General features: G+C 37.4%; 61 protein-coding genes and 1 pseudogene (1 of these 62 running past the window's edge). 5 read left to right on the top strand and 57 right to left on the bottom strand.

The features are described from left to right. The 57 genes and pseudogenes from ftsE to ACEWK1_RS02705 form a co-directional block, all read right to left on the bottom strand. A protein-coding gene (gene ftsE, locus ACEWK1_RS02985) for a cell division ATP-binding protein FtsE (protein ID WP_121663619.1) crosses the window boundary here: on the bottom strand, positions 1–144 show its 5' end (the start). It extends 543 nt beyond the left edge of the window; only the first 144 of its 687 coding nucleotides appear in the window; it begins with the start codon at positions 142–144; its stop codon lies off the left edge, out of view. Positions 145–395: 251 nt separating this feature from the next. Then, a complete protein-coding gene (locus tag ACEWK1_RS02980; protein WP_212135759.1) occupies positions 396–1,331 on the bottom strand; it encodes an HD-GYP domain-containing protein in 936 nt (311 codons plus the stop codon). Positions 1,332–1,515: 184 nt separating this feature from the next. Then, positions 1,516–1,854, bottom strand: a complete 339-nt coding sequence (cccB, locus tag ACEWK1_RS02975; protein ID WP_212135757.1) for a cytochrome c551 — start codon at positions 1,852–1,854, stop codon at positions 1,516–1,518. A gap of 67 nt (positions 1,855–1,921) precedes the next feature. Next, entirely contained in the window at positions 1,922–2,782 is an 861-nt protein-coding gene (locus tag ACEWK1_RS02970) for a YitT family protein (RefSeq protein WP_121665113.1), read from the bottom strand. A gap of 942 nt (positions 2,783–3,724) precedes the next feature. Next, a protein-coding gene (gene prfB / locus ACEWK1_RS02965; RefSeq protein ID WP_098797103.1) for a peptide chain release factor 2 occupies positions 3,725–4,826 on the bottom strand; the annotation gives its coding sequence in 2 pieces (ribosomal slippage) (positions 3,725–4,753 and positions 4,755–4,826; 1,101 coding nt in all). A gap of 130 nt (positions 4,827–4,956) precedes the next feature. Continuing rightward, positions 4,957–7,467: a preprotein translocase subunit SecA gene (gene secA / locus ACEWK1_RS02960; protein ID WP_416635733.1), complete on the bottom strand. Its 2,511-nt coding sequence runs from the start codon at positions 7,465–7,467 to the stop codon at positions 4,957–4,959. Positions 7,468–7,887: 420 nt separating this feature from the next. Next, positions 7,888–8,064, bottom strand: a complete 177-nt coding sequence (locus ACEWK1_RS02955; protein ID WP_416635732.1) for a hypothetical protein — start codon at positions 8,062–8,064, stop codon at positions 7,888–7,890. Positions 8,065–8,209: 145 nt separating this feature from the next. Next, positions 8,210–9,103 carry a ribokinase gene (gene rbsK / locus ACEWK1_RS02950; RefSeq protein ID WP_416635731.1) on the bottom strand — a complete coding sequence of 298 codons (894 nt, stop codon included), beginning with the start codon at positions 9,101–9,103 and terminating at the stop codon, positions 8,210–8,212. A gap of 53 nt (positions 9,104–9,156) precedes the next feature. After that, positions 9,157–9,711: a ribosome hibernation-promoting factor, HPF/YfiA family gene (gene hpf / locus ACEWK1_RS02945; RefSeq protein WP_416635730.1), complete on the bottom strand. Its 555-nt coding sequence runs from the start codon at positions 9,709–9,711 to the stop codon at positions 9,157–9,159. Between the two features lie 208 nt (positions 9,712–9,919). After that, positions 9,920–10,306 (bottom strand): hypothetical protein, encoded by a 387-nt coding sequence (locus ACEWK1_RS02940; RefSeq protein ID WP_416635729.1) that lies wholly within the window; start codon positions 10,304–10,306, stop codon positions 9,920–9,922. 9 nt (positions 10,307–10,315) lie between these two features. Continuing rightward, complete coding sequence (locus tag ACEWK1_RS02935; protein ID WP_416635728.1) at positions 10,316–10,669, bottom strand: flagellar protein FliT; 354 nt, start codon at positions 10,667–10,669, stop codon at positions 10,316–10,318. Continuing rightward, a complete protein-coding gene (gene fliS, locus ACEWK1_RS02930) occupies positions 10,669–11,070 on the bottom strand; it encodes a flagellar export chaperone FliS (RefSeq protein WP_416635727.1) in 402 nt (133 codons plus the stop codon). Before fliS (ACEWK1_RS02930) ends, ACEWK1_RS02935 begins: the two co-directional genes overlap by 1 nt. A gap of 15 nt (positions 11,071–11,085) precedes the next feature. Next, positions 11,086–12,684, bottom strand: a complete 1,599-nt coding sequence (locus tag ACEWK1_RS02925) for a flagellar hook-associated protein 2 (RefSeq protein WP_416635726.1) — start codon at positions 12,682–12,684, stop codon at positions 11,086–11,088. A 13-nt stretch (positions 12,685–12,697) separates the two neighbouring features. Beyond that, on the bottom strand, positions 12,698–13,039 hold the full coding sequence (flaG, locus tag ACEWK1_RS02920; protein ID WP_416635725.1) for a flagellar protein FlaG: 342 nt from the start codon (positions 13,037–13,039) through the stop codon (positions 12,698–12,700). Between the two features lie 1,153 nt (positions 13,040–14,192). Beyond that, the gene (locus ACEWK1_RS02915) at positions 14,193–15,929 is read right to left on the bottom strand and encodes a flagellinolysin (protein WP_416635724.1); all 1,737 of its coding nucleotides are present in this window, start codon (positions 15,927–15,929) and stop codon (positions 14,193–14,195) included. A 578-nt stretch (positions 15,930–16,507) separates the two neighbouring features. After that, entirely contained in the window at positions 16,508–16,672 is a 165-nt protein-coding gene (locus ACEWK1_RS02910) for a flagellin (RefSeq protein ID WP_416635723.1), read from the bottom strand. Between the two features lie 167 nt (positions 16,673–16,839). Beyond that, positions 16,840–17,026 (bottom strand): annotated as a pseudogene (locus tag ACEWK1_RS02905) (DNA repair protein RadC); the annotation flags it as partial. Between the two features lie 292 nt (positions 17,027–17,318). After that, entirely contained in the window at positions 17,319–17,519 is a 201-nt protein-coding gene (locus ACEWK1_RS02900; RefSeq protein WP_416635722.1) for a YjfB family protein, read from the bottom strand. A gap of 19 nt (positions 17,520–17,538) precedes the next feature. Then, positions 17,539–17,688: a hypothetical protein gene (locus ACEWK1_RS02895; RefSeq protein ID WP_416635721.1), complete on the bottom strand. Its 150-nt coding sequence runs from the start codon at positions 17,686–17,688 to the stop codon at positions 17,539–17,541. 143 nt (positions 17,689–17,831) lie between these two features. Further along, positions 17,832–18,101, bottom strand: coding sequence for a hypothetical protein (locus ACEWK1_RS02890; RefSeq protein WP_416635720.1), 270 nt, complete (start codon positions 18,099–18,101; stop codon positions 17,832–17,834). A gap of 67 nt (positions 18,102–18,168) precedes the next feature. Then, entirely contained in the window at positions 18,169–19,617 is a 1,449-nt protein-coding gene (locus ACEWK1_RS02885; protein ID WP_416635719.1) for a flagellin, read from the bottom strand. 369 nt (positions 19,618–19,986) lie between these two features. After that, the gene (locus tag ACEWK1_RS02880) at positions 19,987–20,475 is read right to left on the bottom strand and encodes a hypothetical protein (protein ID WP_416635718.1); all 489 of its coding nucleotides are present in this window, start codon (positions 20,473–20,475) and stop codon (positions 19,987–19,989) included. A gap of 29 nt (positions 20,476–20,504) precedes the next feature. Then, entirely contained in the window at positions 20,505–20,822 is a 318-nt protein-coding gene (locus ACEWK1_RS02875; protein ID WP_416635717.1) for a hypothetical protein, read from the bottom strand. 246 nt (positions 20,823–21,068) lie between these two features. Further along, positions 21,069–21,842: a hypothetical protein gene (locus tag ACEWK1_RS02870; RefSeq protein WP_416635716.1), complete on the bottom strand. Its 774-nt coding sequence runs from the start codon at positions 21,840–21,842 to the stop codon at positions 21,069–21,071. Between the two features lie 14 nt (positions 21,843–21,856). Then, positions 21,857–22,714, bottom strand: a complete 858-nt coding sequence (locus ACEWK1_RS02865; protein ID WP_416635715.1) for a tyrosine-type recombinase/integrase — start codon at positions 22,712–22,714, stop codon at positions 21,857–21,859. Between the two features lie 195 nt (positions 22,715–22,909). Beyond that, complete coding sequence (locus ACEWK1_RS02860) at positions 22,910–25,444, bottom strand: hypothetical protein (protein ID WP_416635714.1); 2,535 nt, start codon at positions 25,442–25,444, stop codon at positions 22,910–22,912. 88 nt (positions 25,445–25,532) lie between these two features. Further along, positions 25,533–26,126 carry a hypothetical protein gene (locus tag ACEWK1_RS02855; RefSeq protein ID WP_416635713.1) on the bottom strand — a complete coding sequence of 198 codons (594 nt, stop codon included), beginning with the start codon at positions 26,124–26,126 and terminating at the stop codon, positions 25,533–25,535. Positions 26,127–26,387: 261 nt separating this feature from the next. Continuing rightward, the gene (locus ACEWK1_RS02850) at positions 26,388–27,416 is read right to left on the bottom strand and encodes a hypothetical protein (protein ID WP_416635712.1); all 1,029 of its coding nucleotides are present in this window, start codon (positions 27,414–27,416) and stop codon (positions 26,388–26,390) included. Between the two features lie 278 nt (positions 27,417–27,694). Next, a complete protein-coding gene (locus ACEWK1_RS02845) occupies positions 27,695–27,892 on the bottom strand; it encodes a hypothetical protein (RefSeq protein WP_416635711.1) in 198 nt (65 codons plus the stop codon). A 106-nt stretch (positions 27,893–27,998) separates the two neighbouring features. Continuing rightward, a complete protein-coding gene (locus tag ACEWK1_RS02840) occupies positions 27,999–28,298 on the bottom strand; it encodes a DUF960 family protein (protein ID WP_416635710.1) in 300 nt (99 codons plus the stop codon). A 4-nt stretch (positions 28,299–28,302) separates the two neighbouring features. Beyond that, positions 28,303–28,677: a hypothetical protein gene (locus ACEWK1_RS02835; RefSeq protein WP_416635709.1), complete on the bottom strand. Its 375-nt coding sequence runs from the start codon at positions 28,675–28,677 to the stop codon at positions 28,303–28,305. A 14-nt stretch (positions 28,678–28,691) separates the two neighbouring features. Then, positions 28,692–29,564, bottom strand: a complete 873-nt coding sequence (locus ACEWK1_RS02830) for a tyrosine-type recombinase/integrase (RefSeq protein WP_416635708.1) — start codon at positions 29,562–29,564, stop codon at positions 28,692–28,694. Between the two features lie 492 nt (positions 29,565–30,056). Continuing rightward, positions 30,057–30,365, bottom strand: coding sequence for a hypothetical protein (locus ACEWK1_RS02825; RefSeq protein WP_416635707.1), 309 nt, complete (start codon positions 30,363–30,365; stop codon positions 30,057–30,059). A gap of 15 nt (positions 30,366–30,380) precedes the next feature. Further along, positions 30,381–30,833, bottom strand: a complete 453-nt coding sequence (gene radC, locus ACEWK1_RS02820) for a RadC family protein (RefSeq protein WP_416635735.1) — start codon at positions 30,831–30,833, stop codon at positions 30,381–30,383. Positions 30,834–31,177: 344 nt separating this feature from the next. Further along, a complete protein-coding gene (locus ACEWK1_RS02815) occupies positions 31,178–31,378 on the bottom strand; it encodes a YjfB family protein (RefSeq protein WP_416635706.1) in 201 nt (66 codons plus the stop codon). A gap of 19 nt (positions 31,379–31,397) precedes the next feature. Beyond that, entirely contained in the window at positions 31,398–31,637 is a 240-nt protein-coding gene (locus tag ACEWK1_RS02810) for a hypothetical protein (RefSeq protein WP_416635704.1), read from the bottom strand. Positions 31,638–32,058: 421 nt separating this feature from the next. Next, positions 32,059–33,432, bottom strand: a complete 1,374-nt coding sequence (locus ACEWK1_RS02805) for a flagellin (protein ID WP_416635702.1) — start codon at positions 33,430–33,432, stop codon at positions 32,059–32,061. A 386-nt stretch (positions 33,433–33,818) separates the two neighbouring features. Next, entirely contained in the window at positions 33,819–34,052 is a 234-nt protein-coding gene (gene csrA / locus ACEWK1_RS02800) for a carbon storage regulator CsrA (RefSeq protein WP_416635700.1), read from the bottom strand. Next, positions 34,052–34,501: a flagellar assembly protein FliW gene (gene fliW, locus ACEWK1_RS02795; RefSeq protein WP_416635698.1), complete on the bottom strand. Its 450-nt coding sequence runs from the start codon at positions 34,499–34,501 to the stop codon at positions 34,052–34,054. Before fliW ends, csrA begins: the two co-directional genes overlap by 1 nt. 19 nt (positions 34,502–34,520) lie before the next feature. After that, positions 34,521–35,090 (bottom strand): DUF6470 family protein, encoded by a 570-nt coding sequence (locus ACEWK1_RS02790; RefSeq protein WP_416635696.1) that lies wholly within the window; start codon positions 35,088–35,090, stop codon positions 34,521–34,523. 42 nt (positions 35,091–35,132) lie between these two features. Then, positions 35,133–36,041 (bottom strand): flagellar hook-associated protein FlgL, encoded by a 909-nt coding sequence (flgL, locus tag ACEWK1_RS02785; protein ID WP_416635694.1) that lies wholly within the window; start codon positions 36,039–36,041, stop codon positions 35,133–35,135. 10 nt (positions 36,042–36,051) lie between these two features. Continuing rightward, a complete protein-coding gene (gene flgK, locus ACEWK1_RS02780; RefSeq protein WP_416635692.1) occupies positions 36,052–37,644 on the bottom strand; it encodes a flagellar hook-associated protein FlgK in 1,593 nt (530 codons plus the stop codon). A gap of 17 nt (positions 37,645–37,661) precedes the next feature. After that, positions 37,662–38,156: a flagellar protein FlgN gene (locus tag ACEWK1_RS02775; protein ID WP_416635690.1), complete on the bottom strand. Its 495-nt coding sequence runs from the start codon at positions 38,154–38,156 to the stop codon at positions 37,662–37,664. 68 nt (positions 38,157–38,224) lie between these two features. Then, on the bottom strand, positions 38,225–38,662 hold the full coding sequence (locus ACEWK1_RS02770; RefSeq protein WP_416635688.1) for a YaaR family protein: 438 nt from the start codon (positions 38,660–38,662) through the stop codon (positions 38,225–38,227). 118 nt (positions 38,663–38,780) lie between these two features. Beyond that, positions 38,781–40,595, bottom strand: coding sequence for a flagellin (locus ACEWK1_RS02765; RefSeq protein WP_416635686.1), 1,815 nt, complete (start codon positions 40,593–40,595; stop codon positions 38,781–38,783). Positions 40,596–40,598: 3 nt separating this feature from the next. Next, entirely contained in the window at positions 40,599–41,054 is a 456-nt protein-coding gene (fliS, locus tag ACEWK1_RS02760) for a flagellar export chaperone FliS (protein WP_416635684.1), read from the bottom strand. A gap of 45 nt (positions 41,055–41,099) precedes the next feature. Further along, a complete protein-coding gene (locus ACEWK1_RS02755; protein WP_416635734.1) occupies positions 41,100–41,396 on the bottom strand; it encodes an EscU/YscU/HrcU family type III secretion system export apparatus switch protein in 297 nt (98 codons plus the stop codon). Next, on the bottom strand, positions 41,396–43,789 hold the full coding sequence (locus tag ACEWK1_RS02750) for a hypothetical protein (RefSeq protein WP_416635682.1): 2,394 nt from the start codon (positions 43,787–43,789) through the stop codon (positions 41,396–41,398). The genes ACEWK1_RS02755 and ACEWK1_RS02750 overlap by 1 nt, the downstream gene beginning before the upstream one ends. 84 nt (positions 43,790–43,873) lie before the next feature. Next, positions 43,874–44,137, bottom strand: a complete 264-nt coding sequence (flgM, locus tag ACEWK1_RS02745; RefSeq protein WP_416635680.1) for a flagellar biosynthesis anti-sigma factor FlgM — start codon at positions 44,135–44,137, stop codon at positions 43,874–43,876. 79 nt (positions 44,138–44,216) lie between these two features. Beyond that, positions 44,217–44,642 carry a TIGR03826 family flagellar region protein gene (locus tag ACEWK1_RS02740; protein WP_416635678.1) on the bottom strand — a complete coding sequence of 142 codons (426 nt, stop codon included), beginning with the start codon at positions 44,640–44,642 and terminating at the stop codon, positions 44,217–44,219. A 59-nt stretch (positions 44,643–44,701) separates the two neighbouring features. Then, a complete protein-coding gene (locus tag ACEWK1_RS02735; protein ID WP_416635676.1) occupies positions 44,702–45,394 on the bottom strand; it encodes a ComF family protein in 693 nt (230 codons plus the stop codon). Then, positions 45,394–45,669, bottom strand: a complete 276-nt coding sequence (locus ACEWK1_RS02730) for a late competence development ComFB family protein (protein WP_416635674.1) — start codon at positions 45,667–45,669, stop codon at positions 45,394–45,396. Before ACEWK1_RS02730 ends, ACEWK1_RS02735 begins: the two co-directional genes overlap by 1 nt. Before the next feature lie 69 nt (positions 45,670–45,738). Further along, a complete protein-coding gene (locus ACEWK1_RS02725; RefSeq protein ID WP_416635672.1) occupies positions 45,739–47,229 on the bottom strand; it encodes a DEAD/DEAH box helicase in 1,491 nt (496 codons plus the stop codon). Beyond that, on the bottom strand, positions 47,226–47,429 hold the full coding sequence (locus ACEWK1_RS02720) for an SANT/Myb-like DNA-binding domain-containing protein (RefSeq protein WP_416635670.1): 204 nt from the start codon (positions 47,427–47,429) through the stop codon (positions 47,226–47,228). Before ACEWK1_RS02720 ends, ACEWK1_RS02725 begins: the two co-directional genes overlap by 4 nt. Positions 47,430–47,562: 133 nt before the next feature. Further along, entirely contained in the window at positions 47,563–48,405 is an 843-nt protein-coding gene (locus ACEWK1_RS02715; protein ID WP_416635668.1) for a DegV family protein, read from the bottom strand. A 169-nt stretch (positions 48,406–48,574) separates the two neighbouring features. Beyond that, positions 48,575–49,258, bottom strand: a complete 684-nt coding sequence (locus tag ACEWK1_RS02710; protein ID WP_098798413.1) for a response regulator — start codon at positions 49,256–49,258, stop codon at positions 48,575–48,577. A gap of 89 nt (positions 49,259–49,347) precedes the next feature. Continuing rightward, positions 49,348–50,514 carry a sensor histidine kinase gene (locus ACEWK1_RS02705; protein ID WP_416635665.1) on the bottom strand — a complete coding sequence of 389 codons (1,167 nt, stop codon included), beginning with the start codon at positions 50,512–50,514 and terminating at the stop codon, positions 49,348–49,350. A gap of 132 nt (positions 50,515–50,646) precedes the next feature. On the opposite strand from ACEWK1_RS02705, the gene ACEWK1_RS02700 reads away from it, so the two are divergent. The 5 genes from ACEWK1_RS02700 to ACEWK1_RS02680 all read left to right on the top strand — a co-directional run bounded on the left by ACEWK1_RS02700 (position 50,647) and on the right by ACEWK1_RS02680 (position 57,334). Then, positions 50,647–51,279, top strand: a complete 633-nt coding sequence (locus tag ACEWK1_RS02700; RefSeq protein ID WP_416635663.1) for a YigZ family protein — start codon at positions 50,647–50,649, stop codon at positions 51,277–51,279. Between the two features lie 102 nt (positions 51,280–51,381). After that, positions 51,382–52,389 (top strand): LCP family protein, encoded by a 1,008-nt coding sequence (locus ACEWK1_RS02695; protein WP_416635661.1) that lies wholly within the window; start codon positions 51,382–51,384, stop codon positions 52,387–52,389. Between the two features lie 134 nt (positions 52,390–52,523). Beyond that, complete coding sequence (locus ACEWK1_RS02690) at positions 52,524–55,160, top strand: SH3 domain-containing protein (RefSeq protein WP_416635659.1); 2,637 nt, start codon at positions 52,524–52,526, stop codon at positions 55,158–55,160. A 1-nt stretch (position 55,161) separates the two neighbouring features. Further along, positions 55,162–55,809 (top strand): SH3 domain-containing protein, encoded by a 648-nt coding sequence (locus ACEWK1_RS02685; RefSeq protein WP_416635657.1) that lies wholly within the window; start codon positions 55,162–55,164, stop codon positions 55,807–55,809. A 4-nt stretch (positions 55,810–55,813) separates the two neighbouring features. Then, the gene (locus ACEWK1_RS02680; protein WP_416635655.1) at positions 55,814–57,334 is read left to right on the top strand and encodes a SpoIID/LytB domain-containing protein; all 1,521 of its coding nucleotides are present in this window, start codon (positions 55,814–55,816) and stop codon (positions 57,332–57,334) included. Positions 57,335–57,671 lie beyond the last annotated feature (337 nt).

Raw genomic sequence — 57,671 nt, 5'->3', positions numbered from 1 at the left:
CATCATTTTGATAAACGTTGATTTACCTGCACCACTTGGTCCAACAACATACACAAACTCACCTTGGTTGATCATTATATCGATTCCATTAACGGCTAACACACCGTTTGGATACGTTTTATACACTTCGGACATTTCTATCATAATAAACCACCTAAAGTTGTTTTTTTGAGTCTATGTCACTTTTTGTCGTTAATTGTCGATAAAGTAGACATAGTGATTCCTTGTCTCTAAAACTACAAAATTTATTATAACATCAATTTTCGTCAAGAATAGACTAAATTATATTACATTTTCATTTCATGTCTGTTAATAGGTGTCGAAACGTTGTAATATAGATAGTTTTTTGGGGTAGGTTGGAATAAAGTAACAAGAAAAAAACACTAAAAATATCTTCAGTGTTTCTTTTTAATGAGACTATGTTTATTTTTTTCAACTACTTTAATAAAGGCATCAGCAATTGCTGGATCAAATTGTGTTCCTTTGCTTTTCTGTATTTCAGCTAGTGCTGCTTCAATATTTTTCTTCCCTCTGTACACTCTGCTCGTTGTCATCGCATCAAAAGCGTCAGCAACTGCAGCAATCCGTGCAAGGTAAGGAATTTCATCACCTTTTAAGCCATTAGGGTAACCCTTGCCGTCATATCTTTCATGATGATGTAAAATGATATCCAGTATGCCTGTATTTTTATAATTTGATAAATTTTTAAGTGTGTTGTAGCCAACGTTTGGATGAGCTTTTATTGCTGTAAACTCATCATCTGAGAGCTTTTCTTTTTTATTTAAGATAGCTTCTGGGATTGAAATTTTCCCGATATCATGCAGTAAGCCACCGAGATAAACACTTTTTACTTTTTGTTTGGATAAACCTAATTCTTCTGCGATGATTTTCGCATAATTTGCTACATTTTCTGAATGCATCGCAGTATATGGGTCACGAGAGTCCAGCAATCTTGAAAAGGACGCTGCTAACTCAACATTTATCTGCTGTTGGCGAATGTAGTTTGATACTAGAACGGAAATCGCTGCGCCGACAATAAAATAATAGACCCACACTAAAAAATAAGAGTCAATATAAGGGATACTATCAGGCGCTAAAAGATACCTTGCTAACGTGACAAGTCCACTTTGCATAAGTAAAACAATCAGATTTTTATAAATTAAGCCGAGGAGAATCATCACTAGCATTAACAGTACAACAACAAATCTACCGTAAGGGGCTTTATCGGCTGCGAAAAGGATAAAGGCACTGATGATATAAAGAACCCATCTAAATTTAGACAGCGCTACCAACAAAGGATTGATAATGGTTGTATCATGGTATATATTCATTCTTGTCTCCTTGGTGAAAATTTCTTAAAATTTAGTATACTACAAAATATGACAAAATCACCAAAAATGTATGCTACCTATTAAGAAAAGCCCAAGCGCCTTGGTAGACACTAAAACTACGTACAAAATTTTATACTTTCTTACCTACTAAAAAAAGGATAACCATTTAGGCTATCCCTTACACTTATTTCTTTTCAGCTAACCAAGCTGCCACAACTTCAGCATCTGCTTCATTTAAAATTCCCTTTGGCATGCTTCCTTGACCATTAATGATGATGCTCGCAATTTCATCTTGGCTATATTTCGAGCCAACCTCCGTTAAATTCGGACCTGCTCCACCTTCAAGTTCACGACCATGACAGCCGATACAGCTTTTTTGAAAAATTTCTTCTGCATCTCCGCTCGCTGTTTCTGCTGTCCCCTCAGTTGTATCCGCCGCTTCATCAGCAGGCGCTTCTTCTCCACCACATGCTGATAAAACAAACACAGACCCTAATAATAAGGCGAATAATTTCGTTTTCAAAGGTATTCCTCCTTGCATCGAATTCAATTATGTAAAAAGAGTCAATTCAAGGATTATTATAACCTAACTACACTCTTTTGAAACCTTCACCAAGCACCTCAGAAGCATCCGTAACTGTCACGAACGCGTGCGGATCGATACTTCGCACCAGTTGTTTCAATTTTGTGAATTCCGTTTGATCCACAACACACATGAGGACTGGTCTCTCATTATTTGTGAACCCGCCATGTGCCGCAAGTCTAGTAACGCCACGATCGATTTCGTTTAGAATGGCATCCTGAACCTCTGTTTGCTTGTTTGTAATGATCATTGTCATCTTTGAACGTCCGAGGCCAATTTGCACAATATCAATCGTTTTGCTCGTGACATATAAGCCTACTAAAGCATAAAGTCCTCTTTCAATATCAAATACAAATGCAGCTGCTAGAACGATTAAGCCATCAAGGAGCGCGACACAAGTTCCAAGTGAAAGCCCTGTGTATTTATGAATAATTTGTGCAGCTAGATCGGTTCCGCCCGTTGAAGCTTTGCCACGGAACACAATGCCAAGACCAAGTCCTATACAAATACCACCGAAAAGAGATCCTAACAGAGGATCCATTGTTGCGGGCTCCCAGTTTCTTGTTAGGTAAACGACTAGTGGGACAAAAATTGTACCGATTAGTGTTTTGATCCCAAATTGCTTTCCTAGTAAAATAACTCCGGCAATAAATAGGGGTATGTTAAACGCCCACTGAACATAAGCCGGCTCAAAACCAAACGTTGCATCAAGGATCGTACTAATTCCACTCACACCACCTGATGCAACCCGGTTTGGTAGTAAAAATAAATTAAAGCCAATTGCAACAAACGATGAGCCAACTAGTATGTAGACGTACTCAAGTACTTTTTCTAATGTAGGATTATATGTATCATTTCTTTTGCGCATATTCATCGCTTTGTTACCCTCCTTTTTCACTAAAGCTATTCTTGCCCTAGATGAGTATAGCACCCGTGATTTTATCTGTGAATAACACCTAAATAACGTGGTAACGAGGTAAAGAAATCAAGTGTTGGTGGGGAGTTTTTTTAGTGTTTGCTATTGTGGGGGAAATTATGGGGGAGTGGGTGTTTTTGTGTGGGGCGAGTTGGTATTGCTGTGGGTATGAGGTACATTTTGTTTGCTTGGACTGGTGGTTTTGGTTTTGGTTTTAGTCTTCATCTCATTTATGAAGTACATTTCGCTTACTCGGACTGCTGATTTTGGTCTTCATCTCACTTATGAAGTACATTTCGCTTGCGCGGACTGCTGATTTTGGTCTTCATCTCACTTATGAAGTACATTTCGCTTGCTCGGGCAGCTGGTTGTGGTCTTCATTCCCCTTATGAAGTACATTTGGCTTGCGAGGATTGCTCGTTTTGGTCTTCATCCACTTTATGAAGTACATTTCACTTGCTCGGATTGCTGATTTTGGTCTTCATCTCCTTTATGAAGTACATTTGGCCTGCGAGGATTGCTCGTTTTGGTCTTCATCCACTTTATGAAGTACATGTTGCTTGCTCGAATTGCTTATTTTGGTCTTCATCACCTTTATGAAGTACATATGGCTTGCGAGAATGCTCGTTTTGGTCTTCATCCAAATTATGAAGTACATTTCGTATGCTTCGGCTGATGGTTTCGGTCTTCATAAAACTACAAATATGATTTTGTTTTCTAATAGTCTTTTTTAGTGAGTCTCTTTTAAAGTTAAACTTTCTTTCTGCCGCATTATCTAGTATCACTCACTCAAATAAATGTAAATCAACAATTATGATAAAGAAAAAAAGCCCAGAACTGACTACTCCTTTATAAAAAGGAACAGTCAAACTCTGAGCGATTTTCATTTCTATATTACTGAATCTTCGAACGTAAATACGCGTCAATAAACGGGTCAAGCTCGCCGTCCATTACAGCATGAACGTTTCCGATCTCTGTGTTTGTACGGTGATCTTTAACCATTGAATACGGGTGGAAAACATAAGAACGAATTTGGCTTCCCCAACCGATATCCTTTTGCTCACCACGGATTTCCGCAAGCTCTGCTTCTTGCTCTTCAATACGCTTTTGATACAGCTTTGCTTGAAGCATTTTCATGGCGCGTTCACGGTTTTTAATTTGCGAACGTTCCGTTTGACAAGTTACAACGATGTTTGTTGGTGTGTGGGTAATACGAACAGCTGAGTCAGTCGTATTGATATGCTGACCGCCGGCACCACTTGCACGGTACGTATCAATTTTCAAATCTTCCGTACGAATTTCGATGTCGATTTCTTCATTGAATTCAGGCATAACTTCACAAGAAACGAACGAAGTATGACGACGGCCTGAAGAATCGAAAGGAGAAATACGAACTAGGCGGTGTACACCTTTTTCAGCTTTCAAATAGCCGTATGCGTTGTGGCCTTTGATTAAAAGTGTAACACTCTTAATACCTGCTTCATCACCAGGTAAGTAATCAAGAGTTTCAACTTTGAAGCCTTTTTTCTCTGCCCAGCGTGTGTACATACGAAGTAACATGGAGCCCCAGTCCTGAGACTCTGTACCACCTGCGCCTGGGTGAAGCTCAAGGATTGCGTTGTTTTTGTCGTGTTGTTCACTTAATAGCAACTGAAGTTCAAAGTCATTTAGCTTTGAGACTAAATCTTTTATTTCAGTCACTAGTTCTTCACGTAAATCTTCATCATCTTCCTCTTTAACAAGTTCATATGTTAATTGAAGATTTTCATATGATTCGTTCAGTTCGTGGAATTGATCCACCATTTCTTTTAGTGCATTTGTTTCATTGATTACAGCTTGTGCAGCGTTTTGATTATCCCAGAAATCTGGTGCTGTCATTTGTGCTTCAAGCTGTTGAATTCGTGCTTCTTTTATATCGAGGTCAAAGAGACCCCCTAAAGTCCGCTAAACGTTTAGCTGTTTTTTCGAGCTCTTGACGAATTTCTACTAATTCCATGAAAGTCACTCCATTTATAAATTTATATTGAAAAAGTTCTAATCTTTATTCGCAAACAAGAGAGAGGTGGGTGCACCTCTCTCTTTGATAATGTTCTATTATATACGTTTCGATAGGTAAACGCTAGTTATTATTGACCGCAGCAGTTTTTGTATTTCTTTCCGCTGCCGCAAATACATGCATCATTACGGCCAATTTCCACAACTTTACGAGTTGGTTTTTTCTTAACTGGCTCATCGCCTTCTTTCGCGTGAACAGCAGTTTGACCTTTTGCAACCTCTTGACGCTCAAGGTTGTTGCGGATTTGTGCCTTCATGATGTACTTCGCAACATCTTCTTCGATTGAGGCGATCATGTTTTCAAACATAGCGAAGCCTTCCATTTGGTATTCGCGTAAAGGATCGTTTTGTCCGTATGCACGTAAATGAATACCTTGACGAAGCTGATCCATCGCATCGATGTGATCCATCCATTTTGTATCAACTGCACGAAGAAGAATAACCTTTTCGAATTCACGCATTTGCTCTTCGCCAAAGTCTGCTTCCTTCGCATCGTAGTGTACTAGTGCTTTTTTATAGATCAACTCGGCCATTTCCTCAGGATCTTTACGTCGAAGATCCGAAACAGCAAGCTCATCTTCTGTAAGAATGTTTGCATTCATATAGTCGATGATGCCTTCTAGGTTCCAATCTTCTTCTACTTCCTCCTTAGGAGTATACATGCCAACCGCACGTTCGATCGTTGATTTTAGCATTTTTTCAACAATTTCACGGAGGTTGTCAGAATCAAGAACTTCAAAGCGTTGCTTGTAAATAACTTCACGCTGCTGACGAAGAACATCGTCATATTGTAAAAGCTGTTTACGCGCATCAAAGTTATTTCCTTCAACACGTTTTTGTGCAGATTCAACCGCACGTGAAACGATTTTACTTTGAATTGGCTGGGTATCGTCCATACCAAGGCGATCCATCATGTTCATCATGTTTTCTGAGCCAAAACGGCGCATTAATTCATCTTCCATTGAAAGATAGAATTGAGTGATACCAGGATCTCCTTGACGACCAGAACGTCCACGAAGCTGGTTATCAATACGACGAGATTCGTGACGTTCCGTACCGATAACGGCTAACCCGCCAGCTTCACGAACACCTTCGCCAAGCTTGATATCCGTACCACGACCAGCCATATTTGTCGCGATCGTAACAGCACCACGTTGACCGGCATTCTCGATAATTTCTGCTTCTTTTTCATGATTTTTCGCATTCAAGACATGATGCGGAACACCTTTTTTCTTAAGAAGCTGAGAAATTAATTCAGACGTTTCAACGGCAACTGTACCAACAAGTACAGGCTGACCTAAGTCATAACGTTGTTTTACTTCCTCAACAACCGCACGGAATTTCCCTTCCATTGAACGGTAAACTAAATCGGCTCTGTCATCACGAGCAATCGGTTTGTTTGTTGGAATCGCAACAACCTGCATGTTGTAAATATTACGGAACTCTTCTTCTTCCGTTTTCGCTGTACCTGTCATACCAGACAGTTTTTTGTACATACGGAAGTAGTTTTGGAACGTAATCGTGGCAAGTGTCATGCTTTCGTTTTGAATTTCAAGACCTTCTTTTGCTTCAATCGCTTGGTGAAGACCGTCACTGTAACGGCGTCCCTTCATTAAACGACCTGTGAACGAGTCAACGATCACAACTTGTCCTTCGTCCACCACGTAATCAACATCGTTTTGCATAACAAACTGTGCTTTTAGTGCTTGGTTAATGTGGTGAAGTAATGCCACATGTGAAATATCGAAAAGATTTTCAATGCCAAACGCTTTTTCTGCCTTTGTCATACCTTCTTCTGTTAATTGAACAGCCTTTGTTTTCACATCATATGTGAAATCGTCCTCTTGTTTAAGCTGACGAACAAAGCCGTTTGCTTGAATGTAAAGCTTCGTAGATTTAGCCGCTTGTCCCGAAATAATTAATGGAGTTCTCGCTTCATCGACTAAGATCGAGTCAACCTCATCGATTACGGCAAAGTTAAGCGGACGCTGTACCATTTGTTCACGATAAAGAACCATGTTATCACGTAAATAATCAAAACCTAGTTCATTGTTTGTTGAATAGGTAATGTCTGCAGCATACGCTTCACGCTTTTCATCTTTATCTAAAGAATTTAAGTTAAGACCTACTGTTAAGCCTAGGAATTCATATAATTGACCCATTTCATTTGCGTCACGACTAGCTAAGTATTCATTGACCGTGACAACATGCACACCTTCACCAGAAAGCGCGTTTAAATAAACAGGCATTGTGGAAGTTAATGTTTTACCTTCCCCTGTTTTCATCTCAGAAATATTCCCTTCATGTAAAGAAATACCCCCCATTAACTGAACCTTGTACGGGTATAGCCCCAACACACGCTTCGCTGCTTCACGAACAACAGCAAATGCTTCTATTAATAGATTATCTAGCGATTCACCATTCGCTACACGACCTTTAAACTCTTCTGTTTTAGCCTTTAATTGCTCATCAGATAAGCCACCCATCTGACCGCTAAGCGCATCAATCTGATCAGCCATCTTCTCATAACGATTTAACGCACGCTTATTAAAATCAAACACCTTATTCAAAATTCCAAGCATCTAATACGCTCCTCTGTGTTTAGAGTGAAATTGCTTTTATGTAAGTTTCGTCTATTCCTTATTTTAGCACTAGTTGGGGTGGTGGGGCAACAGGCGGGTGACTTGGTTTGGAGTTGGGGGTGGGAAGGGGTTTTGGGGTGCCTGTCACTTACCGAATTTTGTCGGTAGAACTTCGGGTGGTGACAGGCACGATTCGAAGTTTGTCGATTTAAGAAGCAGTAAAAAAACTTACTAAAGATCTTAGTAAGTTTAGAATTTTTATGAATGTTTGTTCATTGGATGGACATCGATATTTGGAGATATGGGAGGTTTACGAGAAGATTAGGGCCTCAGCTACTTACGATTGAATTAATTTCAGGTAGCTTTTTTCATGTTGTACGTTTTGACAGAAATAAAGTCACCTTTGTTGTTGGGTTTCTGTTATTTCAAAACGCCATCCATTTTCTTCTCTATTCTATCTAATCGCCCTTCCATCTTGTCTAGTCTTTCTTCAATTTTCTCAAATCTTTCATCTATCTTTTTAAAATTTTGATCCATACGATCTTCATGTTTTTTCAATGCATGGAGGACCTCTTTCAACATTGTTTCGTTATCCATGATTCCCCCTCCTTTTCTAATAACACTCCCATTATATCGAAATATACATGTAAGCTCTATATGATTTTATGATATACAAGCGAATTTACTAAATCTTAACATAGTTGCGAGAATATAGAACAACAGATATTTATCTAACAGCTAATCATACTTGAGCCATGAATTTTTCTACTTCTTCTAATGAAGGCATACCTGATTGAGCACCTAGCTTTGTTACAGAAAGAGCAGCTGCAGCATTGGCGAATTGACATGCTTCTTTTAACGCAATTCCTTTACTTAGAGAAACAGCAAGTGCCCCGTTGAAGGTGTCTCCTGCTCCTGTAGAATCTACGGCTTTCACTTTATATCCAGGGATTAATTCTTCTGTGTTTTGATAGAGAAGAACTCCTTGAGATCCTTGAGTAACAATGCATTTTTGTTTGATTAGCTCTTTCTCTTCTGATGTCAGCTCATCATTTAATATGAGTGTTTTTTGTTCGTGTTCATTTGGTGTTATGTATGTAGCTTGAAGCAGTAAATCCTTTGGTAATGATTGAATTGGTGCTGGGTTTAGAACAACTGGCACATTATGTTTGATGGCTAATTCCATTGATGTCTTTACGCTTTCAAGAGGAATTTCGAGTTGTAACAGAATAATATCTGAATCTGCAATGATCTTCTCATTCTCTCTAACCATATCAGGGGTAAGTTCCTGGTTAGCACCTGGAACAACAATAATGCTGTTATCACCTTGTGATAGTGTAATAGAAGCAATTCCGGATGACGTATTAGGTATTGTTTTTATATAATCGATTGTAACACCCTGATCTGATAGGTTTTGCTTAAGTTCCTGACCAAAAGCATCGTCACCAACACACCCTAGCATTGTAACATTCGCTCCAAGCTTTGAAGCTGCAACAGCTTGGTTGGCACCCTTTCCACCAGGAATAGTAAAAAAAGAAGTCCCCAATACCGTATCACCGACTTTTGGAACCTTATTTGTTTGTGTAACAAGATCCATATTCATACTGCCAATCACTAAAACCTTAGGCTTTGTCAATTTAAAAATCCTCCTTCAGATACGAAAACAGCGCCCTATAGGCGCTGCTCCAATCAAACGTGTGGCTCAATTAAGCCATATTTTCCATCTTTTCTTTTATAAACAACATTTGTTTTATTTGTTTTCGCATCTGTATAAACGAAGAAACTGTGACCTAACATGTCCATTTGAAGAATGGCTTCTTCACTGTCCATTGGCTTAAGATTAAAGCGCTTCGTACGAACTACTTCATCTTGTTCGTCTACTTCCTCCTGAATGTTTTCTTCAGGCTGATAATTACTGAAAACAAACTTAGGAGCACCTTGCTCGCGAAGCTTGCGGTTTACTTTTGTTTTATGTTTACGAATTTGACGTTCTAATTTATTAACAACAAGATCAATGGCTGCGTACATGTCCTGATGATTTTCCTCGGCACGTAACACAAGATCTGTCATTGGAATGGTCACTTCAATTTTAGATTCTTTTTCATTATAGTACTTTAAGTTGATGTTCACATTGGCGTCGACAGATTCTTCAAAGTATCTCTCAAGCTTACCAATTTTCTTTTCTGCATACTCTCTTAATGCTGGAGTTATTTCAATGTTTTCCCCTCTGACGTTATATCTCATGATTGAACTCCTCCTTTTTGATAAAGCTATGTATTACTAATTCTATACTACCCTGCTTATCTCCTGCATAAACTCGAAAAAAATTTGTGAATTTTTGAAATAATTTGTAGAAGTTTGTAGGTTTGGGTAAAGTTTGTGAAGGAGACATAAATAATATATGATGTTTCTGCAATTAAAATGTAAAAAAACTCGCCAGTTGGCGAGTTTTTTAATGGGTAATGTATGGTTCCAATTGCTTTTGTATAGACTCTTTCCAGGCTAAGTACGCAGGAAACAATTGATTTTTGACAAAATCTTGATGAGTGTCTAATGATGAAAAAATCGATGACTCTTCATCTAAAGCTAAAATCACTTCATTAAATTTTTCCATCTCTTCAACAAGCTCACGTTCTTCCTGTAATACAGCATGAAGTGCCTTATGAGTAGAATCTACATGATAGAAGGCAGCTAAAATATCTTTAAAAATACGGTCTCCACCTGTTAATTCAAGGTTTGTAAAACTACTAACAACGTATTCAAAACCTTCTTCAATTGTATTTAAAAGGTTGTTATAAAAATGAATCATCTCATAATGGTTGCTTGATATGGTTAGCAATTTTTTCACCTATTTTCTTTTGTCGTAGAACATGCCATCTTTAGTTGGGATGTTTGCATATGGATTTACATATTGTTGTTGAGACTGTTTGGATTTTTTCACCTGAGTTAAATCAGTTTGTATATCTCGTTTGATGGTTAAAAACGTTTTGTTGATTTTCTCATTCCATTCCATGATTTGCTCAAACATTTTTTCGTCATTTTGTGAGAAAGGTGGTTGAACATCAGCTAATAATTGTTCTCTCTTATCAAGGATTGATGTAATCGCGTTTATTCTTTCCTCTCTCTCTTCTTTCACTAATGGTTTTGAAACCAAATCAAAAAGTTCCTTTGTTAGTGCATGAACATGTAGCATGCTAGTCACTACGCTTGTCCACCCTGACCATGTTGTTGCTGACGTGAGAATTGAACAACTTGTTTCCAAGTGTCACGAAACTCAGTCACATACCCCTCTACCTCTTTTAAAATTTCTTTATCACTCTTGGTATTGGCTTCAATGAGACGATGGTTTATATATTCATACATTACCATCATACTTTTTGAGATTTCCTGATCCATATTTAATGTGACCATTAATTCGGAAATGATTTTTTGTGCTTTAATGAGATTCGTATTCTTCTCTTCTATATTGGATGTGTCAATCGCCAGGGCTGCCTGTTTGATAAATTTAAGACATCCGTTGTATAGCATTAATGTTAATTCTCCTGGAGAGGCTGTTGAAACTGAATTTTGCTGATATGCTGCATAAGGGTTATTCATTGCCATGTAGGACACTCCTTTTTATTGCATTCCAAATTGCTGCATTAAATACATTGATTGTTGATTTGATTGTTGAATTGCCTTTTCCATTGCTGTGAACTGACGCCAGTAACGGTCTTCTATTTGCATTAATCGATCTTGAAAGCGATCAATTTGTTTGTCTACTGAAATGAGATTTTTACCAAGCACAAACTGTTGATTCGTTTGAGAAGTATTACCGGCCTTTTCTTCAATGCTTTCTATTGTGTTGTCAATTGTTGTACGAAGTCTTTTCGCTAATCCTGTGATTTCCGTTGAATCATCTGTTCCTCCACCAGCATTAAAAAGCTTATAAATTGCTGTGGGGTTTTCTTGAATTTTCTCACGCAAAACATCTTCATCAATTGTTAACTTTCCACGTTCACTATAGCTAGTAGTTGTAATGCCGATTTCAGATAGCATACTAAAACCATTTACAATTTCAGAATTGGTTACCGGCGAGTACAGGTCCACTCTCATTTTACTTAAGCTACTTGAAAGAACAGAATCATTTTTCAACAATCCGCTTTTGGCTTTTTCTTCCCAAAGCTCGATCGTTTTTTCATCCATTGCCTTTTTTTGTTCTTCCGTTAATGGTTGGTAATCCCGATATCTTTCTTCTGTTAGCTTTCCATTGATTTTCTCGATCACTTCATTATATTTGTCTACGAACTTCACAATTGTATCTAAGATACTATCAACATCTGTTGTTGAAGACACGGTGACAGCGGAGGTTGTAACCGCTTTGGCTGTATATTCAACTCCATTAATTGTAAAAGAGTTCGATGTTTTTTTCATTTCAAAACCGTTCACTTCAACAATGGCATCTTGACCGGAATTTTCTGACGATAAAACAAACTCAGTGCCGTCAGGAGTAGATGAAAAGCCAAGACTGGCCATAAAATCATTTGTTGCGCTATTAGTCATTTCAATTTTTGATCCTGCACCTGTATTTCGATTCGTAAAAACGATTGTTTCCTCATAAATATCATCAGAATAATCATCAGGTGTTCCATTATTGTTAACTAATACGTTTTCCTTCATAGCTGAAATTCCAAGGCTGGAAGAATTGATTTTTGAGATGACGTCATCGATCGTATCATCTTTTTTCAATGAAATTGTGATGACTTCTTCGATTTTTTGTGTTGGATTATTCGGATCGGTTATCATTCTTGGAGTAGATGCACCCGGTTCCGTTACCTTGAAGGTTAAATTTAGGTCACTGGTCACCTTATTAAAGTCTTTAACCACATTACCTGTTGTCTTCCAGGATTCTGATGTAGCAAGACGTTTCACATTGATCTGTGTAGAGAAATTCGCTTGTGCGTTAATCGCTTGTGCTGTAACCTTCGAATCATCTGTACTTGATACGGACTTCTTAAGAAACGTCGCTTCTCTACCAATGCTATCTTTATTAAGAAAAAGCATATCATCGAGTTCTTTTAATAATGTATTCATCGATCGATAGTCGTCTCTCTGCCATTCTAGCGTTTGCTTTTTCTGTGTTAATTTGTCCAATGGAATTCGTTCTGCTTTCATTAAATCACTTACGAGGGTATCAATGTCCATCCCACTAGCAAGTCCTCCAATACGTGTCACCATATTCAATCACCGCCTATATTTTTTTATCAAACAGAATGCCCATGAAATCTGTCATAGCCGAATAAATATCCAGAATTTTCCTTGATGGAATTTCTCTAATTACTTCATTTGTTCCATTATCAACAATCGTTACATAGTATTCTTCTAATTTTTCATGAAGCTCAAATTTAATATGAGTACTTGAAGGCTGAATAAAGTCGTTCATACTTTGCACAACTTTCTCAACCTCTTCTTTTTTAGGTGTTTGCTCTTGTATTGTTTCTTCATTAAATTCTATCTTTACTTTGTCAACAGTTTTGTTAAGTGAATCAATGATGTGAAGAGTTGACTGTGAAGAAATTTTATCAACAGACATGCACGACACTCCTCTGTTATTTGTTCTATTCTTTATATCGGATTGATGAGAGGGATGTTTAATGAAAATAGATTTTTTCTATGACATGTTGTCTCTCAAAATTTAGAGTTCAGAAAATGTAAGCTAATAACGAACAAAAGAAAAACAAGAAAGCGGCTGATTGGACTCAATCGCCTTCCTTCTAAATACTATTGGAAACCTTTCACGTCCCCAACGTAGGATTCAATCGTTTTCGCAGCTCTTCCTTCCTCAAAGAGCCACTGCTGAAATGCTTGTACCAGTTCATTCATGTGTATCTCTCCGAACGAAAAAGAGCCATAAACGCTTTATTTTGCATTCATGGCTCTCACTTTTTCACTATATCTTCAAATCTATTTCACCATTTTTAAAAATGATCTCTATTAGCCATTCCTACTCTCTGTATGAGCAGCAATAGCTCTAATCCATTCTGATCCCTGATTACCTTCAACCAGCATCGTTTCAAACAAGAGTAAATAGCCCCTACTTCGATGATCGAAGTAGAAGCTTAGATCGTTTGTTTCTTGAACACCCAGTGCTCCAAGAACAAATGTACGTTCTATAATTATAATATATACCTGAATATCTAATTATTACTGGTTATGTATTTTTGATACTTGTTTCTATGTTCGGAGGTTGTTGCAAGAAAGTGGACTTTCAGGGCGCAAGCGACTTTCCCCATTCCCCCCAAAAAGTAGAGTATTCTTTTTAGACTAATTTCAATTTATTTCCTTTTCTATCTTTCATTCTTCTAACTTGTTCACCCTCTTAACCTTTTAAGGCAAATTCATGAGGCTTTTCTACAATAAAAACCGCATAAAATCTAAGACAGTTATCTAATTGAAGCCTCAAAAGAGGAGCTGCTGCAATTAAATTCCTGTCTTTTATCATTTTAAAGAATCCATCTAGAATATTAATAGATCTTTGTATCACTGCTATTGTGCATAAATATCAACATAATAAATATTTTTCCCATCTACTGAAATCATTTTTTTATAAGATCAATATACTGATTGTGAAAGATCTCTAACCGTTTTAAATGTTTCATTAACGTATTATCCACTTATTATCTTTCCCTTCCCGAATATAAAAAGAGACCCTAGCAATACTAGAGTCCCTTTCAAATAATTTAATATTAATGAAGAAGTTGTAAAACTCCTTGTGGTTGTTGGTTAGCTTGAGCCAACATTGCTTGAGCAACTTGAGAAAGGATAGAGTTCTTAGTTTGTTCCATCATTTCTTTCGCCATGTCTACGTCACGGATTCGTGATTCAGACGCAGTTAGGTTTTCTTCAGTAGTAGCTGCTACATTTAGTGCTTTTTCAAGTCGGTTTTGCAAAGCACCGAAAGAAGAACGATACTCCGAAACGGTTTCAAGCGCCTCGTCAAATTTGGTAATGGCATCATTTGCATCCAAGTCAAGCTGCACAGAGGAAATACCAAGTGACGAGCTTCTAACATCTACAAGAGATAAATGAATGTTTTGGTTTGCGTTGGCTCCTATTTGAAATGATAGATTCGAAACAGAAACAGAACCACCCGATGTGCCACCTGGCCAAATCTCATTAAAAGAAGATAAAGGATCCGTTGTAACCGTCCCATAAGGAGTTTCATCTACGATATCTATGTTATTGTAGGTAGGGGCTAATGTACTGCTATCTGACCCTATTAAAGAACCTGTATCTGCGTTTCCAGAACGCGGCCAAAGAATGTTGTTAATATAATCAATTCCGCTTAGTGGATTTTGAAATTTTGTCATAAAGTCCGCTAAACTATTGACTCCTGTTACATTTAAAGCTGTGTTATTGGCAATAGCATCATTCAATGTTCTAGAGGTGTCAGCTGCCATATAGGAAATAATATCTCTTACACCACTACCACCGTTGTTTCTGATGATAAAATCCATAAAACGAACAGCTGCATAAGCAGCTGAATAGTGGTCGGAAGTTCCTCCCCAAGAACCATTGGATAAAAGATTAGCTAATGTTGTAGGGGTCATTCCGCTTAATGAAGCATCCAATCTTTCATCAGCACCATGCACAGCTTCTGCAAGACCCTCCATGAACCACGTTTCCATTCCAGTGGAAACATTGACACTGGCTGCCATAGCTGCATGGACCATCTCGTGAGCGATGATTCGGTCATTGGCGATCCATCCTCCTCCATCTGGATAAGAGGATCCTGTAAAATCAGCCATATCAATATGAAGTTCAAGATTCGAACCCGTTCCAGGTACCCCACTTACATGATATTGAACACTAGCCATTGTATTCCCCGCTCCATCAATCGAATCTTCCAATACAATTTTTAAGCTCTTGTTCATCCCTCCAATACCCAACACGTTCTGAACTAAATCCTCACTCGCTGACAACCAGCCCTTTTGTAGGTATTCTAAAACAAGTTGTTTATCTGCTGATAAGATTGTTGAACCGTTTGTCGCACTACTTGTATCACTACTAATATTTAGTAATTTCTTCGTATTAAACTCAGTAGTATTGGCGATCCGATCCACTTCGGTTTTAATTTCATTTACCTCGTTTTGCAAAGCTTCACGATCTTTTGATGTTAACGTATCGTTCCCGGCTTGAATGGCAAGTTCTCTTCCCCGCTGAAGAAGGCTATGGACTTCATTCAGTCCCCCTTCCGCGGTCTGAATCAAAGAGATTCCATCTTGAATATTACGTGAGGCTTGCTCTAATCCACGAATTTGCGCCCGCATTTTTTCCGAAATTGAAAGACCTGCAGCATCATCCGCAGCACGATTAATCCTTAAACCTGAAGATAACTTCTCCAAGGCTTTATTCATATTTTTATTTCGTATCTCTAGTCTACTTTCAGTGTTTAAAGCAGAAATATTGTGTCTAATTCTCACTGATAATCCCCCAAAACCACATACCTAATAAATAAAATGCTATTAACTTTGATACATCCTGTTGATTTGCAAAATATAGAAAAGATTAATAATTTATATAAAATCATAACACTACGTGTCAGATTAGAATGCTACCTAAGGTTATTATCGGTAAAATTTCACTATTTTTTAGTGTTTATTTCTAATAAACAATTTATAAAGGACTATTATTAAATAATTATATGATACTAGCAAATATTCTTTCATGGTTCTACCAATACGCCTTCTGGGTACAATTTTACCAATTAAGCAGTATTACCAAGTTTGGCGGTTAGGCTACTCGACCTTAATTTTTTTGTCCAATTAAGTGTAGCCGATTCAATGTACCTTACAACTATAGGGTGTAAAAAATGAGAGATACCTCAAAACGCACCCATTTTCTACACCCTATAATTAATTGCATACAAAAAGATTAACCCTTCTTAAATATATGATTGTAGAGATAAGATTTTAAAATTGTAGCACCATAGAGATTTCTTTCAACAGAGCTTAATTTAGAACTTTAACGTACCTGGGGACAGGCGTCTTTATTTGTAAAATTAACGAAGAAATTGTAGAACTCCTTGTGGTCTTTGATTAGCTTGAGCAACTTGAGAAAGGATAGATTTCTTAGTTTGCTCCATTATTTCTTTTCCCATGTCTACGTCACGGATATAAGATTCAAAAGATGTTAGGTTTTCAGCTGAATTCATTGTTAGAGACATTGCTTTTTCTAGTCGATCTGAAATGCACCTAGTGTAGCACGTTATCCAGAAACGGTGTGGATTGCTTGATCAAATTTCGTTATAGTAAGACCTGTTATTCAATATTACATCCACTTCCGATATCTCTAATCTATCTGTGCGAGCATCACGGTATGAATATCCATCATATCTCCTAAGAACTGCTTCAATAATTGATAGCCATCTTCAGGGCTTCGAACACAGCGATCCTTGTACAATAGGCTAGATTCTAGATTCCTTAACTAGCTTTAGACTAACGATGTTCACCCGCTTTGCAGGGTTTTTCTTCACTTCCACTTCACTTTCAAGTAGTTCCAATTGATCAACAGATTTCATTATATACTGATTAATGATTTCTCCTCCTAAAATAGAAATAGCCCCTACTCCGATGATCGAAGTAGAGGCTTAGATCGTTTGTTTCTTGAATATTAAGCGCTCTCACAACAAACGTACGTTCTATAATTATAATATATATCTGAATATCTAGTTATTACTTTATGTATCTTTGCTACTTGAGTTTCTATGTACCTAAGTTGTTGTATTTAGGTGGACTTTCGGGGCACCGTCCACTTTCCCCATTTGCCCAAAAAGAAAAAGAGAAACCTCAACTGTTACTCCTATGGTTTTCTTATCCTTTTAGATCAATGTTACCACCTAGTTGTGGCTGAGCTACACGTTGTATTACCGATGCATCAGTTGTACTCATCAACTTCTGAAGTGCATCCCCTTGCTGTTTTCCATCTCCCATTGCCATTTTCATTACTGACATAGAAGCTTGTTGTTGTACTTGTCCTTGACTAAGTGCCATTGACATTATCGCTATATCCATGAAAGACACATCCTTTTTTCTAATGGACTACAGATTGTAACTGCTTTTCTAAGGAATGGACTTCGCTTTTCAATTCTTTCATTTGACCATTCAACTGCTCAATTTCTAGCGGGGTAAGTTCATGATCAAGAGCGTAGTGGGCTATCTTTTTCATTTCATGTAGCTTCATTTCTATCTCTTCTAAGATGCGATTTTGTTCCTTACACCACTCATACTGTGATCAAGAAACAGTTTACGCTCCTGTTGTTCTTTATCCATTAGTTCCTCCTATCAACAACCTAGACCTATATGAACTGATCCCGATTATTCATTCTAGGAACTTAAAAACAAAGCTATAAGTTGTATCGTTACACCTATAAGTAAACAAAAAAACCCTATTTTTGTATTAAATGCCCTTTGCATCATATCACGAAGTAGAAAATTAACATCAGGGTCCTTAGATACCATCCGATTTCCCATCGACCCTCTTAAAATTTTGAAAATCTTCTTCTCATTATTGAATAAATCACCCTTGGCAATTACAAAAACTCCTATTAATTCCACTACTATTCCTATTAAACTTAGGATTTTTATTATACTCATCATAAGCCTCTCTAACAAAGAATAAAGAGGATTGGAAAATCCCAATCCCCTTTTTGGTAATCTAAAATTAACGAAGAAGTTGTAGAACTCCTTGTGGCTGTTGGTTAGCTTGAGCAAGCATCGCTTGAGCAGCTTGAGAAAGAATTGAGTTCTTCGTTTGATTCATCATTTCTTTTGCCATGTCTACGTCACGGATACGAGATTCCGCAGCTGTTAAGTTCTCAGAAGATGTACCTAAGTTGTTGATTGTGTGCTCTAATCGGTTTTGGTAAGCACCTAACTTAGAACGCTCCCCAGATACTTGTTTAATAGCATCATCAATAGTAGTAATTGCTGCTTTAGCACTAGCTGTGCTAGTAACATCAATATTATCTACACTTAATGCAGAAGCTCTCATGTCACTAATAGAGACATTCATATCTTGGTTTTCGTTTGCACCGATTTGGAAACTTACAATATTAGACGCATCAACTACAGCATTGAATTGGAAATCTGAATCATCTCCACCACCATCTGCATCTAGATTAATTTTAGACCCATCTAATTTAATTACCAGACCTTCAGAAGCACCACTTGTAGCAGTTAATGTATTTCCGTCTGCAACTGCAGCTGTTCCATTAATTGTTGCTACTGCATCAGTACCGGCTGATGATAAAACAGTTCCTGTAGAAGCTGCAGCTTGTAAACCTAAATCCTCTAATAAAGCCTCTGCTCCACTTACACTAATTGTTGCATCTGATCCATACGCAGTTGTTGTAAGTTGAAGCCCTCCACTAGTTGACCCTACAGCAGCAGTTATACCAGTTTGACTTGATACATTGTTAAGTTTATCAATTACATCTTGATAAGTATCCGTAGATGCAACATTAATTTTCACTCCATTTACTGTTAAGTCACCTGTTTGGGCAACTGTAGCCGTTGGAGCAGCTGCACCTGCACCATTAAGGTCTTGTGCATCTCCTAGAGTTGCTTGAGTAGCTGTTTTAGAAACAACTACAGAGTAAACACCTGATTGTGTATCTGCACCAGCAGTCATGCTAGAAATTGCAGCATTTAAATCGGTACTAGAAATTGCAGCATTAGCACCCGTTCCGTTATATGCAACTCCATTTATTGTAATATCTTGACCAATTGCATTATTGTAAACACCAGATTGTCCACTTGCTGATACTCCAGCTTGACCGTTAAGTAATTTCTTCGTGTTGAACTCTGTTGTGTTACCGATACGGTCAATTTCGTCAACAAGTTGATCTATCTCTTTTTGAATTTCTGCACGATCATCTCCTGTGTTAGTATCGTTTGACGCTTGTACAGATAGTTCACGCATACGTTGAAGGATAGAGTGTGTTTCGTTTAACGCACCTTCAGCTGTTTGGATTAAAGAGATACCATCTTGTGAATTTTTAGCAGCCATGTCTAAACCACGAATCTGCCCACGCATTTTTTCAGAGATTGCTAGACCTGCAGCATCATCTCCAGCACGGTTAATACGAAGACCTGAAGATAATTTTTCCATTGATTTTGATTGTCCTGCAGCTGCACTGTTTAACTGACGAAAAGTGACGACTGAAAATCAAAATTCTTCCTAATCGAAAATCCATGTCACTCAAGGAACTCAACATTGTGCTGCTGAACCATTAAGAGAAAAAAATATAATGGAAAGAACTCGTTCCAAAACATTAGGAGAAAAAAATATAATGGAAAGAACTCGTTCCAAAACATTAGGAGAAAAAAATATAATGGAAGAGTAGAAAACAGCTGTTCATTAGAAAAACCTTAGAACCAAATTGCCATCTCTTCCATTAGAAATCCATTTGCTAGCCATTTTGTTGCAACAATGTCTCAGCTTCACGATCATACGAAGATAGTGTGTAAACAATAATCCCTATTGTTTATATTCAAAGCCATAAATCTCTCTTAAAGATTTCCTATGTTCTAAAAACATCTGATAGATATCTCTTTTTGAACCAGAAAGATAGTAAAATCTCTCGTTAAAACTTAAAGGAATATCTTCGTAAGAAGTTTCCAGCTGTATTAACTGCATATAATCATAAACTATTTTTCCAATATCATCATATAATTCTTGTTCTTCAACAGTCTTTTCTTCATTTTTATAATTTAATCCATACTCTTCTATATAGTCTAACACTCTGTTAACATTTTCTTCATCTAATCTTTCTGACGTATTAACAAAGAGAAACTCTTCGTTAATTAAATTTAATAATTCTTGGGAATCACTATATATTTGATTTGAAATTTCAGTACTTTCATTTGAGGAAAAACTATTGAATAAAAAACCTAAAAAAAATAAAAATGCAACAATAGAAAAGCCTAATATTAAAATTAATTTAAAGAAAGATTTTAAACATCCCACTATGCTCACCTATTTACTCTAATTCTTCACTATATCTGTTTTTGCTTAATAGTCATGCCAATAATCCCAGAAACAACCAACGGTACAGTAGCAATTAAACCTAAGTTTTGAAATTGGCCAAAGATTATAAAACCTCCTATAATCATCAACCAACCACCCAATTTAGGTTTGAACTTTATAATAATGAAACCAATCGTTGCTAATCCACTATATAATATTGAAGTTATACCTGTATCTTGTGCCGCTGATAAACTATTTGCCTCTCCCATAGCTAACGCAATTAAAGACAATCCAATTCCCATAGAACATCCCAAAAGGCCAAGTAGTACTACTAATACTCTTCTCATTTCCCCACCTCCATTTTAGTGCTTTTTTCATAGTTATATATTATCAGATTTAATGAGGCTTGTAATCAAAGCATAGAAGATTACGTTGAAAAATAATATTAAAGTATTCACTGTCAACTTGCTAATAGAAAAATCATTTCAACTATTAGGAAAGCAAAAGAAAAAAAATGGAAGAGTGAACAAACAGCTGTTCATTAGAAATACCTTAGAACCTGTTTACCATCTCTCCCATTAGAAATCCATTTGCTAAGCATTATTCTGCAACAATGTCTCGACCTCACGGGCATACCCGTACTTCTGAAAAAATTCGATCAATGCTACCTCGAAAATCTCCCGCTGGTTGATGTTCTTTTCCTTGCTAAAGTCCCGAACCATTTGATCTAATGTGTTGGTCATGTGGACCGATTTTGTCACAAATAAGCCTTGTAGTGTGAAGCGGGGTATCTGCCCTGCCGCTACTGACGTTCCTAACAGACTTTGCAAGCCATCCTTGTTTGACGATAGCCATTCTAGTAATGGCAGAAATTGATCGAAACCACCACTTCTGATCTGTGCAAATTGCTCCTGCGCCCCGTTAGTACCGACATTGGAATCACCCTCATCAACTTCAGATGCTGGCGGGGAAGTAGAAATATAATTCCCCGCTACTTGTGACCACTCAAATCCCTTTGACTTCATGTAACTAGCCATTTCCAAATGGTTTTCGAAGCCAATCTTGAGTGCGACTTCTTTTGGATTAGCCCCATCCTTGTTTAGTTCCATGACCACTCTTCTGACTCTGTCTGTTGGAAAGTTTACCATGGTCTCCAACTGATTTTTGAGTGCATCCGCAGGGATATACGTTCCTTTCAGCTTATCCCAAACAAAGTTCTTGCGATTCATAAAACTATCCATTGAACGATAGGTTGAGTAACGGAATTGCTCCGCTACTTCCTCTCTAGAAAACCCTTCGCCTAACAAGTGGATTATTTTCTTGACCTTGTCATCATAAATAGGTTGTAATGCTTCCACTTTTGCCATGTATAACTCCTCCCCTATAATGTATTGACAGCATCCTTCAAATCATCAATGTGACTATGAACATAAATACTTGTTGTTTTGAGGCTGCTGTGTCCTAACAACTTTGAAATCTTGACTAAGTGAACATTGTTTTTGACTAATTTGGAAGCAAAGGAATGACGAAGGATATGTGCAGTCACTTTCTTTTTCCATCCCAATTTCTTTGTCGTCTCACGAAAGACTCTCGCAACACTTGTTGTTGACAATGTTCCTGAGATTCTTGTCGCAAAGAAATAATCAGATTCTACTCGCCAATTAGCCTTGTAATCTAGTAAAAGTTCTTTTAGCTTAGGATTGATTGGAATGACACGATCCTTGTTACCTTTCCCATGCTTGACATAAATAAGATTTTCCTCCAAGTTAATATCATCTACCTGAAGATTAAGGCATTCTGAGATCCGTAAACCAGTGTAATAAAGCGTTTGTGCGACTAACCAAATCAGATCATGATCAATTGCATCCACAAATTGGTTGACCTCATTCTCTGAAAGGAAATGGCGTTCTTTTTGCTGACACTTGATCGGCTCTAATTTAGCTGTCACATTCTTGTCGCACCATTCGCTTTTGTAAGCGTAGCTAAAGAAGGATCGCATACTTCCTAACACTCGCTTTCTACTAATCGGTTGATAGCCCTTGACCTCCTTCAGATAAAAGAGATAATCCTCCACATCCTTTTGAGTGATATCCTCTAAGTAAATTGGGCCATTGTACTTCTCTTGGAGATAACGATTCAGTAGTGTTAGATCTTCAAAATAAGCTTGGATGGTCACTGGACTCCGCTCAATGTTCGCTTGGTACTTTCCAAACTTCCCAATAGATTCGGTAAATAACATATAAATAATCTCCTTTCTAATAGCTTCAAGAAAATAATATATAAATATAAATGGAGTTACTTCATTTTTTGTGGTCGGGACCTATTTTTACCCCCAAAGTACCGTCAGTGACGTCAGAACCAACATTAGACGGTACGGACAGAACTGACGGCAAAAAAGGGGCAAGTTAGAGTCTGGGACAAACATCTCTCCCCTCTAACCTAAATGCTCTAATTCTTCCTCAAAATCATCGTCATCATCAAGGGGTCGGTGTAAAGCTTTTTTACCTGTACTTCCTTCATCTTTAACCTCAACTATTTTTTCTAATGTAATTTTCTTGAAGTCTCCTGCATGGCGAATGTCATAATAGATACCAATTTCTTCTAAGTTAGACTTCACCTCTTTCAGACGTTTACTAAGAACATTGGCATCTTTCGCCCATGTTTTGACTCTAGTGTTGATACGTTCTCTCTCTGCGGTTCTCTCTAATTCTTTTAGAAGTGAGGACACACTGCCAGACCAATTGGTTGTATTTTTCAGCAGTGCAATCACTGCAGCTGCTACTGGATGAGAGGCGAGTGCTTCCTCGTTTGCTGTATCTTGGTTGCTTAGGTAAGATCTAAGGAACTCATCCCCTCCTAAACCTAGTACTTCTGCAATGGCATAACCCCAATATGTGAAATCTGCCATTCTCCCAACCTCTTCTATCTCTGTTTCATCGTACTGTGGAATAGCTGCTGAAATGGCATTAAAGATCGCACCTAAGAACTTAGGTAAATCTGCTTCAAATGACTTCCAAATCGTTCTTTCGGACTGTCTTTCTGATTTAGGTATTCTTTCTAACTCTAAAACGATGGAGCGGTCAAGTAAATCAGGTCTTGTTGCAACGATGTTAATTCCATTTAAGGAGACACTTCTCTTGAATCTAAGAATGGTTTCATCACTGTCTGTGTATAGAGTTCTCTTCGTAAAAGCTCCACCAGTCGCAGCCATACAAAGCATGTCACTCTTCTCGGCAGATAAGGTGTCTAAGTTGTCAAAGCAAGGCATATAGTTGTTGGAAAGGACAATTGCTAAATCAGATTTTGAGGTTGGCATGGACAAGAGATCCTGCATGGCTGGATCGACAATCCGTTTGACCATTCTCATCGTTGTGGACTTAGCGGCTCCCTTTTCACCAAAGAGTACTAGAATGACATGAGCAATCTGTGGTAAGAAGCAACTCACTAAGTAGGTCGTAAAAAGAACCGTGTCAGACTGTTTCTTAAATCGAAAATGCTTTTTTACTAAGTTTATTAGCTGGTTAGGATGCACAGTAAGGTCAGGCTCTACCTGTTCTTTCATGTTCCGATTCCGTGTAAAGAGAATAGGAGGATTTTCCTCTATCCAGCATCCTTCCTCGTTGATCTTCACGACTCGCCAATCGGAATTACAAAGATCGTAGTAGAAACTCCCATCTTCTTCTGCAATTCTCTTTTGGAGTGTCCGTTCATTTTCCGAAAAAATTTCTTTCATCTCTAGCACCTTTAACGCTTGGCTAATGGCATCACTGCCAGGAGCTGAATTCGTATGCTCAAAATACATTTTTGTTAGGTACAGCTTAAATTTTTGACTTTTCATCTCCATGACTTCCCAATGTCCATTCATTTGAATGGCTACAAAAGGATCTTCAATGTCATTCTTAAAATACTGGAAGTTTTCTGCTAGTTTGATGATAATGTCTGATTGTTTCTCTTCTTCTCCGACAGTACTGACATCATCCTCCTGTACCAATTCACGCAAAGACTTCCAGTTCTCTTCACTACAACTGTTATGATGGCAACCTGCAGCAATGCCGCCACTGTCGTATTGAATAATGTAGGCAGAGTTATCTGTATGGTCACTGTTCCATGGGCACGTAGCAAGAATATACTTAGTCGCATTTCCACTGTAAGGGGCTTTATAAGCAAGATCTAAGTCATGCTTTTGAATGAACTGATCTACATCTATCGTTTTTCCTTTAGCTGTTTTCTTTGATGTTGCTTCTACTTTCGGCTTCTTGGCGGCTACGTTTTTGATCTGCTTTATACTTGTCTGATTCATTGGCTCAGGCACTTTAATGATCTTAGACCAACGATGTGGACGATCTGTTGTGTCATCACCTTTGCAAGCTTTTGTTCCGTAGAATTTCACAATCCTAGATGGATTGTAAGTCGTCACATCGACTTGAGCTTTGTCCGTTGAGTAGAGAAAGTCCAATGCAGCCAAGAAGGCTTTGATGGCATCAACATTTTCTTTTGTGTTATCTAGATCAATAGGTAGAAGCATATGATAGCCATTTCCGCTGTCTGCAGCAATGGGTTCCGGAAAGCCTTCTTCCATGAGATCTTTTCTAATCCCTTTCATCACGTCCAGAGCGGCTTTTTTTTCATTCTTTGAGGAAGAAATACCACTAGCTCTGACTGGATCGATGTCAATTAGTACATAGCTTATTCTTTCAATATCTCCATCTGTACTCGTTGTTTTCGCATAAATTTGTAAGCGATTGTTACATCTTGCTAGCAGTTCCTTTTTTACTGGATTCAATGTGATATAAATGTCATGCTTTCCGATGTATTTCTGCACGCTTTGCACTAGTGTATCGTAATCATCAAAGTATCCAGAGATCGTTCCTTTGTCTGTTTTAAGGATTCGAACCTCCATTACTTCATTGGACTTTTTCAATGTTTCTAATGTAGTAAGTAGTTGAGATTGCATGATTTCATGGTTCATTATGGTTTCTCCTCCTGTTATTTAGTAACTCCATGTAGACGAGTTGGTTCGTCTACATGGAGAAAAGATCATTTTCATTCGTTATCTTTTAGAAGTCATCTAAATCAATCTCATCTTCATCATCTAGTTGAATCTCCTCAGTTTCTTCAACATCTTCTAGGTCTAGATTGTCTGAGTCACCATCAAACAATTTTTCAGAGGCTTTGATTCTTGCTTCTTTAGCTTTTGACAAAGCTTTTTTTCTAATTTCTTGCTTTGTTGGCTTTTTCTTCACCTTTCCAGACTTGTCTCTTTTAATACTGACAATGTTGGAGTACACTTCTCCGTCCTTCTCGACATTCTCAACAATGACCTGTACAGGAATTCCCACTAGATCATCAAGATCAATCGATTCCCCAGGAGCTGGTAGGCAGTCAATCTTTTCTAACAGCTTAATCATCTTCCCTCTTTTACTCCATGAGTAGTTAGGTGAGATATAGAGGTCAACTAGTTCACCTTCGTCGTCCTCCACTTCCACTTTGATGTTTAGAACTACACGTTTACCATCTTCTGAATACTGGCTATCTCTTTCTGCTAGTTCAGCAAATGCTGTGATGCCTTTGAATGAACCATCATCAATATTTCTTTTGTTCCCTTCTGGTCTCGCAAGCACATCTGTTTGATTTAAATCTTCTAATCTCATTTTTTCATTCCTCCAGTAATATGTTTTCTTCCCCTTCATCCGTTTTTACCGTCCGTATCATCGGTAGCGTCAACAGTTGCTCGTACTGACAACACTGACGGTCTTTTAGGGTGAGGAGAGTGTATTTAGGAGTTGCTTATCTCCTGTGAATCTAGTTCAAAGTATAAATGGAAATAGCGCTTGTCCCTCTGGAAAAAAAACCGTGTATTTCATTAAAGATGTAAAAAAGAGCAAACTTTTTCTGAGTTTGCTCTTCCCTTATTAGTCTTCACTTAGCATGTCATTTCCTTGTTTGATCTCTCTCATAACAGAGTTAAAAGTAGTACTAGAAAAATCTCTTCTTAACACAAAGTCATTTTCAAAGCGCTTTTGATTGACATAATTATTAAAATAGATTAAATCCTGCTCATTGAAATCTACATTTTCATTCTCCTGAAAATACATTAACAAAATCCATTTAATAAAATTCGTGATTGAATCAATTTCTTGAACGAAGCTATCGAATTGATGAGGGGATAGTTCCATTACTAAATCAAGATACGTTTCCCACTGCTGGACCATGGGCATGCTTGTTACGTACAACATTAGCTGCAATCTGGCTCTCTTCTCTAATTCTGTTAATATGGGGTTCGTCGATTGAATCAGTTTTTCATAATTTTTGCAGATCTTTTTTAACGTATGTAATTTCAAGTGCTTCTCAATCAAATAGTGGTGCAGAAGTTTATCTTCTTCTGACAAGTTCTGCTCTTGTATACTATCATTCAAATGCTCTGAAAATAGTTTGTAGTTTGTGAAGTTAATATTGTGGATGTTATTTTTAAGTATTCGTTGATATACCGTATTTAGTAGGTCTTTAGTTGACTTTACATCCATCAGTATCGGCATTTCACCGTTAGCCTGGAAATCATGTATCGTAATAGGCGATTCGAAACGATTACCTCTTGAGCCTTTTTCAGCTTCTGCCTGCTTTCTCGACTCCGCCTCAGCTTTCGTTTTATGGTTTAGAGTATTAAATCGATTGTTTGCATTTCTTAACGTATTATGGAATATTTTATATTCTTCTTCATCCGTGATAGCTACTTTATTGTAGGATTTTAAATATGCTTCATCTTGCTGGAGATACTGATTCATACTCATCTTTTTACTGGATAAGGGGTTTCTCAACTTGATAAAAGTAATTAAGTGAAAGGTCACAAATTCCATGAAATCTTCTAATTGTATATAAAAATCAGCTTTAGGATTATTATTTTTTGCTCGTATAGTGGCTTCTTTTACCTTCTCGTATAACATTATTTCCACTTCCTTTTTTTCAACATTAAGTTACTTTCATTAGATTTCTACTTTTCTACAGTATGTCTCATTAGTATATCACCAGTAAGATCCAGAAAAAAAAATGGAAGAACATCTTATTCCCGTTTTTATCGTCAGTATCGTCCTTGGCGAACATCCTGACTAGATTTTTAGCATTGACAACAAACATGACGAAGTAATCCCCCTAACCTCCGATGATTGGAGGTTAGGGATTTTCTCATTACTGTTCATTCATATTAGTAGTAATTGATATTAATTTATAATAGTTTATATTTTCTCAGTAGATCTGCCACTGCTTCATTGATCACTTTCTTTACACTGATACCTGCCTTTTTTAATCTCATGACTTCCTCATAGAGTTCTGCTTCTAGGTAGGTCGTAATTCTTACGTCTGCCTTTTCTTCAGGACGTTTTAGTAATTGCTTCATTTCTGTTGGTACTTGTTTGTTCTCCATGTTTATTCCTCCCATGTTGTAGACATTTTCATTTAATTTATTGTTTATTTTCTCATCTGCTTTTTTGTCTACTTTTTTCCTTATGCTTTTTTAGTACTCATGGGGGTTAGTAGTTTTCTGGAAACAAAAACAGCACATGATCGACTTGGTCCATTGCCCAGACCGTTCTTGAAATCACCTTATTGTCCTTCAATGGTACAAAAATTTGTGTTTCTCGATATGGTTGTTCTTGTCTTTGTCTAAGGAGCTGCTTGTTTTGATTATTACTGAACTCAAATACCTGTAAGTAATCAGTTAGATTATGGTGGCACCCATGTAGGTATTGTACGATGAAGTACTTAAGTTCATCTGGTAACTCTTCCGCAACTGCTCTTGTCATGTAGATGGGTTTGTCTGCTTCAAACATTTTTTCACCATCCATCCTGTGATTGTTCTAACAGCCAGTCCTCTACCTCTTGGTCGTGCGTACCGACTACTGAGTAATACAATTGGAGTTCATAATCATTGCGAATAGCACAACGGTAGAAAGTTAAATCTTCTGCTACCAATCGTTCCATGTATTCCAGTTGGAATGGTTGATCTAACTTCCCAAGCACATCGTCCCCTTTTTCCAACACAAAAAGAGCCTGCCTCATGGACAAGCGGAAATGAAACAATTCTTCTTCAATGTTCTCCATTTCATATATTCCAAGAAAGTCTTGCTCTATTTCTTTCATCAGGGCTACTGGGACTTCTCCAAATACTTTTATAGCTTCTATGTCTGCCAAACATTGTATGATCTTCATCCTACTCCTCCTTTTTACAGTAGCTCAACGGCTTCCATCTTTTCTTGTCTCGTTGTCTGAATATAAAACTTAGCGGTCATGTTTACTGTGGCATGTCCAGCTAATTTACTAACCGTTGTCAGGTCCACACCCTTTTTCAGAAGCCTTGTGCAGAATGTATGGCGAAACAAATGTGGGTGCAGCTTAAAACCCAGCTCTTTTGACAGTTTTGCTAGCCAATCTCTTATCGCATCTCTATGCATCTTTTGTGCTCTTTGACTAACTAGTAGGTACTCACTCTCTCGAAATTTTGACTCCATTCGATCTCCTTTCACATACTGATTGATTAATTCAACAACGTCCTTTCTCATACTAATCTCCCTAACCTTTCCCCCTTTTCCCCGAACAGTCAAAGTATTGGTTAGGAAGTCAATATCACTAAGTTTGATGTTAATGAGTTCAGAAACCCTAACACCTGTGTACAAAAGCAGGTAGGCTATTAATTGATTCCTCCTACTCACTTTCCTTTGGTCCTCTAGGCAAAAAAGAAGCTGTTCGACCTCTTTGTCTGACAGGGCAGTCACTACATGCTCACTCCCTGCCGCAACCTTAATTCGATCGCGTTTTATGTGTATGAAGGAGTCATTTACAATCCCTTTCATTCGTAAAAAATCATTGTAGACTTTCAAACTATTGATCTTCTTGTTGATTGTAGCACTGGAAAAAACTTCATCCAGAAGATGTTGCTTGTACCTGACAAATGCAAATCGAGAAAGCAGCTGGTTCTCAGCCACCTTCTCTTCTAAGTACTTTTGGAATCCTATTACATCTCCCACGTAGGACTGGATCGTTGTTGGTGCTTTTCCTTCTTCAACGAGCCACTGTTCAAATTCTTTCGCTAGATTCATACAATTTCACCCCTAAATACAAAAAATCCATTGATGCTTGATTGGCACCAATGGATTTTAATCTTTTATAATGTCAATGATGGATTGGATTTTACAAAATGGACATTGACAATGACATGGACAAGGAAATACCTTCATCACTTATTCCTCCTTTCATTAGCGTTTACATTTTCTTAGTCCTCCTTCGATATTTCTCGAATGACTTCTGTGGCAACAGTGACTAGTACTGGAATGACGATTTTCTCCCACATTCTTCTTCACCTCCTTTTGTCCCGTTTCTATCGACAGTTGCGACAGTATTGACAATTGACGATGTTGACATGACTGACGCAAAATTAGGGACAGCAATGTGACTAACGCCAGTTCTATATTTCTGTCGTGAGATTTTCCATAACCAAATTAGCAGCTTTACATGGTAGGACTAGGTTTTACAGATTCTTGCTAAGCTTGACAAAGTTTTGTCATGGGTTTGCTTATAGTTTTGTCGTGACTTTACTCTAGAGGCTTTATCATTTTTCTTAGTACTGGCTCACTTTCTTTCAAAATGATTTGAAGCAGCCATTCCCGACTGTCTGGATGAGAAGCAATGACTCCGATCCATTCTGTTCCATGGTGATCTTCAAATAACATGGTTTCAAACAATAGCGATTCAGGAAGTCCTGTTGCCATTTCACTTGGAATTAGTGACTCATCAATCTCATCTAGGAATAGTTCATTCCCCTCGAAGCTTATTCGATTGCGATCCGCTACTACTTGAAACTCATCTTCCAACGTCTGAACAAACCAATCTAGTTCTTTCACATTTTTCAACCCCTTTCAAACGTAGCCCTTTTCCTTTAGTGAAACATATTCTCCATCACCCAGCACAATATGATCAAGAACATCTATGCCAATGATCTTTCCAGCCTCTACCAATCTCTTAGTCACCTCCACATCTTCCCTTGATGGACTTGCCTGTCCTGAAGGATGATTATGCCCGACAAGAATTGATGCAGCGTTGCTCAAAATGGCAGGTTTGAAGCATTCCCTTGGGTGAACTATGCTTGCATTGAGACTCCCAATGTGGCAAATGTTGATAGCTGTTGGCTGATTCTTTGTGTCTAAACAAACAACCACGAAGTATTCTCGATCCACATCTCCTAGAAATTGCTTCAACAATTGATAGCCATCTTCTGGACTTCGGACACAACGACCCTTGTAGAGTAGGCTTGATTCCTTCACTAGCTTTAGACTAACAATGTTCACACGCTTTGCAGGTTTTTTCTTCATTTCCACTTCTCCTTCAAGTAGTTCCATTTGTTTGACAGGTTTCGTTGAGTAGTGATTCATGTATTCTCCTCCTAAAAACAGAAATAGCCCCTACTCCGATAATCGAAGTAGAGGCTTGGATATTGTTTGTTTCTTGAACATCAAGTGCTCACAGAACAAACGTACGTTCTATAATTATAATATATATCTGAATATCTAGTTATTACTTGTTATGTATTTTTTGCTACTCGTGTTTCTATTTACACTGGTTGTTGCAACCAGGTGGACTTTCGGGGCACGATCAACCTTCCCCATTTTCCCCAGAAGAAAAAGAGTAACTTCAATTTAGTTACTCCCAGTTATTCTTATCCTTTTAGATCAATGTTCCCACCTAGATGTGGCTGTGCAGCACGTTGGATTACCGATGCATCAGATGTACTCATTAACTTCTGAAGTGCATCTCCCTGATGTTTTGCATCTCCCATTGCCATTTTCATCACTGACATGGAAGCTTGTTGTTGTACTTGCCCTTGACTTAGTACCATTGACATTAGTGCTATATCCATGAAATACACATCCTTTTTTCTAATGGACTACGGCTCTTAATTTCTTTTCTAAGGAATGAACATCGTTCTTCAATTCATTCAATTTATCATTTAGCTCTTCCACTTCCACCGAGCCTAAATCATGCTCAAGAGCATATCCAGCTAACCTTTTCATTTCATGAAGCTTTGAGTCTATTTCTTCTAAAATACGATCTTGCTCCTTACACCATTGAAGCTGTTGTTCGAGGATTTTTTTTATTTCTTGTTGATCTTTATCCATTTAATCCCCTCCTGTCAATCACCTTCTATCTAACTATAGATATCTTAGTCAGGGAATTGTTACTACGTCTTCTCGGAACCTTAAGCTTGGTATTTTTAATGAACTCTAGCAACTGAATGCCCAAAGGAGATGGTACTTTCCCTGTCCCTTTACACACATCACATTCTTTATAAATAGCCCAATTCTTTGAATGAAATCGCTGTGTGGCTTGATTAACTGCATTATGTCCATCTAACCCTTGTGTGTTTAGAATTCTGTCGACTTCTCTGTCGAAGTCCTCAGTCCATTCTAGCTTACCGTAACAATTGCTACATTCTATTTCTAATTCTAGTTCTTCTAGTTCCATTCTATCACCCTTAATTTAATAACTTAGCAAAAAGAGACCCTAGTATAACTAGAGCCTCTTTCAAATTATCTAAAATTAACGAAGAAGTTGTAGAACTCCTTGTGGTTGTTGGTTAGCTTGAGCAAGCATAGCTTGAGCAGCTTGAGAAAGAATTGAATTCTTAGTTTGATCCATCATTTCTTTCGCCATGTCTACGTCACGGATACGAGACTCAGCAGCAGTTAGGTTTTCGGAAGATGTACCTAGGTTATTGATTGTATGTTCTAAACGGTTTTGATATGCACCAAGTTTAGAACGCTCTGCTGAAACACTTTGAATAGCTGAATCTAACTTTGTTATTGCATTTTGCGCTCCAGTTTTGTTAGATACATCAATACTATTGATTCCTAACCCATTTGTATCCATGTCACCGATAGCAAGTTTTACTGTTTGTCCTTCATTTGCTCCGATTTGGAACTGTAGGGAGTTATCATTTATTTTAACATCAGCATCATTAACAGCAGTTGTTGCTAAGTCTGAATTAAAAGTGAACTCCAGACCACCAACATTGGCTTTTCCAGTTGTATCATTAGTAATAGTTGTTTGGCCAACTTGAGTACCTGAGCTATCAGTCACTGTGAATGTAGCCGTTTGTCCAACTGTAAATTTCAATGTTCCTGCACCAGTAGTACCACCGCTTGAATCTGCAACTGTGAAGTCAAAACCTCCAAGTGCTGCTGTAGTAGCAGTTTTTGCTAGTGTAGTCGTACCAATTTGTTTTCCATCTGCATCCTTTAATACGTAATCCAATTTAGTATTATCGGTTGCATTTTCAGTTGACTCTAAAGTGTAAGTTCCCATTTCAACAGTGCTACCAGCTGTAATTGCTATAGCTGAAACATCTGTTGTATCTGAAACTTCGGAAAACACTTCTGTTGCACCAGCTGCTAAAGCAACTGTATAAGTGTCTTCTTTTAAATTATCATTTATAACATTAACACCTGTAATTTTTGTATTAGCGAAACTTGTAGCTGAATTAGCAGTTTTTGCAACGCTTCCGTCTAAAAGGTTTTTAGTGTTAAATTCAGTTGTTTCTGAGATACGATCTATCTCTTCTTTTAATTGAGCAACTTCTTTTTGGATTTCTGCACGGTCAGCATCAGTTGATGTATCATTTGATGATTGAACTGATAATTCACGCATACGTTGTAAAATTGAGTGAGTTTCGTTTAACGCACCTTCAGCTGTTTGAATTAAAGAAATACCATCTTGTGCATTTTTAGAAGCCATATCTAATCCACGGATTTGTCCACGCATTTTTTCAGAGATTGCTAGACCTGCAGCGTCATCTCCTGCACGGTTGATACGAAGACCTGAAGATAATTTTTCCATAGATTTAGATTGTGCACCAGCTGCACTATTCAACTGACGATATGTGTTAAGAGCTGCGATATTGTGATTAATTCTCATTTTAAAGTTTCCTCCTTGAATATAAGTTCATCCACTTCCATGTAGATGATGGTTTAATTGTTTCGAGAGAAAACACACATTGTCGGCCGCCATTGTGTGTTCCTCCCTTACACTATTATTATCGGCACTTTAGATAATTGTTTAATAGTTTTTTAAAGTTTTTTAAATGAATCAATTTCATAATGTACAGTTGGTTACCAAAAAACGTAATAAAATTCGTCTTAAAAGTGATTTTGTTCGTATAATATTTAACAATAAGTTAACCGAGAAGAAAAATGTTCGTTTTTTGATTTAAAAGCATAATTATGAAATTAACACAATTATTAACTGACAGTTTTTTCTTGATTATTTTAAACTGATCGTAAAAATAAAAAACCCTAAATTTTTCACTTAGGGTCAATTTTATTATTCATGATTTCATTTAAGATATTCGATGAGATAGATGCAGCTTCAGTATTTGATTCTTGTATTGAAAGGTAAATTTCTTTTCGATGAATTTCAACATCTTTTGGGGCATTAATTCCTAATTTAATCTGATCACCATTAATAGAAAGGATTGTAATTTCTATATCTTCTCCAATTTTAATGGATTCTTTTATTTTTCTAGTTAGAACTAACATTATCTCACATCCTTATTTTTCTCCAGTTCAGCATACAATGGATATCTAACTGAATATTTCGGATTGTTTAGAATGACTTGTTTTCCTAATCTTTTCTTGTGATTAATTATTATTGGTGCCTGAAGATTAGCGGTTGAATTCTTTAATGAATCTTTTACTGTCATTATAGTCAAAACGACTATGTCTTCTACATTTGTTATTTGAAGTGTTTCTTTCTCTCCATCTGTTAAAACAAACTCATAATCTTTTTTTATATAAAACGGATTTACCACAACAAACCCTAACTCCGTAGTTACAATTGATTGAAGTATCGAGAAAGGAGATTCTTTATCTAAAGGAAGTAATATGAATTTCTTTTCTGTAATAAATCCAGGTAGTCCGTTTTGAAATTTGATAATTTCATTTTCATCTATGGTGATTTCACCATGATATTTTGTCTCTATCAACATTCATCATCATCCTTTTGGGTTATACCTTTATATCTATTGTTTCAAAGTCAATATTAAGATTATTTCTTTGTGCCAGGCTAATTTCTACTTTTCCTGGTTGATAGTCATGAACCGGTTTATTTACTTGTACTGAAATTATTGGTTTATTAGGGGTAACAGTAGTCTCTACCACTGCAGGTTGATAGTTAACTTTCACACTTCCAACAGAAGGTACAAACCCTATACCAAATTCTTTTGTAGGTTTTTGTCCATTTCTTTTTGCTTGAACAGAAATAGGATTGCCATTATTTTCTATTTTCATAAGTTCTTCGCCTTCTTGGGCTCTTCTTTGTATACCTTCTAACAATCTTTGTTTACCAAATTGAGCAAATTCTTCTGTTCTACGAAAAACTGACTTTAAATCAACATCTGCTCTAGCTTGTGATTGATCAATGGTTAATTTCCCTTGGGTTGTTCGTATTGATAAATCTGCCTTAGGTTGTTCAATTGACATATCTGCTTTAGGCTGGTGGATTTGACGAACAGCTTTTCTAGTTTCCATTGAAATTTGTGCATTTGTGCTTTCGAGTCTAATTTGAGGTATTTTCACGGCAATCACTCCTAGTAAAAAAGCTATCCTAAAAAAGATAGCTTAACGTAAAAAGTCCATTAAAGTTGGTTGAATAATTTTAGATCCAGCAGATAGTGAGGCGCGATGAATACTTTCTTGAATCGTTAAGTCAGTAATGACTCGTTCCATGTCAGCATCTTCATTATCTGATAATATTCTGTTTGCGATAACTTCCTGATCCGCAAGGCGACTGTCAATTAACTCAAGTCGGTTATATCTAGCCCCAAGCTCTGCTCTTTCTGCAGTCAGATTTCCTAAATGCTTATCCACAGCTGTTAATAGTTGGTCACCGTTTTCTAACGTCCCGATACCATCTGATAAATTTCTTTCTAATTCTTCCAATGTATTCAGAACATCTTTCCCAAACACATTATGTGAATTAATGTTTATCTTTAACTGAACTCCTTTTGAAACTTCAACGTTATAAGGAGAAGTATCTTGTATGAATGTATACTCTTTGTTTCCAACCGCATCTGTTGTAAAGGCATCATCTGCTATAGGTGCAGTTAGCGTTTTTTGACCATTAAAGATATATTTACCGGCTACTTGAGTATTGGCTACCCCGATTAAATCTTCTTTAAGTTGTCCAATTTCAACACCAATTGCCTTTAAATCTTCTGGGCTGTTTGTTCCGTTCTGAGCTTGAACAACTAATTCACGAATTCTTTGAGTGATTTGTGTTGCCTGTTCAATTCCTGCTTCTGAATTTTCCAGCCATGTATAAGCCTCAGATAGATTTCTCTGATATTGTTCATTTTCAGTTAAGTTCGTACGATAGAACATCCCTTTTACAGCTACAACCGGGTCATCTGAAGGACGAGTTATTTTCTTTCCTGTAGCTAATTGATCCTGATATTTGCTTAACTTGGAATAACTGTTACTTAGGTTTCTCAAAGAATTATTTGCTAACATACTTTGTGTTACACGCATAATTGCTCACCTACCTTCCTGCACCCATACCGTTAATAATTTTGTCTAGCAACTCATCCTGTAGTGAGATCATTCTAGCTGATGCATTATATGCATGCTGAAATTGAATCATATTCGTCATCTCTTCATCTAGTGAAACTGCGCTAACAGACTGTCTTCGATCTTCAACAGAATCTCGAAGAACTGTACTATTTGTTGTCAATCTCTCTGCTTCCTGTGCGTTTACAGCCATTCCACCAATAATACCTTCATAGAAGTTTTGAAGAGTTGTGTTCGTACCACCAATGTCGATAACGTCATTTTTCACATTTGATAGACTTACAGCGTTATTCCCATTTCCGATCTCAGGAAGATTACCGTCAACTTTTCTACCAGCAGCTATAAAATCAGTAGATTCCTTTATTTTATCTGTAAGACTTAATGTGCTTGCAGCATCCTTTGCACTTGAGCCAGTATTGAAGAAATCAATATCAACTTTGGCCGGTTCATCAATAGGATCTTTATTTTCATCAAAATCTCTTAGATTCCAACCTTCACGGTGAACAGCATTAAATTCCGTTGCGAATTCATATGCCATTGTATCCAAATTGTTTAACATCTCTGGATATAATCCGTATTCAAGAACACTTCCATCGTTCAAAGTTTCAGAATAACCATATGAATCTATTAATCCACTAATCTTACCAGCGCTGTTAAAGTTCAAAATATTAATGGATGTTGACCCAATCTTAATCCCTTCAGCCAGCCCATCTGTAATATTTCCATTTTCATCAGTAATTTTTCTGTATGAGACACTAAATTCATTTGCTCGTTGACTTTTTGCATCTACTAAAGTTCCTAAAACTTTGCCGTTATCATCTACAATTTCAACCGTTGCTGTTCCTTCAGAAATCTTCAGCGCATTTCCACCTGATTCATTATAGGAAACTTTAATATTTGCTAGTGATGACAATTTATCTAGTAAACGATCACGTTCATCATAAAGGTCATTTGGTAAGTATCCGTTTGGCTCAATCTCTGTTATTTGTTTATTAATATTATTTAATTGATTTGCCAATGAGTTAATTTCATCTACAGAAACATCTAACTCATTTTTTAGGTCACCTTGTACTGACTTAAGAGATGTTGCTAGATAGTTGAATGTATCAGCTACCGCATTTCCTCTTTCACGTACAACAGAACGCGCACCTGAATTTGTTGGATCTAGAGCTAAGTCCTGCAGTGATTGCCAAAATTTATCAAGTGAGTTAGCTAAGCCAGTTTCAGACGGCTCGTTCATGATTTCTTCCATCTTTTGAAGCGCATTTGCTCTGGATTCCCAATAACCTAATTTATTATTTTCAGAACGATATTGAATATCTAGAAAGCTCTCCCTTACCCGTTGAACACTTTCGACCTCTACACCTGTTCCCATTTGACCAGGAATTTGCGGTCGATTTATCCCAAGTGAAGGATATGCTTCTGTTGCTTTAAAATTAACACGCTGACGTGTGTAGCCCTCTGTGTTGGCATTGGCAATATTATTTCCTGTTGTATGCAAGGCACTTTGCTGTGTAAACATTCCACGTTTAGCTGTTTCTAATCCCATAAAAGTTGAACGCATTTAGGTCCCTCCTAACATTAAGCCTTTGAATCAAAAATAGAACGATTGATATTCTGAGTCTCATCAGAAGATTGCTCGTTATAATTATTTGATTCCTGCTGTCCCAAAAGAAGATCAAGATTTAAATTAACAAAGTTTAAAGAATGCTGAAGCAAATCCTGATTCAATTCATTGATTTCTTTTAATGCCTTCATTTGGTTTACTAGCTGCTTTTGTAAATTACCTAGTTTTTCTTTATCTTGAATTCTGTCAGAAGAAAGTAAATCAGATATCGTTAAACTCTGTGGAGAAATTGAAATCTCGTTTGCGAGTTGATGCTGAATTTTCTCTCTTTCATTATTCATTACTTCAATTGCTTTAATATGTTTTAGCTCATCTTTCATTAATTCACCGAGGGCTTCGATATTATCTGCTTTTATGATCTCAGTTTTCTTTAACGCAATTTGATGAAGACTTTTTTGGAGTTTCAGTATTTTTTCTAGATTTTGACATAGATGATCTTCAACAGACATACGACTCCCTCTTTCTTTCCATTATCTCTAATCTTTATATCGACCAATATTGCTGATTATTTAGACCATTATGTGTAGATATTTATTAATAGACCTTGGACTTCTCCAACCATGTTTAAAATGTTAAGTCCTTTTTGTTGTTTATTTAGTACTTCGTTTGTTAAATCAATTAGCTTGCTGTCCACTTCTTTTACAATTTTATAAATCTTCGTACGACCTCTGCGATTAAAACCACGTTGATTTTCAAGTTGAAGAGCATTGTTTACCGCTTCTTCTAAAAAAGTTTTCACTAACTTTTTATATTTTTTCAAGTCTTCTACTGTTCGTGATTCTGAGAGGACTTTTCCTTGATCTTCAATATCTTTTGCTAACGTAGCAAATCTTTCATATAGGGCATTACCCCTTTTATTTGCCATTACCTCTGTAAAGCTGACAGATTCAGTTGCTACTTGCTGTTTCTTTTCTATATTATTTAAAGTTGCTCTTCCAACCTTTTGAACATCCACTTACTTCACCTCATTGGGTTATTAATAAAAACGATTGTTTTGCTACACTCATTTTATAAGATGCATATTAGAAAAAAAAGAGGAGGAGCCAATAATTGACTTACCTCCTCTATGGTAATTATTTCAATAGTTGAAGAATTCCTTGTGGTAATTGGTTTGCCTGTGCCAGCATGGCTTGTCCAGCTTGGTTTAAGATGTTGTTCTTCGTGTATTCAGTCATTGATTTAGCCATATCTGTATCACGAATACGCGATTCAGCAGATGTTAGGTTTTCATTTGCTGTTTGTAAGTTTGTAACTGTATGTTCAAGACGGTTTTGGAATGCACCCAGTTTACTACGTTCAGCTGATACAAGGCTGATTGCTTTATCAAATGCAGTAATAGCTAATTGAGCAGCTTCTGGAGTAGAAACATTTACACCTACAACTGCATTCACACCAGCTGTTGATAAGATAGAGAAATCTGCATTACGTGCAATTCCAAGTGTTGCCGCATCCATTACTCCAAGAGAAAGTGATAGTGATTCAGAAGCATTAGCACCTATTTGTAAAGCCACCTCTAAATCTTTTCCTTTATCTGCCTCGAAGTCTCCATCAATTAGTGCAATATCAAGACCATTTGTTGGGAGACCAATAGGGCTTATACCATCATCTGTTTTTGTTGTTCCTAATATTAAACTGTTATTAGAAACTGAGTGTACAGGAGCTAAGGCCGGTACTGGTGTTGGGTTAGCATTTTTAGCTTGAGTAATAATGGCATCAATTTCATTCAATACCATGTCTAAGTCTTTATCTGTTACATCAATAGTTGCCGCACTGCCAGTTAAGGCAGACGCCGGGCTATTAAAGTTAATAGTTAGGCCGTCAATCTTCAAAGTGTCTCCTGTTTTAGGTACTTCAGAGAACGTGATCGCAATTGGTTTTGCTTGAGCTGAATCTTTACTAGCAACTAAAGCTGTTGTTGGCGTGTTCGTTGCAGGGTCATTAAATGTAACTCCACTAGCAATATTTGTTGTGATGTTTTTACGAGTCCCTAAATCTTGTACATCCTTAGGTGACATTGGATCTACTGTAGAAAGAGTTAGCTTTCCATCAATAATTGCACCGTCACCTGTTGTACCTGAATCTGCTGACGAGGTTTTCGTTACAGCAAAAGATTGATTGTCATTCTGATTAATTGCACTTTCTAATGAATTCATCAGTTTGTTAATATTACTTACAATTGCCGTGTCAGATGTAGATGCTGTATCATCCCATGCAGAAATGTTTACAGCAATATTATCACCAGTTACTCCAGGAGAGGTTCCATCAGTAACATCGATCTCGTATGTTTTACCATTTATAACAAATGTTTTCCCTTCAAGATCCGCTTTTTGTAACGCACCCAGATTGCTATCAAATTGAATCTCCACTTTCGCAGGCTCCGTAGGATCCGCAGTCACAACACCGCTCCATGTTCCGTTAGCAGTATAAGCAACTTCAGATGTATTCACTTCCGCAAACGGTCTTCCCTCAGCAGAACCACTTAAAAGCTTTTTCGTGTTAAATTGTGTTGTATCAGCAATACGATCAATCTCGTATGTTAATTGGTTGATTTCTTTTTGGATTGCTTCACGATCATCTTTTTCTAACGTTCCGTTGGCTGCTTGTACTGATAATTCACGCATTCTTTGTAAGATACTGTGTGTTTCATTTAAAGCACCTTCTGCTGTTTGAATTAATGAAATGGCATCAAGTGAGTTTCTTTCAGCTGTTTCCAATCCACGAATCTGTGAACGCATTTTTTCCGAGATGGCAAGACCCGCTGCATCATCTGCAGCTCTGTTAATGCGTAAACCTGATGATAGTTTCTCTAATGTTTTAGATGTTTGTCCCATTGTGTGAGACAAATTTCTATAAGCATTTAATGCTTGAATATTATGATTGATTCTCATGAGTTATTTCCCCGCTTCCACCGTGTTTGTTTCTCTTTCATACACCATCACATTTTTTTCATAAGCATTTGCTTGTTTGAAAAGCTGTTGCTGTATCTGACTTGATTTATTATTTTTCATTGCCGTTTGCCATGCTTCTGAAATATCTTCTAGAATAGCTAACACTTCTTTTAAAGGCTCGATATCTTTCTTCACATTAGCCTTAATCACGAGGTCTGCCATGTAGTTATAGAGAGCATCAAGCTGATCAGCCATTATCCCTGCTTCGTAATTTAATCCTACACCTAAACGTTCTAATATATCGTTTACTTTTTTTAGCTTTTCGTTCGCATCTATTAATCTATTAGCTTCAATATCTTGTATTGCATTTTGTGTTGTATCTATCAACGCTTCATATAATAATGAAGTAATTTCTTGAGAAGATTTCTGGTAAATGATCTCTTTTGTTAAAAAATCCATGAATTCTACCTCCCATTTAATTTATCGGATTATCCGTTCAAGTTTTTAATACTTTTTTTCCATTTCTTCAATAAGAAGTAGAATTTCTGCTATAACAGAATAAAGCTGTGGTGGAACATTTTCTCCTAAATCTATATCTAAAAGATGTTGAACAAGTCCTTCATCTTCCTGCATTTGGATGTTATGTTGTTTTGCTAGTTCCATAATTTTTGTTGCTAGTAGTCCTTTACCTTGAGCTATGACAGCCGGTGAACCACCCTTTGATTCATCATAACGAATAACTGCGGCAGAAGGACCATTTATTTGACGTCGATTTTTTTGATTAAAATATTGCTGTGACATCATACTGAAAAATCGTATCCTTTCTCGGTCATTTTAGACAATTGCGTTTGTTGGGCACTTGGTGTAGCAGCCTCTGGTTTCTCATTTGTATTAAGTGGCTCAAACTTGATTCCCGCGATGTTATACCCAATATCGCTTAGCCTTTCTTTTGCTAGTTCAGCAAGAGGCTCCATTTTTTCTTGAAAGCCTTTTTGATCGTTTTTGATCTTTACAGAGAGTGTTCGATCAGTAGATGTTAGTGAAATCCCTACTTCTCCGAGTTTTTTTGTTTCAAACAGGAAAAATAAACTACAATTCTCCCAATCTATTTTTTCATTTTGATTTTTAGAGTTAACAAAAACTTTCACATTTTCCAATTTTTCTTGTAGTAATAAAGGTAATGTGAACATGAGACTTTGCAGACCAGATGGATCGTTTTTACTTAGTAGCTGCTGTCCAGTTATTGAATTGAGCACTCCTTCAGCTTTACCCTCTCCATCATTCATTTTTAATAAAAAGCTTTTAAGGGACTGTGGCATGTCTTCCTGACTTCGATCTCTTGATACAAGTGCCTGAGCATGATCTGCTTCATGTGTTAGCCCTAAATTCCGTAAATATTCATACGCATTTCTCGCCATTGGCTCTTGCTTTAATGCATTCATAGACATCTCAAGGTTTTGTGTTACTTGTTTTGATGCTGGTAAGTTTTCTAAATTTCCGAGCTCCTGCGATACAAAATGCTTCACTCGTACATCAGAAGGTTTGAAAATCATTTTATCTAGTACTGTTCTAACCTCTGAGACAATCTTTGTTGCTCCACTGTAATCACCTTTAGAAAGAAGCTTTTTAGCTTCCGCGAGCTGGGCGCTTGCTGTTAACATCTTTTTTTCAGTTCTCATATCTGCATAAAGCATAAAATCACTTCGAAGAATTGCTTGATCTAACTTTTGAATAACAGTTTCAAGCATCGGCTTGGCGGTGATCGTTGAACGCGATCTAAACTGTTGAACAAGTTGCTCAACAGTTTGTAAGCTTTTAGAAATATCATTCTTGAAGTTTTTAAAATCAATTGCCACTTGCGAAAGCTTTTTGGATACTGTTTCCACGATAAAGTTCTTAGATTGAATTGGCAGAGACGCAATTAGTTCTTCTTGCATTTGATATGCTTCTGCTTGATCTACTTGTGAAACAGAGTTCTGTGTCTGTGACACAGGGATTTCATTATTTATTTTTGTTAGTGATTGCATTAATTCTTGTCTAGCACCGAGCTCTTTTCCACTTTGAACAAGCTCTTCTGCTTTAGCTAGAGAGTTTGCAAACGTTTCTTGTTGCTTTTCATTTAAACTTGTGGCTTGATCAAGAAGTGTTGATAATTTCTGAAAAACTTCATTCATGCTCGGTTCTTTTTTAAGCACTTGTATAGCTTTTTGAATGAGTTGGCTTGAATTTGCATTGATGTTATTTAATTTAGTTGGCTCTTTTTGCACTGTTTCTAGTTTAGGCTGCTGTACCTGCTCTTGGCCTTGAGTAGCCGATCTTGCCATGTTCTCTAGCTTCACTGCATCGGAAAGTTTTGATGCCACATTCTGTAATTGTCTTAATTCAGATGAAAAAAATTCTCTTACCTTTTGAACAACTTCTTTAATACTTCTAGAGCTAATATCTGACTTTAGCTGATTAAGCAGTTCTAACTTCTTCGGATCAACAGTTACTGTTTCTAATAAATTTATAGCTTCTGATACCCTTTGGGCAGCTGCTTTTAATTGTAGTTGAGATTGTACTGAGTTCCCTTCAGATTTTAAAGAAGTTTCAGTTCTTTCTTGCGATTTGAATCGAAACTCTGGATCTATCTGTTTTAACACTTCCTCAATGGAGCTTGCGAACGATTTCTCATGTAATGCCTGGTGAACAGCCTTTATGTGATTAGCTGTTGGTTCTAATCCTTTTTTCACCAAGGCAGAAAGAGTTTCAAGCTTTTGATCGAGTGTTCCATTTTTATCATCCATAAAGGTTTGGATTTGTTGAAAGGTATCTTTATTAAGGGGGATTCCTTTTGAAAGAAGAAAGTTGACAGCTGATTGTGTTTCAGTTGAAACAGGTGCACCACCGTTTAATTGCTTCACCACACCATTTGTGCTATTTAACGAATTTGATTTTTCCATAGTAGACAAAGAGATTGCTTTTACTTGTGGAATTTCCTGTTTCGTATTCGTTATTTCAACTGTCACTTGGTTTTGCTTAGGAGGCTCTCCATCGAACTTTACTTTTACGTCCTGGCCTCTTATTTGTAGAATAGCTTCATTTTGAGGCAGTCTTTCTTTGACGAGCGCACTGTAAATATCTCCTTCCTTCAATGGAACTGATTTTGTAGAAGGGATTTGAGAAGAGACTTTAAGCTCTGAATTTATTTGCACTTTTCTCACTCTCCATGATTTATAAATATTTCGGGTACGCTCGTCCTTGAGCTATAGTGAACATCCTTGTATTAGATGTTTATGTTACTTTTTATAAAAACTTAATAATCCTTTTGCCATTGCCTGCGGATCAATTGTGTAGGTTCCGTTCTCTAATTGTGTTTTAATTACTTGAACCTTTTCTTCTCTTGCTTTTGCAACCTCGTTTGATTGCTGAAGGTCAATTGCTTCAGTAGAAATTTCTACCTTGTCTTTCTTAGCCTGTGATTTTTGATTAGCTAGATCACTTTTTTCTAGATTACGTTTATAAGGATTAACTCCCATTGATCCTATATTATTTATTTTCATGAGTATTCCTCACTTTCATTCAACGTTCAATTTACTAACTTATATATCGGTCTTTATAAATAAATTATTTAGCAATTCATTACTTTTTAGTACTTTGGGAGTAGAAAGTTACAGCTGATGGAGAACTTTGTCGTTTGTTTCTCTCGCTAATCTGTGCTTCTTGTTCTACCTGGTGAAGCTGATTTTGAATATCCTGACTACAGCTTTCACATAATCGGTCTTTCCGAATCGAAGTTCCGCATTTTTCACAGGGATATCCCAAATTCGGAAAGTTCGATAAATGAATTCTTCTAGTTCGAATAAACTTTAAAATTAAGTCTTTAGACACACCTGTCCCTTCCACAACCTCATCTAAAAGTGCCTTACGATTTTCTCGTTTTCTTAAAAAGCTATAAACCGTTTCGTATTGCTTTTCCTCTTCTTTATAACACTTATCACATACAGATCTAAATTGTGTTTGAACAAATAATGTGTCGCATACAGGGCAATTCGCTAATTCTCCCATAATCTATTCTCCTATCCGATTTTCTTTATATATAGTATATCGGACGTTTTTTAATTTTTTTAACTTCTAATTAATGTGAATGAAAAAATCGAACCTGTTCCATTGTCTTTTAATACTTTAGCAGCATGCCTCAATGTACTGCCAGTCGTATAGATGTCATCTATTAAAAGAATCTTCTTGTTCATTATTTTACTAGAATCTACTATAGAAAACACGTTTGAAGCTGTTATGCGTTCTTGTCGTGATTTTTTGGATTGTTTTTCATGATGGGTTCGTGTAAGGATATCAATTTGTGGGAGGGGGAGAAAGTTAGCGAGAAGCTTTGCTTGGTTAAAACCTCGTTCGTATAACCGCTCTGGACTAAGGGGAATAGGAATAACAAAATCTATTTTCTCTTTAAAGAAACTTGCTTTATAACTTGCTAAAAAATCCTTCTGAAAAACCTCTACCAACGCAGCATCACCGCGAAACTTAAAGGTAGCAAGCAACTCTTTCATCGAGTCATTATACTCAAAAACGGAAAGATTTTTCTGAAGAATGTTTTTCCATTGAGGGTCATTTTCCCATGCCTGACAATCCTGACAAACATGGTCATTCTCTTGGGGTCTAAAACATCGGGGACATGTCGGGGATTGAATCTTTTTTAAACTCTGATAGCAATCATCACATGCTTTCGGCTCAATTAACAAAAAACTCGACCAACTCATTTGCTGCGAAAGCTCTTCATGACAAATAAGACATAAAATAATCATCAAACTCCTTGTAACTTACATAATGGTTTATCAGAAACAATTTTTGCACATTCTGCTAGTTTCACTAATAGAGTAGTCATTTCCTGTTTATCTACAAACTCAGCTTTAACAAACATGACCTTATCAATATTCGTTACATAGCGTGGCTTTGTTTGGTTTAATGAAAGAGCTGGAATATCATCCATACATTCTGAGCATGTGCATTTGATATGAAGGCCGTGCTTGTATTCATCTAATAATTCCTTCATAATCCGTTCCATCGCATTAATTACCATTTTCTTAAGTCTCCTCACTCAAATGATGAATATATTATGCCATATGAAAAGGATTCCGGAAAGTATTTACTATTTTTTGGTAACATAGTCACTTTTGAATGCTTTATGATTCATTTTCTGAATATGTCTTTTGGCATCTATCATTGCTTTTGTTTTTCCGTAATGGAAAAATGCAATAGTACCAGTAGGGTAAGAAGCACTTCTACCGACTCGACCGGATATTTGCACGAGGGCACTTTCTGTGAAAATACTATCCTCGCTTCCAAAAACGGCTACATCACTATTAGAAATCGTAACACCCCTTTCCAAAATAGTAGACGTCACAATCATTGGCATCTCACCACTTCGAAAACGCAGGACTTTTTCACGGCGTTCAGGATCTTCGGCGTGTACCCCTTCGATTCGCTGATCTAATTCTCTACATAAACTAACAACCTCATCAATAAGTCTAACAGAAGGCACAAATAAAAATGCCTGCTTTCCGCTTGTTACCCTCTCCTTCAGCCACTCCACGACATTCTTCGGCAGTCTACCTCTACTCAACCCCTTCCTCCAATTCCCACACCAAGAAAATTCAGGAACCGGCAACGGATGACCATGATAACGAGCAGGAATTGTCACCGCATCCAGCTTCTTCTGTTTCACTTCCTTCTTCCATTTCTCAGAAGGTGTTGCGGTTAAATAAATAAGAGAGCTTTTTACTTTTCGGGATTTTTCTACGGCGAATTGCAGTGAGGTGTCGGCGGAGTATGGAAAGGCATCAACTTCATCAACAATGATGCAATCAAACGTTTGTTTAAAGCGTAGAAGCTGGTGAGTTGTGGAGATCGTTAGAGATGCTAGTTTGTGCTTTTCCTCACTACCGCCATATAGAGCAGCTATTGAGGTTGAAGGAAACACATGTCGAAGGCGGGGTGCTAATTCAAGTACAACATCAGTACGAGGTGTTGCGATGCAGATTTTCTTCCCTTCAGTAAGGCCACGTTCAATCCCTTTAAACAGGACTTCCGTTTTCCCCGCCCCGCAAACAGCCCAGACCAGGAGTTCATTGTTGTTCATCACCGCGTTTTCAACACGATCGGAGGCCATAGCTTGTCCTTCCGAAAGCTGCCCCTCCCATTTCAACTGAGAATCTGTTTCTTCCTGGAAAGGAGGTCCACTCCAACTATAAAGCGGCGTGCATTCACTAACTCTCCCCATCATAATGCATTTTCGACAATAGTGGCATTGCGGTTCCCCACATTTTGCACAGGCGAAGGACGAAAAAAAGGAAGAGTTTGTGTTGCCACATCGGGTGCAAAAAAGCAGTTGCTGTTTTCGTCTTACACCGTAATTTATTTGAATATAGCCTTGCTCATAATGTGAGTGAATTTCTTCAACAGTGAAAGGAATCTCAGTTAGTAGCAATTCCTTCCCCTGAAGATGGTTTTGTAGTTTCTTTGAAAAAGAAAAATGCGGATTTATTGGTATTTGTGGTAGTTGCTCATACCTTGATAGAGGTAACCCTTCAATATGGGTGAAAACCGGAGTGAGATACTGATGGTTATGTAAAAATCTCATGTGTCACCTTTTAAAATCTTACGATAACGTTTTTCAACACTAATTGGTGTGCGTGATAGCTCTTCTGCAATATGTCTAAATTTCATGCCACTTTTTCGTAATTCTAATAGCTTTCGATCCTCGAGAGTTGTCCAATGGCGATATGTACGTTTATTGTCTTTATGATTTGATTGAATATTTTGATCAGAAGTGATACTCAATGCTATCAATCCCCCTTGATCTAAGTATATAGATAGTATGAGGGGAATTTAACCAGATGTCTATAAACAATATAAAATATGAGAAGTTAGCACTAGGTGTGAATAGTGCTTTCTTCCCACACTTTAAAAATATTTACTTTTTACACCACCCAATGCCTATCGCACCTTCACCTAAATGAGTGCCAATTACAGGACCAAAGTAACTTACCATACATTCAACATTCTCATACTTCTCCTGAAGCTCATTCTTCATTCTTTCCGCTTCCTCAGGACGATTTGCATGAATCACAACAACCCTCATTGGCTCATTATCCTTCGCATCCTCATGAAGCAAATCGAACACTCTATTTAGTGCCTTCTTCTTCGTACGCACCTTTTCATAAGGCACAATCACTTTGTTATCAAAATGAAGAATCGGCTTCACCTGAAGTAAGCTTCCGATTAGGGCCGCTGCCCCACTTAAACGTCCACCCTTTTGAAGGTTCGTTAAGTCATCAACCATAATATAAGCACGCACCGTTTTTTTCATTTCTTCTAATCGTGCTATAATATCAGCTGGTGATTTTCCTGCTTGAGCCATCTCTGCCGCTTCTAGCGCGTAGAATCCCTGTACCATTGCGCTTACTTCTGTATCAAATGGATAAACCTCGATGTTCTCTACCATGTCTCCTGCAGTAGCCGCACCATTATATGTACCACTAATACCGCTTGAGAGATGAATCGAAATCACAGCGTCATATTCTTTTGAGAGTCTTTCAAATAGCTCAACAAACATTCCGATCGACGGCTGTGATGTTGTTGGTAGCTCCTGCTGATTTCTCATTTTTTCGAAAAATTGTTGTGAGGTGATTTCAACCTCTTCCTGGTAGGTTTCGTCCCCGAAGTTTACACTAAGGGGAATCATATGTATGTCATGTGATTCACGGATATGTTGAGGGATATATGCTGTACTATCTGTTACAATAGCCGTTTTCATAGTCAATTTCCTTCCTTGTCCATTATCGTTTTGTCCACTTCCCATTCTACCGGAAAATGCAGGGAATATCTATTTGTTTAGTGTATGTAATTTGTCTCACATTTTATTACTTGAAATTTTGGCAAGAAAAAAGAGCCAGCTCTCACGACAGAGTCTGACCCCAATTCTATTACTTCACTTCAACCCAACCATTTTTAATCGCGACAACAACTGCTTGCGTACGATCGTTCACATTCATTTTTTGCAGAATATTACTTACATGGTTTTTAACGGTTTTTTCACTTATAAATAATGCTTCACCAATGCCGCGGTTGCTTTTACCGTCCGCAAGCATTTGAAGCACCTCACACTCACGACGAGTTAAAATATGTAATGGACGGCGAATTTCCGGCTGCATCGGCTGAAGATTAGCTTGTCCATTAGAAGTGGCAAGGCGTCTAAATTCGTTCACAAGGTTATGAGTTACCTTTGGATGTAAATAAGAGCCGCCGTCTGCAACAACCTTCACTGCTTCGATTAATGTGTCAGCATCCATTTCTTTTAATAGATAGCCTCTTGCTCCTGTTTTCAGAGCATGTGTTACATAGTTTTCATCATCATGAATCGATAAGATGATTATTTTTGTATCTTCATTTGCTTCAACCAATTGTTTCGTTGCTTCGACACCATTCACTTTCGGCATATTGATATCCATGATCACAACATCAGGCTTGTGCGCATCCACAATTGCTAATGCTTCTTCACCGTCGTCACCTTCTGCAACTACCTCAAAGCTTGGTTCGAAATCTAAAATGCGTTTAACACCTTCACGAAATAATTGATGATCATCAATAATGGCAATTTTCGTCTTCATGCTCTTACGCCTCCCTATCATCTATTCTAGTCTAAATGGCATCCATTACGTCAATATGTCTTTAGCCATGTTTATACTAGGAATTGATATTAAGTGCCATGATATGGGACTTGGAACATGATAAAAGTCCCTAGTCCAACTTTTGAGTCAATCGTCATCTTCCCACCAAGAAGATCCACTCGTTCCTTCATTCCAATCAATCCAAAAGATTTTTTATCTTTATTACCTTTTGCTTCTTTAATATTAAATCCTTTTCCATCATCTTTCACAATCATTGTAATGGACTCACATGTAACCTCAACTTTAACTGCTATTTCATTAGCTTCCGCGTGCTTCAGTGCATTTGTCACAGCTTCTTGCGCTAACCGGAATAATGCAACCTCAAATCGCGGCGGAAGTCGGTGTCCATCAATTTCTCCAATGCTTTGAAAATGAATTTTGGTTTTTCCATTATATTCTTCGATTGTGTCCATATATTTTCTGAGGGTCGGAATAAGTCCTAAGTCATCTAAAGCCATTGGTCTTAGGTCATAAATAATTCGTCTTACCTCATATAAGGCGTTTCGGACGTTTTTTCGCAGGTTACGGATTTCTTTAAAACCTTCCTCCGCTCCCCTTTCACGATAAATTCGCTCAATCAATTCTGACCGCATCATCACATTCGCAAGCATTTGCGCTGGTCCATCATGAATCTCCCTGGACACTCGTTTTCGTTCTTCTTCCTGTGCTTCAATAATACGCAATCCGAAATCCTGCTTTTGCTGGGCATCCTCTAGCAGCATGCCAACCTGGCGTAGATCGCTGTTTAAATAATTTAAAACAACGGAAATTTGCCCAACAAGTGCTTCAGATCTTTCAATAATTTCCTGAAGACCAAGTAATCGTCTTTCTAAATCATCACGACGATCACGTAGCTGCTTTTCGTGCTGTTGTAACATGGTATGCTCCACCTGAAGCTTATGAGCTTTTTCATAGGCTTCCCGGATTTCATCTTCAGAAAAGTCCTTGAAATTTTTACTCACCTGTGAAAGACGGTTTCGGGCAAGTCTCGCTTGAACCTCAAGCTTATCTCCCTCATCAATCACCGTATTCACTTGCTTTTTAATTTCAACTAACTCTTCTACTAAAGACTCATACTGCTGTCTGGACTGTTCACCGATTATAAAGATTTCATCCTTACTTCCAGCAACCGTCCCAATCATTTTGTCTAATACTTCATCAAGTAAATTACTATCTATTTTTTGACTGGAGTTCATTGTTTTCCCTCCGACTTTTATACCATAATTTTAGTTTGTCACATTTTTAACAATTGAAGTAAAAAATTTGTCGTTTTATAATAAAAGAATGTGCTATTCTAAATCTGCTTGCTTGTCAGGAGGTGTACAAGCATGCTTTCACACTATTATACCGTAAAAGGCTATGGAGAGCATGAAATTGTTATACAAAAATCACGTTTTATTTGTTATATAGAACGAGTGAAAACGGAAGAAGAAGCCACACAGTTTATTCAGCAAATTAAGAAAAAACATCATGATGCCAATCATAATTGTTCAGCCTATTTAATAGGAGAAAACGATTCGATTCAAAAAGCAAACGATGATGGTGAACCAAGTGGTACAGCTGGGGTGCCAATGCTTGAAGTTTTAAAAAAGAAACAATTAAAAGACACGGTTGTTGTTGTAACTCGTTATTTCGGCGGAATTAAGCTAGGAACAGGCGGCCTTATTCGCGCTTATGGAAAATCGGTTTCAGAAGGATTATCAGCAATCGGAATCGTCGAACGCAAACTAATGCGTGTGATGCATACAAAGATCGATTATACATGGCTAGGTAAAGTCGAAAACGAACTTCGTGATTCTATTTATAAGATAAAGGAAATTCACTATCTTGAGCAAGTCGAAATCGAAGCGTATGTAGAAGAATCTTCCATAAATACCTTTGAAACATGGATGACAGAGCTCACAAATGGGCAATGTTACTTGGTAAAGGGAGAAAATATTTATTTAGAAGAACCGATTTAATTACAAAGCTTTGATGATTAGAAGGAGCCCGCAGAAAACAAGTGCTTTCTGCGAAACCTTTTCACAAAGCGGACCCAAACACTAAATAAATGAGGGATAATAGTGGCAACTAGATTAAAAAATAAAAAAGTAAAGAAAAAGAAAAGCTTTTTCAAACGAATTCTTCTTTTTCTTTTACTTGTTCTTTTAGGTGTAGGGGGATATACCGGCTATACCATTTATAAAACCTATCAAGCTGCAAATCAATCGTATTCAGAATTGGAACGCGGTGAAAAGTCTGAACGAAGAGAAACAGCTGTTAAAGTAAATGAAGATCCATTTTCGATTTTATTAATGGGTGTTGAGGATTATTCATCTGGCGGAGAAAACGGACGTACAGATACACTAATTGTTGTAACCGTGAATCCAACTCTTCAAACCATCAAAATGTTAAGTATCCCTCGTGATACATTGGTTACTCTTCCAGAGGATGGTAGTGAAACAAAAATTAATCACGCCTATGCCTTTGGTGGAAAAGAGCTAACAATTGAAACAACGGAAGAACTTTTGGACATACCAATTGATTATTATGCAACGGTTAGCTTCCAAGCGTTCAAATCAATTGTCGATGAGCTTGATGGTGTTACAGTCAATGTACCTTTTGATTTTTACGAAAATAGTGATGAAGACAACAAACGAATTTATTTTGAAGAAGGTCCTGCTGAACTCGATGGTGAAGAAGCTCTTGCCTATGCAAGAATGAGAAAAAGAGATCCTCGCGGAGATTTTGGAAGAAATGACCGTCAAAAAGAGATTATTACGGCCATTATCGATAAAGCCACCTCTCCAGCTAATTTATTTAAAATTGATGAACTAGCTATGCACATTGGAGACAATGTTGAAACGAATTTTAGAATATCACAAGCCATCGCCCTGCAACAAAAATATCCAAACATTAATGGAGATAGCATTGAAAAGCTAACAATTGAAGGCAGCGATGAGTATATTAATGATATTTATTATTTTATACCAGATGAAGAAATGCTTGAAGAAGTGCAACTTGAGCTAAATACACATTTAGAGCAAGAACAACAAACCTCGACAAGCACCTCCTCGGAATATCAAAACTAGACAGATTAAGACATTATTCCCAAAGACAAACATTTTAGAGTTTGTTAGAATATTAGTATAACTGATACCTCTGAATTTCCCCTTCAGAGGTATTTTTTTGCCAAATAAAATATAGGAGAGGAGAACTAGGTATATTGAAATGGTTTAGAACACTTATTGCTGTCACATTCTTGTTTTTAAGTATCGGTCAGCCGCTCTCTACATATGCGGAATCAACCGAGCCTTACCCCTTCATCGGTCAAGTGAACGGTGATACTGTTAGCATGCATAAAGGTGCTACGATTAATTATGATGTTGTTTCAACCTTGAAAAAAGGAGATATTGTTGGAGTAATAGGAGATTTTACCAACAATTTAAATGAGGAATGGTTGAACATTTCTGTGAACTCCGTGAAAGGCTGGGTTAAGAAAACAAGCGTTTCACCGTTGGAGGAATCTCCTTCATCACTCTACGCAAGCAAAAATCTTGCCGATGTTAGAAAAGGAGCATCAACATCTTATTCTTCTGTTGAAACATTACAATACGGACAGAAAGTAACCGTAATTGATTCATATGTAAGCACACAAGGAGAAATTTGGTATCGAATTGATTTAGGAAGTGTACAAGGTTGGGTGTTTAATGAACAATTATCGAAAACACCTGTTATTCAATTGCTTCAAACAAATCAATCAGCAACCGTTCATAGTGGTGCAACATCTTCATACAAAATCATCGCTACCCTTGAAGAAAATGTTGAGCTAACTATTATTGATCAATTTATCAATAACCAGCAAGAAGAATGGTATCGAATTCAGCTTGAAGATGGAACAAAAGGTTGGATCTTTTCAGAACTTACTGAGGTAGTTCAGGAGAATAATGACACAACACAAACCTACCCTGTTGTTTATGTAAAAAATGTAGGTTCAAAGATTCATAGTGGTGCACTAGATTCATATCGTGTAGTGTATCTACCAGACCAAAATGAAGCATTACAAGTTATTGATGAGTTCACGAACAACTTAAATCAAACATGGTATCGAGTTGAATTAAGTGCAGATTTAAAAGGCTGGATTTTAGCAACCAATGTTCAAGAACAGCCCCTTAATGACAGTCAAATTGTAGGGAACTACGTTTTTGTTAAAAATGACGGAGCTGTTGTTAGAAAAGGTGCATTAAGCAGCTATCCTGTCGCAGATACATTAACAGTAAATGATGACCTTAAGGTAATAGGCACATTCATTAACCAAAACGACGAATTCTGGCTACGTGTTCAAACATCAAACAATGTAACAGGCTGGATACTGGCTACAGATACTCAAAAAGAAACAAAAGTAAACACCACTTATTATCTTAATACAAACGGTGTTGTAAGAAGCGGCGCACTTGATTCTTACCGTCAGTTAGCCTCCCTTTCTCAAGGCTCTGCCGTTTACGTTATTGATACTTTTGAAAATAACAATAAAGAGCTTTGGTATCGAGTGACATTAGAATCTGGTGAAAACGGCTGGATCAAGGCAACAGCTGTTACGAGCAAACAGATCTACCTTAATAGATCATTGGTTGTTGGTACTAATAGTACCTACGTTTATAAAGGTGCTATGCATCATTATAAAAAGGTAACAAAATTACCATATAATTCGAAGGTAAAAGTTTTATTCGAATTTATTAATGATAAAAACCAGCATTGGTATAATGTACAGCTTTCAAATGGAGCAAAAGGCTGGGTACCAAAAGCAGAATTATTTAATAGCCTTTCAGACAGAACCTTTGTTTACCCATTAAATGCAAATGTGCTACACAAAAGTGCAACTGCAAGCTCTGGATATAACACAAAAGTTCAAGCAGGCGAACAATTAATTTATCTTTGGAGCCACAATGAATGGATTAACGTTGAAAATGCAAAAGGTGTTCGAGGCTGGATTCTAAAGAATGACACAAGAGAATTCATTCCAAACATTTTCTTAAATCCTAAGGTGACTCAATCAGGAAATGCCACAACATTAGTTTGGGATAAATCGTTGAATTTTGCTGTAGGAAACAAGGTTCTTTCAAATGGAGTTGTTCAACTTACCGGAAGCAATCTTCATACTGTTTTACCATCTCAATCTATCAAAGGTTTGAAAAACATTTCAGCTACATCTAGTGCCATTACGTTAACACCTGAATCAGGTTATATGATTGGAGTACGCAACAACAGCAAGCAAACTCAGGTTAAAGTCATGCCAATTGGATTAGCTGGTAAAAGAATTGTTGTCGATGCAGGTCATGGTGATCAAGATCCAGGTGCTGTTGGTCCAACAAAATTAAAAGAAAAAGATGTAACGTTAGATGTTGCAAGAAAATTAAAAGCAGAGCTTGAACGTCAAGGAGCAATCGTTACCCTCACTCGAAGTGATGACACATTCTTAACTCTGTCACAACGTGTTGCGATTGCAAACTCATCAGACAATGATGCCTTTGTTAGCATTCATGCAAACGCTAGTGTGAGCACATCTGCTCGAGGGACAGAAACATACTATAACACTGCCTATAACTTTAATGGCCCAAAAAGTAGTGTACTAGCTAACTATATACAAGATTCATTGGTTGATAGAATCAACACATATGACCGTGGCACAAAAACAGCCAACTTCTATGTGATTAAAAATAACGAGCTACCAAGTGCATTAGTTGAATTAGCCTTTATCTCAAATCCAAACGAAGAGTCCATGCTGAAAAACGACATGACACGTGGACAAGCTGCCGTTGGAATTGCTGAAGGTCTAAAAAAATACTTCACTGGAGGAAACTAAGATGAAAAAGAAAAGTATGTTGGTTATCTCTTCTGTTTTTCTTACTGGATTTTTAGTAGGAAGCTATACCCCTACTAAAGTAGGCTCAGCTGCAAGCAATGTTGTACTAGCAAGTGTTGAGTGGGTAACAAACCAAATTAATCCTCTTCAATCACGAGTAACAAAACTAGAAAGTGAAGTAGCATCTCTAAAAAACGCAATTAAAGATGGCGGTGGCACTGAGACAACTTTGCCTTCTAAAGTTTATGTAAGCAGTACATCTGCAACCGTTCATAAAGGAGCAACGAAAGATTACGCAGTTGTTGCTACGTTTATGAAAGGAAAAGAACTTTCTGTTATTGACGAACACAATGGAAGCACTGGTAAATGGTATCGCGTTGAATATGCGACAGGCAAATATGGCTGGATCTTTTCTGGTGATGTTTCAACAACAACAGTTGCAAAGCTTTCAACTGTAACAATCACAGCAACAGCAACAGTTCATAGAGGAGCAACAACAGATTATCGTTCAGTTGCTGTATTACAAAAAGGGACCGCCGTTAAATACGTTGGATCGTTTACCAACAATGACGGCGAACTTTGGTACAACGTTGAATTATCAAACGGTGTAAGAGGTTGGATTCAAGCAATCTATGGAGAGGTGAAATAATAGTATGGCTAAAAAAGTTTTATTAGGTGTTTTTCTGACACTTAGCCTACTATGGAATGCTGATGCCGCAAATGCTGCATCAATTAAAACATATTCTAATCCCGTTGCTGTCCAACTCGTTGATAGTTCAACTAGTACACTTAAGCTTCAAAGCATCTATGAATTAACGAATAAAGCAAACAACCAAAAAACTTACTTTTTACCGGGTCTTAATATTACGATTACCCGTTCACAAAGCAATGTAAACATTGACGCAGGATCTGCTTCTTTTTCTTCAGCAAGTGGATTTGAATTAAAAGAAGTGTATAACGTTGCCCAATATGCACGTTTCACCACAACAACTGATCTTAAAAGTGGCGCTACATCTGATTACACGACGAGAAAGTCGTTAACAAAGGCAGAAACAGCTGAATATATTGGAAGCTTCGTTAACAACAAAGGCGAAACATGGTTCAACGTTCAGGTTGCAGACGGAACAAAAGGCTGGGTCCCTGCTAAAACAACTTTGATAGACAAAAACACCGTTTCGCTGCCAACTATTGCCTACGGTGCTAACGCTTATCGAGGCGGCATGTCTCTTCTACCAAAAACAGCTGGTAAAGTAGCAATCGTCAATAATCTTGATCTAGAAGACTACTTAAAAGGTGTTGTACCAAATGAAATGCCCGCATCATGGCATAAAGAAGCTCTAAAAGCACAAGCAATTGTAGCAAGAAGCTATGCTGCTAACAGCATGTCTTTAAAAAATACAACTGCAAGCCAAGTGTACAAAGGCTACACTTCTGAAGATGCTAGATCGAGTCAGGCTGTTGAAGAAACATCTGGTGTAATGGTGAAGTACAACGGAAAGCCAATTCAAACTTTCTTCTACTCAACAAGTGGTGGCCGAACCGCAAATGTTGGTGATGTATGGAACTCAAATCAAGCAAGCTTCCCATACTTGATTTCCGTTGATGATCCATACGAAAATTCACCACACAGCAACTGGCAAAATTCATTTACATCTAGCATGATTTTAAAAAGCTTCGGATTGGATCCAGCAACAACAACGCTCTATGATATTAAAACAAATCCATCAGGAGCCAATGGCGAAATAACAAGCGTCACCATTAGCACTTCTGCTGGAGAAAAAACAGTCACAGGTAACGAGCTCACCATCCGTAAGCTCTTCCCAATCGAAGGAAGCTACGGCTTCTTAAAATCCAACTGGTTTACGTTGGATGTAAATAAAGAATATACCGTTCAAACAGCTAGTGGCCAACAATCACAATTAAGTGTTTCCGGCCAACAAGTGATGACGGGCACAAACACAACATCAACCATCTCATCAGCAGACGTTGCCATTCAAACAGCAAGTGGAACCATCACAAAAGAAGCTGACCCTGCCTCCATCACCGCAACAGGTAAAGGCTGGGGCCACCGTATCGGCATGAGCCAATACGGCGCCAAAGGCTTCGCCGAAAACAACTGGAAAGCTGTTGATATTGTGAAGCATTACTTCCCTAATACGGATGTTTCGAAGTAATGGTATATGAAAAGCATGGATCTTGTTTGATCCATGCTTTTTAGGTTTATTATGTAGATTCTGTGATGTTAGATATATTTAGGGTGAAGACCATTTTACTTTTTCAATCTTCTAACTTGGTTTTCATTGCCTATGAAGAATATCTCACTTACATAACTCAACATACTGGTCTTCATGGCTCATATGAAGGCTATCTCACTCTCTTCAATCACCTGACTTAGTCTTCATTGTTCATATGAAAGCTATCTCATTCTCATTAATCACACAACTTGGTCTTCATCGCTCTTATTAAGACCATCTCACTCCAATAATTCACACAACTTGGTCTTCATCGCTC

This window comes from Metabacillus sp. YM-086 (assembly GCF_048059995.1).
GTDB classification, from domain to species: domain Bacteria; phylum Bacillota; class Bacilli; order Bacillales; family Bacillaceae; genus Metabacillus; species Metabacillus litoralis_B.
Note: the sequence above shows the minus strand (reverse complement) of the source record. Positions and strands in the feature narration are given on the sequence as shown.

Excerpts from the sequence above, each read along its gene's own strand:
- ACEWK1_RS02875 (WP_416635717.1), bottom strand. The coding sequence starts at position 20,822 with ATGAGAAGAGTATTAGTAGTACTACTTGGCCTTTTGGGATGTTCTATG.
- ACEWK1_RS02885 (WP_416635719.1), bottom strand. The coding sequence starts at position 19,617 with ATGGAAAAATTATCTTCAGGTCTTCGTATTAACCGTGCTGGAGATGAT.
- ACEWK1_RS02700 (WP_416635663.1), top strand. The coding sequence starts at position 50,647 with ATGCTTTCACACTATTATACCGTAAAAGGCTATGGAGAGCATGAAATT.
- ACEWK1_RS02680 (WP_416635655.1), top strand. The coding sequence starts at position 55,814 with ATGGCTAAAAAAGTTTTATTAGGTGTTTTTCTGACACTTAGCCTACTA.
- csrA (WP_416635700.1), bottom strand. The coding sequence starts at position 34,052 with ATGTTAGTTCTAACTAGAAAAATAAAAGAATCCATTAAAATTGGAGAA.
- fliS (WP_416635727.1), bottom strand. The coding sequence starts at position 11,070 with ATGGCAATGAATAACCCTTATGCAGCATATCAGCAAAATTCAGTTTCA.
- flgL (WP_416635694.1), bottom strand. The coding sequence starts at position 36,041 with ATGCGTGTAACACAAAGTATGTTAGCAAATAATTCTTTGAGAAACCTA.
- ACEWK1_RS02830 (WP_416635708.1), bottom strand. The coding sequence starts at position 29,564 with ATGAATCTAGCGAAAGAATTTGAACAGTGGCTCGTTGAAGAAGGAAAA.
- fliS (WP_416635684.1), bottom strand. The coding sequence starts at position 41,054 with ATGGATTTTTTAACAAAAGAGATCATTTACCAGAAATCTTCTCAAGAA.
- ACEWK1_RS02890 (WP_416635720.1), bottom strand. The coding sequence starts at position 18,101 with ATGAGTATAATAAAAATCCTAAGTTTAATAGGAATAGTAGTGGAATTA.
- ACEWK1_RS02740 (WP_416635678.1), bottom strand. The coding sequence starts at position 44,642 with ATGGGAGAATTAGCGAATTGCCCTGTATGCGACACATTATTTGTTCAA.
- ACEWK1_RS02730 (WP_416635674.1), bottom strand. The coding sequence starts at position 45,669 with ATGGTAATTAATGCGATGGAACGGATTATGAAGGAATTATTAGATGAA.
- ACEWK1_RS02755 (WP_416635734.1), bottom strand. The coding sequence starts at position 41,396 with ATGTCACAGCAATATTTTAATCAAAAAAATCGACGTCAAATAAATGGT.
- hpf (WP_416635730.1), bottom strand. The coding sequence starts at position 9,711 with ATGAGATATAACGTCAGAGGGGAAAACATTGAAATAACTCCAGCATTA.
- radC (WP_416635735.1), bottom strand. The coding sequence starts at position 30,833 with ATGAAGAAAAAACCTGCAAAGCGTGTGAACATTGTTAGTCTAAAGCTA.
- ACEWK1_RS02970 (WP_121665113.1), bottom strand. The coding sequence starts at position 2,782 with ATGCGCAAAAGAAATGATACATATAATCCTACATTAGAAAAAGTACTT.
- ACEWK1_RS02910 (WP_416635723.1), bottom strand. The coding sequence starts at position 16,672 with ATGTCTCTAACAATGAATTCAGCTGAAAACCTAACATCTTTTGAATCT.
- ACEWK1_RS02835 (WP_416635709.1), bottom strand. The coding sequence starts at position 28,677 with ATGAAGATCATACAATGTTTGGCAGACATAGAAGCTATAAAAGTATTT.
- ACEWK1_RS02685 (WP_416635657.1), top strand. The coding sequence starts at position 55,162 with ATGAAAAAGAAAAGTATGTTGGTTATCTCTTCTGTTTTTCTTACTGGA.
- flgK (WP_416635692.1), bottom strand. The coding sequence starts at position 37,644 with ATGCGTTCAACTTTTATGGGATTAGAAACAGCTAAACGTGGAATGTTT.
- ACEWK1_RS02855 (WP_416635713.1), bottom strand. The coding sequence starts at position 26,126 with ATGAGATTAGAAGATTTAAATCAAACAGATGTGCTTGCGAGACCAGAA.
- ACEWK1_RS02955 (WP_416635732.1), bottom strand. The coding sequence starts at position 8,064 with ATGGATAACGAAACAATGTTGAAAGAGGTCCTCCATGCATTGAAAAAA.
- ACEWK1_RS02845 (WP_416635711.1), bottom strand. The coding sequence starts at position 27,892 with ATGGAGAACAAACAAGTACCAACAGAAATGAAGCAATTACTAAAACGT.
- ACEWK1_RS02715 (WP_416635668.1), bottom strand. The coding sequence starts at position 48,405 with ATGAAAACGGCTATTGTAACAGATAGTACAGCATATATCCCTCAACAT.
- ACEWK1_RS02705 (WP_416635665.1), bottom strand. The coding sequence starts at position 50,514 with ATGAACTCCAGTCAAAAAATAGATAGTAATTTACTTGATGAAGTATTA.
- ACEWK1_RS02775 (WP_416635690.1), bottom strand. The coding sequence starts at position 38,156 with ATGTCTGTTGAAGATCATCTATGTCAAAATCTAGAAAAAATACTGAAA.
- ACEWK1_RS02860 (WP_416635714.1), bottom strand. The coding sequence starts at position 25,444 with ATGAACCATGAAATCATGCAATCTCAACTACTTACTACATTAGAAACA.
- fliW (WP_416635698.1), bottom strand. The coding sequence starts at position 34,501 with ATGTTGATAGAGACAAAATATCATGGTGAAATCACCATAGATGAAAAT.
- ACEWK1_RS02850 (WP_416635712.1), bottom strand. The coding sequence starts at position 27,416 with ATGTTATACGAGAAGGTAAAAGAAGCCACTATACGAGCAAAAAATAAT.
- ACEWK1_RS02865 (WP_416635715.1), bottom strand. The coding sequence starts at position 22,714 with ATGTTATTTACCGAATCTATTGGGAAGTTTGGAAAGTACCAAGCGAAC.
- ACEWK1_RS02725 (WP_416635672.1), bottom strand. The coding sequence starts at position 47,229 with ATGAGATTTTTACATAACCATCAGTATCTCACTCCGGTTTTCACCCAT.
- ACEWK1_RS02710 (WP_098798413.1), bottom strand. The coding sequence starts at position 49,258 with ATGAAGACGAAAATTGCCATTATTGATGATCATCAATTATTTCGTGAA.
- secA (WP_416635733.1), bottom strand. The coding sequence starts at position 7,467 with ATGCTTGGAATTTTGAATAAGGTGTTTGATTTTAATAAGCGTGCGTTA.
- ACEWK1_RS02925 (WP_416635726.1), bottom strand. The coding sequence starts at position 12,684 with ATGGTGACACGTATTGGAGGACTTGCTAGTGGGATGGACATTGATACC.
- ACEWK1_RS02895 (WP_416635721.1), bottom strand. The coding sequence starts at position 17,688 with ATGAAGCTACATGAAATGAAAAAGATAGCCCACTACGCTCTTGATCAT.
- ACEWK1_RS02900 (WP_416635722.1), bottom strand. The coding sequence starts at position 17,519 with ATGGATATAGCGATAATGTCAATGGCACTTAGTCAAGGACAAGTACAA.
- ACEWK1_RS02735 (WP_416635676.1), bottom strand. The coding sequence starts at position 45,394 with ATGATTATTTTATGTCTTATTTGTCATGAAGAGCTTTCGCAGCAAATG.
- ACEWK1_RS02840 (WP_416635710.1), bottom strand. The coding sequence starts at position 28,298 with ATGTTTGAAGCAGACAAACCCATCTACATGACAAGAGCAGTTGCGGAA.
- ACEWK1_RS02815 (WP_416635706.1), bottom strand. The coding sequence starts at position 31,378 with ATGGATATAGCACTAATGTCAATGGTACTAAGTCAAGGGCAAGTACAA.
- ACEWK1_RS02765 (WP_416635686.1), bottom strand. The coding sequence starts at position 40,595 with ATGAGAATCAATCATAATATTCAAGCATTAAATGCTTATAGAAATTTG.
- ACEWK1_RS02805 (WP_416635702.1), bottom strand. The coding sequence starts at position 33,432 with ATGAGAATTAATCACAATATCGCAGCTCTTAACACATATCGTCAGTTG.
- ACEWK1_RS02980 (WP_212135759.1), bottom strand. The coding sequence starts at position 1,331 with ATGAATATATACCATGATACAACCATTATCAATCCTTTGTTGGTAGCG.
- ACEWK1_RS02870 (WP_416635716.1), bottom strand. The coding sequence starts at position 21,842 with ATGGCAAAAGTGGAAGCATTACAACCTATTTATGATGACAAGGTCAAG.
- ACEWK1_RS02810 (WP_416635704.1), bottom strand. The coding sequence starts at position 31,637 with ATGGATAAAGATCAACAAGAAATAAAAAAAATCCTCGAACAACAGCTT.
- flaG (WP_416635725.1), bottom strand. The coding sequence starts at position 13,039 with ATGTCTGTTGATAAAATTTCTTCACAGTCAACTCTTCACATCATTGAT.
- flgM (WP_416635680.1), bottom strand. The coding sequence starts at position 44,137 with ATGAAAATAAATAATATAGGATCAATGGGAGTTAATCCTTATAAACGT.